The following is a 53,146-nucleotide window of genomic DNA, read 5'->3' as shown; positions in this document are numbered from 1 at the left end:
CCGAGGTTGCGACCTTCCAGGTCGACATCACCGATCTGACCCAGGTCGAGGCGGTGGCCGAGGCCACCGGCCGCACGCTCGGGCCCATCAGCGTGCTCGTCAACAGCGCGGGCATCGCCGGGGCGAATGCGCCGGTCGCGAGCTACGCGCCCGACGAGTGGCACAAGGTGATCAGCGTGAACCTCACCGGCACCTTCAACGTCAACCGCGCCGTGATCGGCGGCATGGTGGCTCGTAACTACGGGCGCATCGTGAACGTCGCGTCGATCGCCGGAAAGGAAGGCAATCCGAATGCCGCCGCCTACAGCGCCTCGAAGGCCGGCGTGATCGCACTGACCAAGAGCCTGGGCAAGGAAGTCGCAGGGCACGATGTGGCCGTCAACGCCATCACGCCCGCCGCCGCGAAGACGAAGATCTTCGACCAGATGTCCCAGCAGCACATCGACTACATGCTCGCGAAGATCCCGCGCGGCCGCTTCGTCACTGTTGAAGAAATCGCGTCGATGGTCGCGTGGTTGGTGTCGGCAGAAAACTCGTTCACGACCGGCGCGGTGTTCGACCTCTCGGGCGGGCGCGCGACCTACTGACGAGCCTGCCAGCAAGCCACCCTCGCGCGCCTAAAATCCGCCCCCTCTGCAGGTGCCCAAGCACGGGCAGGCCCAATCGCCGGCATCACGCCAAGGCGGTGGGGGACACCGAAATAGACGAAAACCGAAGGGGACATCGCGATGGGCGCGCAGTGGAAAGCAAAGCACAAGGACGTGGCGGCCAATGCCAAAGGCAGGCTGTTCGGCAAGCTGTCGAAGGACATCATGATCGCCGCACGCCATGGCGCTGACCCGGCAGCCAACTCGCGGCTGCGCCTGGTCGTCGAGCAGGCGCGCAAGGTGTCGATGCCGAAAGACACGCTTGAGCGCGCGATCAAGAAAGGCGCTGGCCTCACCGGTGAGGCGGTCCATTTCGAGCACGCGCTGTACGAAGGCTTCGCACCGCACCGCGTGCCGGTGATGGTCGAGTGCCTGACCGACAACGTGAACCGGGCGGCCTCTGAAATGCGGGTGCTGTTCCGCAAGGGCCAGCTCGGCACCTCGGGCTCGGTGGCCTGGGACTTCGACCACGTCGGCATGATCGAGGCCGAGCCCGCCCCGGCAGGTGCCGACCCCGAAGTGGCCGCCATCGAAGCGGGTGCGCAAGACTTCGAGCCCGCGGAGGACGGCGCCACGATGTTCATCACCGATGCCACCGACCTCGACCTGGTGAGCCGCGCGCTGCAGGCGCAGGGCTTCAACGTGCTGTCTGCCAAGCTGGGCTACAAACCCAAGAACCCCGTCAACCCCGCGAGCCTGAGTGCCGAGCAGCTGGAAGAGGTGGAATCCTTTCTCGCGGCGCTGGATGCGAACGAAGACGTGCAGAACGTGTTCGCCGGCCTGCAAGGCTAGAGGGTGTGAGCGGCAATCGTGAACCTGGAATCTCTCTCATGAACGACAAGACCGAAGACATCCCTCAAGACGCTAGCGACAAGCCCGCTCTGCCCGACCGCCTGTCGATCGACCCGCGCAGCCCGTTTCACATTGCCGCGGTGTTCGCGCATGAGATCGGCATTCGCCTCAACGACAAGGAGCGCTTCGACGTCGAGGAGTACTGCATCAGCGAAGGCTGGGTCCGGGTACCTGCCGGCAAGACGCTGGACCGCAAGGGCCAACCCCTGATGATCAAACTGAAGGGCCGGGTCGAGGCGTTCTACCGCTGAGGCTGCGGGTGTGACGAGCACCTGAGGCACGAGACGAATGCCCGAGCGTGCGAGTCGTGTGAGTCGTGCGAATGTTGTCCCGCCCGAGATCGTCGCGAAGCTGCGGGCTATCTGCAGCGAGCTGCCCGAGACCATCGAAGAGCCGGCCTGGGTCGGCACGCGGTGGCGCATCCGCAAGCACACATTCGCCCATGTACTGATGATCGACGCCGGCTGGCCGCCGGCGTATGCAAAAGCCGCGAAATCCGAAGGGCCGCTTTGCGTGATGACCTTCCGCTCGGCACTGCCTGAGCTCGACGTCTACGCCTACAGCTGGGCGCCGTTCTTCAAGCCCGGCTGGTGGCCCGACATCGTCGGCATGGCGCTCGATGCCCACACCGATTGGGATGAAGTCGCCGGGCTGGTTACCGCCAGCTATTGCCGGCTCGCACCGAAGAAGCTGGCCGATTCGGTGCGCCCGCCGAAGGGTGGTTCGACGGAAAAAAGTTAAGGGAGTTTGCCTTGACGCAGCCGCCTCGTTTTTTATACTGTTCATCCATACAGTATCAGCGAGGTGCCCCATGCAACACGCCGTTCTCGAGTCGTTCGCGAGTCAGTTTCAGATTCCTCTTCCGGTCGCTCGGCAGCTGGCCGGCGTCATCGCCCAGCGCTGTGCGCTGGTGGCCAATCGTTATGAGCCCGAAGGCTCATTCACCGTCGATCAACGCACTGCCGTGGAGGCGGTCGGTGCCGGTATCGGTGCGGCCATCCTGGAAACTTTTCCGCTCGATGTGGAGGCAGAACCGCCGTCCACACAGCTGGAACTTCATGTCTGATCGCCGCATTCGTGTCGACGACCCATTGGAAGGAGAAGCCTGACGAAGCAGGCTTCGACCCACCGCGTTACGCGGCCGCCTTTGCTGGCGTGCGGGCGCGCTTCGCCTCTTTCTTCTTGTCCTTGGCCCGCTTCTGTTTCTCTCGGCGGGTCCCGCGATCTCTGTCAGCACTCATTTCAATCTCCGGTCAGTTAGGCAGATGCCTCGCTGTTTGTACCAGAAGCTGTACCGGAGGCGGTACCAGAGACGCTGGCGGTCACGCGAACGAAGCGCATCTTCCAGTTGACCTCCCAGGTGGCGCCGCCGTCGGGTGAGAAGGCCTGCTCCCAATGCGGTGATGCGGTGTGCGTGTGCGTCCACCGAAAGCGCACCCGGATCGGCTTGCCGTTGAAGCTTTCGTCGGCATAGAAGCTGCCGACGCCGTTGTCGAAACTGCCGATCACCGGCGTGTCAATGGTGTGCGCGGTGCGCGAGTCCAGCCACCAGATCGCCCAGCGCCGGGTGGCCGGGTCGAAGGAGCGCAGGCCCACGCCGCGGTAGGTGCCGCCCGGCAGGTTCATCACGTTGTCGTCGACATTGCCCTGTCCACCGAGCAGCGTGTGCATGGTGCAGGTGCCGTCGAACTCCTGCCATTCGTCGTTGCCCGCCAGGCGCTTGCGCAGGCGTTGGTGGAAGACGCGCCAGCTGCCGATCAGAAAGTCGAAGTCGTGCTCGCTCGATGGGGTCATCGGTTTCTCCTTCAGGGTGGGTAGAGGGGTGCATGCGGCCAGGAACGCAAGCTGGCCCGCAAGAATGAAGAGGTCGCGGCGTGACGGCACGTGGGTGCTCGCGGTGTCGTCGAACGGAGCGCGCGGCGTTTCATTGGCCATGCTGCCAACCCTTCCATGCCGTCCACATTGCCACCAGCAACAGCAGCGCACCGACGCTTCGGCCCATCAAGACCTGCGCCGTGGCGTTGCTGCGCAGCCAGCCCCGCAAGCCGGCGGCTCCGACCGCCACGCCCCCGTAGACACCAGCCTGCGTCAACGCGGTGATCGTCGACAGCACCACCGACTGGCCCACGATCGAGCCGTAGTCAGGGCGCAGGAATTGCGGGAACACCGCGATGGTGAAGATGTAGGCCTTGGGGTTGAGCAAGCAGGTGAGCACCGCACGGGTGAAGATCGAGCCCAGCGGGCGTGAAGCCCGTTCGTGTACCTCGCCGAATGCGCTCGCGCCACGCACCAGCGACCAGCCCATCCAAGCCACGTACAGCGAGCCTGCCAACAGCAAGATGTTGAAGAGCCGCGGTGCCGACATGAGCAGCAGGCCGACCCCGAGCGACGCCATGGCGACGTGGATCACGCCGCCCGCAACGATGCCGGCGACCGCGGCCGCGCCGGCTCGTCGCCCGCCGACCAGCGAGCTGGCCATCACGAACGCCATGTCCATGCCGGGCAGGGCGATGATGCCGGCCACGAGCACGAAGTAGAGCCAGAAGTGGCTGGTGTGAGAGAGGTCGAACATGGGCGGCAGACGTTGTTGCAGGCGATGAAGGCATCATCTCGCCCATAACATGACAACGTCTGGCAGGTTTGAATCTGCCGCGGAGGGAACTACGAACTTTTCGTGTTCGCCCGCACCATGCGCTGCATCAGCCGCTCAAGCGCGGCACCCAGGTCGTCGCAGAGCCCGCTGTGCACAGCCGAGGTCTGGATGCTGGTGCTGCGCGGGGCGACCAGCCAGTCGAAGCGCTCGCGCGACGACAGCCGCCCGAGCGCGCCCGCGGCCGCACCCCCTTCGCAGATGGCGGGCAAAGTGGCCAGCGTCGCACGGATGGCGTCGATGTCAGCAGCGGGATCGAGCGCCAGCAAACGCGCTTCATCGAGCTCAATGCCGGCCTTCAGGTAGCCCGCGCTCTTGCATGACAGCACCACACCGGCGTTGATGAACTCGCCCCGTTCCACGCGCGGTACGACCCGCACGATGGCGTAGTCATACGTGTGCAAGGTGGGCACGGGTGGCCTCCTCCACGAACGCACGCGGCGCCAGCAGGCGACGGACGAAGTAGTCGACGTAGGCACGGCGTTGCGCGGCCGGGCCCGAGAACATCGGGTCGTCGGCGAGCCAGCTGTCGGGGATCAGCGCCACCACGGCTTGCAGGCGCTCGGGGGTGACGAGCGCCGCAAGCGCGGCATCGACTTCGTCGAGCCGGCTGGCGAAAGGCAGCAGCACGTGGTCCTTCACGAGCGCGAACGGGCTTTGCGCGCGCTCCATGAAACCGTCCCACTGGTGATGAAAGTAGAGGGCGGCACCGTGGTCGATCAGCCAGAGCTTGCGGTGCCACATCAGCATGTTGGCATTGCGCGGCGTGCGGTCGAGGTTGGTGACGAAGGCATCGAACCAGACGATGCTCGAGGCGAGCGTGGCATCGACCGGCTCGGCCAGCGGGTCGTAGGTGACCGAGCCCGGCAGGTAGTCGAGCGCGAGGTTCAGGCCATCGCTCGTGCCCGGCAGGTCGGCGCTCGCGCGGATGAGGTCCTGGATCTCTGGGTCGGGCTCGGTGCGGGCGAGTTCGGCGTCGAGCCGGGCGAACACGATCTCCGGCACCGGCAGGCCCAGCAGGCGGCCGATCTCGCCGGCCACCAGCTCGGCGATCAAGGCCTTCGGGCCCTGCCCGGCTCCCCGGAACTTGAGCACGTACAAACCGTCGTCGTCGGCTTCGACGATCGCCGGCAACGACCCGCCCTCGCGCAACGGCGTGATGTAGCGGGTGGCGGTGACGGTGCGAAGCTGCATGACCCGCCGATTGTCCCTGCAATCAAGCCCTCGCTAGACTTGTTGCGATGCGCAAGACCTCCACCTCGCCTGCCCCAGCTCGCCCCGCGCCAGAACATTGGGAAGCCGACGCCGAAGACGGCGATGTGGCGCAGCTCACCATCCCGCCCGACGCGCTGCGCGACCGCGACTTCGAACTCTTCTGCAGCCTGACCGTCGACGCCCGCGGGCGGGATGACGCCTGGCACGCGATGCGCGTGCTGGTCGATGGCTCGCAGGAGTGGCAGCGCCGCGAAGACACGCAGCCCAGCGGGCGCGATTCGCTCGACTACCGCTTCCGTCGCACGGTACCCGCCGGCCAGCCGCTGCGCGTGGTGGCCAGCACCGACGTGCATGGCGCCCGGCGCGTTGCGCTGCGGATCACCGCCGACGAAGACTGAGCGTTCTCGCGAGTTCGGATGCCAACGTTCAACGCGTGGTAATTGCACGTACGATGTATCGTAAGATATATTCAACGACATACCACGCAACTCCTGGAGCCGCCATGCGCTTCTTTGAACGATTCCACATGCTCAGTCATCACCTTCACCACCACCATCATCACGCGGGGCGCCACGGCCACCGCGGCTTTCACGGCTTCGGGTTCGACCGCGGCTCCGGCTTTCCCGGCGAGCCGGGCCGCAGCGGCGGCGGGCTGGGGCCGGGGCGCAAGCTCGGTTCGGCCGACCTGCAGCTGCTGATCCTGGCGCTGCTGGCCGAGAAGCCGCACCACGGCTACGAGATCATCAAGGCGCTGGACGAGCGCTCGAACAGCTACTACAGCCCGAGCCCCGGCATGGTCTACCCGGCGCTCACCTACCTGGAAGAAATCGGCCACGCCACCGTCGAGGCCGAGGGCACCAAGAAGCTCTACAGCATCACCGTCGCCGGGTTGGCCCACCTCGACGAAAACCGGGAGGCCGCCGACACGCTGCTGAAGCAGCTCGTGTGGATCGGCCAGAAGATGGCCAAGATGCGCGCCGCCTTCAGCGAAGGCGCTGCACCGTCCGACGAAGGCGACCCCTTCGCGATGGAACGCGGTGCCCGGGGTGGCCGCGGGGGTCGCGGCGAGCGCCACAGCTTCGGGCCGGAGTTGCACGACGCGGTTCACGCGTTACGCGGCATGCTGCACAGCCTGCACGGCGCATCGGCCGATGAGCAAAAGCGCATCGCGGCCATCCTGCAACGCGCCGCTGAAGAGATGCGCGCTGCAGGCAAGGCTCCCTGAGGAGTCGGCTGCCGCTCAAGTTAACTCTTGCAGCGCGTCTTCGCGCCACGCGTGCGCGGCTGAAAAATAGCCTTCCCACACGCAGCCGCTGCAGCCTCGACCGCAGCAGGTGGTGGGCTCGGGTGGCGGTGCGCGCAGCGCCACGCCCTGCGCCGTCGCGCGTTGCTGCAGGTGGCGAAAGACCGTCAGCGCAGACGCGAGGTCGGTGATCGGTGGTGCGTCCATCGCAAAGAGGTGAACAGAGGGTGACGTGAAAGCCGCGAGGATAGCCTCGTACGTCAATCAACGTATTCGCTCGCATCGACGCCGTTTTCACAATGGATTCGGTTCATTGAATTCATTGCAGAGGGCGAGGCATACATGATTCACGGCGACATCTCGAGCAGCAAAGACACCGTCGGCGTGGCCGTCGTCAACTACAAGATGCCGCGCCTGCACACACGCGCCGAGGTGCTGGCCAACGCGAAGAAGATCGCCGACATGGTGGTCGGCATGAAGCAGGGGCTGCCGGGGCTCGACCTCGTGATCTTCCCTGAGTACAGCACCCACGGGATCATGTACGACAGCACCGAGATGTACGAGAACGCCGCCAGCGTGCCTGGTGCCGAGACCGAGGTCTTTGCCGCCGCCTGCCGCAAGGCCAAGGTCTGGGGGGTTTTCTCGCTCACCGGCGAGCGGCATGAAGAGCACCCGAACAAGGCGCCGTACAACACGCTCATCTTGATGAACGACGAGGGAGAGATCGTTCAGAAGTACCGCAAGATCATGCCGTGGGTGCCCATCGAAGGCTGGTACCCCGGGAACTGCACCTACGTGAGCGACGGCCCCAAGGGCCTGAAGATCAGCCTCATCATCTGCGACGACGGCAACTACCCCGAGATCTGGCGCGACTGCGCGATGAAGGGCGCCGAACTCATCGTGCGCTGCCAGGGCTACATGTACCCGGCGAAAGAGCAGCAGATCCTCATCAGCAAGGCCATGGCCTTCGCCAACAACGTGTACGTGGCGGTGGCCAATGCGGCTGGGTTCGATGGCGTGTACTCGTACTTCGGCCACTCGGCCCTGATCGGCTTTGACGGCCGCACGCTGGGCGAGTGCGGCGAAGAGGAGATGGGCATCCAGTACGCCGCGCTGAGCAAGAGCCTGATCCGCGACTTCCGCAAAAACGGGCAATCGGAGAACCACCTCTTCAAGCTGGTGCACCGCGGCTACACAGGGCTCATCAACTCCCGCGAGGGCGACAAGGGCGTGGCCGCCTGCCCCTACGAGTTCTATTCGCAGTGGATCAACGACCCCGAGGGCACGCGCAAACGCGTCGAGTCATTCACCCGCAGCACCGTGGGCACCGACGAGGCGCCGATCGAGGGCATCCCGAACGCCGCCACACCGCAGCACGGCTGATGGGCTCGGTGATGGGCTTGCTTATGGACGCCCACGCGGACGCTCACGCGCTGGCGTCCGAACCCTACTACCACCCGGCCGCCGACGAATGCACGCTGTTCGAGGCTGCCTATGCGCAGCGCCTGCCCGTGCTGCTGAAAGGCCCGACCGGCTGCGGCAAGACGCGTTTCATCGAGCACATGGCGTGGCGCCTGAAGCGCCCGCTGATCACGGTGGCGTGCAACGACGACACCAGCGCCGCCGACCTCACTGGCCGCTGGCTGCTCGATGCCAACGGCACGCGCTGGCAAGACGGGCCGCTGACCCTGGCGGCACGCAGCGGTGCCATCTGCTATCTCGACGAACTGGTCGAGGCGCGCGCCGACACCACGGTCGTGATGCACCCGCTGACCGACACGCGGCGCATGCTGCCGCTGGACAAGCGCAACGAGATCGTTCAGGCCCATCCCGACTTCCTCCTCGTGGCTTCGTACAACCCGGGCGGCCACAAGGAGCTGAAGCCGTCGACACGGCAGCGCTTCTGCGCGCTGGCCTTCGGCTATCCCGCCACCGAGATCGAGGTCGCCATCGTGTCGCATGAAGCCGGCCTCGACATGGAGACGGCCGCACGGCTGGTGGCGCTCGGCGTGCGCACACGACGGTTGCAGGGCCACGGGTTGGACGAAGGTGCATCGACGCGCATGCTGGTGCATGCGGGCCGGCTGATCCGCAAAGGCGTACCGCCGATCGCCGCCTGCCGCGTCGCTGTGGCAGCACCTCTTTCGGACGACCCCGAGGTGTCCGCCGCGCTGCTCGCCACCGTCGACGCATCGTTCTGAAAACACACACGCCATGAACCCTGCGCTCTCGCCCTACCTGCGCAGCCTGTGGAATATCACGCCGACGCTGCTCGACATCACAGAGCCGCAGTCAACACGCCCGTTCCTCTCGCCACTGGGCATGCACCTGCCGCTGCATGCGCCGGCCGACGTGCCACAGGACCACTGGTTCCAGGCGGCCGCGGCACATGCGGCAGCGCACCTGGTGTTCTCGCAGCACCGCTTCGACCCGGCGGGCCTGCGGCCCGTGACGCAGGCACTGGTCGGCGCGCTCGAAGATGCGCGCGTCGAATGGCTGGCCTGCCGCGAGCTGCCGGGTTTGCGGCGGCTGTGGTTGCCGTTCCATGCGGTGAGGCTCACCGACACGCCGAGCTTCGAAGACCTGCTTCGCCGGTTGGCGCGCTGCCTGCTCGACCCGTCGCACCACGACCCGCACCCCTGGGTACTGAAAGGTCGGCAGCTCTTCTTCGTCGACGAGGCGGGCCACATGCTGGCGCTGCGCCAGCCCGAGGTGCTGCGGCATGCCGCCTCGCTGCTGGGCAACGACATCGGGCAGATGCGCATGCAGTTCAACGCGCGGCTTTACGAAGTGATGCCGAGCTACCGCGACGACAACAGCTGCCTGTGGCCGAACGATGAGCGCCGCGTGAACGCCGAGCACGAGATTGCATCGACCGCACAAGGTGGCGCTGCAGCCGGGGCCATGCAACGGACGGCGCCGGCAGTGCAGCGGCACAGCTATCCCGAATGGGACCGCCTCGTGCCGATGTACCGGCGCGACTGGTGTGCGGTGCACGACGCTCCGGCGCGTGCTGCTGATGCGTCGTCTCTCCGGATGCCGCGTTCGCTGCCGCAACGACATCGACAGCGCATGCGGCTGATGGCGCAACCCGATGGCGATGAGTTCGATCTCGATGCCGCCATCGATGCACGCATCGCACTGCGCAGCGGCCATGCCGCCGAGCTGCGCGTGTACCGCCGGATCGAGCCACGGCGCGCGACCGACACCACCTTGCTGCTGATCGACACCTCGGCCTCCACGGCCGGCGTGATGCCGGCCCTGCAAAGCGCGGCGCTGGCAATCGAGAAGACCGGCCCGTTCGCGATCCACAGCTTCTGCTCCGACGGCCGCCACGCGGTGCACTACGAGCGCGTGAAGGACTTCGACGAGCCCCTGGACGCAGGGTGCATCGCGCGCCTGATGGGTTTGCGCAGCCGCCTGTCGACACGCCTAGGCGCCGCGCTGCGCCACGCCACCCACCTGATCACTGCGCGGCGCGGCACGCTCCGCCGCGTGCTGCTGCTCACCGATGGAAAGCCGCACGACGTCGACGTGTTCGACCCGCACTACCTGCTCGCCGACGCGAAGCAGGCCGTGCGCGAGGCCGCACGCCGCCACGTGCGGATCGAGTGCCTGTGCGTAGACGTGCAAGCCCTGCGCGCATTGCGCAGCGTGTTCGGCGCCGGGCTGCGGCATCTGCGAGCCGACACCCGCTGAAAGTGCCAAGATCGCCCTTCTGGAGGTGATCCATGGCTTGGTTCGACGGGTTCGAGGCAAAACAGCACGCGGTCAACAACACACGCATCTTTGCGCGCACCGGTGGCCGCATCGGCGGGCCGCCCCTCTTGCTGTTGCACGGCTTCCCGCAGACGCATGCCATCTGGCACCGCGTGGCACTGGCACTGAAGGACCACTTCTTCCTGGTGATGCCCGACCTGCGCGGCTATGGCGACTCGGCCAAGCCCGCCGACGATGCCGAGCACGCGAGCTACAGCAAGCGCGTGATGGCCGCTGACATGGTGGCGCTGATGGCGTCGCTCGGGCATGCGCGCTTCGGCCTGGTCGGCCACGACCGCGGTGGGCGCGTGGCGCACCGGCTGGCGCTCGATCACCCACAGGCAGTGAGCAGGCTGTGCCTGATCGACATCGCGCCCACGCTCGACATGTACGACGCGGCCGACACGCGTTTCGCATCGGCCTACTACCACTGGTTCCACCTGATCCAGCCCGCGCCCCTGCCCGAACGCATGATCGGTGGCGACGCGGTGTTCTACCTGCACGCGAAGCTCGGCGGTCTGGGCAGCAAGGGCATGGCCTACATCGAACCCGAGGCGCTGGCCGACTACGAGCGCTGCTTCACGCCGGCGACCATTCACGCCATGTGCGAGGACTACCGCGCGTCGGCCGGCATAGACCTGCAGCACGACCGCGCATCGCGTACGGCCGGCGAGCGCATCGCCTGCGACACGCTCGTGCTGTGGGGCTCACGCGGTGTGGTGGGACGCATGTTCAAGCCGCTCGAGCTGTGGCAGGCACAGTGCGCCGGCCGTGTGAGCGGCCAGGCACTGGAGAGCGGGCATTTCATTCCGGAAGAGGCCCACGCCGAGGTTGCGGCTGCCGTGCGCGCCGCGTTCGGCTGACGCAGACGGTCAGGTGCGCAGGACCCCGTCCGCGGCGAACACGCCCATCTTGACGGCGGTCATGCCGACGTACGGGCTGGCGTTGGTGAAGTTGATCACCACCTCGCCCAGCTCCAGGCCGTGGATGCTGGCCAGGGCCACGCGCAACTTGTCGCGCGTGATGTCGCGCCCCGCGCGGCGGATGCCTTCGGCCATCACCTGAGAGTTGACCCAGCTCTCGAGGCCGAGAGAATTCGGGTTCTTGAGATTCGCTGCCTCGAGCGAAGCCTTGTAATTGCGCACGACTGCGAACTTCGTTGCGTTGCCGCTCGGGAACACTGAGGCCACCGCCAAACCGGTGAGTGCGGAGCCCAAGCGCTTGGTCTCCGTGAACGAGACCGACAGACCGATCATCGGAAGGCCCGCTGCCTTCTGGCGCAACGCCAGCACGTAGTCGGTGGTGCCGGTTCCGGCGGTGCCGAGGAACACCGCGCCGGCCTTGCAGTCGAGCGTCTGCTGAACGGCTTCAGCGGCGTTCTTGCCATCGACGGCAAGCGGAATCACGCCCACGGCCTTCAGCTTGTGCTCTTCGAGCACGCGCTGCATGTTGGCCAGCACTTCCTTGCCGAAGGGGTTGTCGAGGTAGACGATGGCAATGTCGTGCAGGCCCATCTGAGCCAGCTGCTGCACCATGCGCGACACCTCGTCCGTGTAGCTGGGGCGAATGTGGAAGACAGACTTGTACTCGGCCTTGCGCAGAGAAGCCGCGCCGGTGATCGGGCCCAGCACGGGGATGCCGGCCTTCTCGGTCATCGGCAACGCGGCTGCGTTGTTGGGCGTGCCGATGATCGACATGAACGCGGCGACGCTGTTGTCGTCGATCATCTGCTTCACGTTTTCGGCGGTGCGCGCGGCGGTGTAGCCATCGTCTTTTGAGACGAGGCGCAGCTCTCGCCCATTCACGCCGCCAGCCTTGTTGATCTGCGCAAACGCGGCCTGGATGGCCGACGTGTGCTCCTGTCCGGCGGCGCCCAGCGGGCCGGTGAGCGCCAGCGAACTGCCGATGGTGATGGCCTTGGCGGTGATGCCTTCTTCGGCCGCCCACGACGGACCGACCCAGCTGGTGGCGCCGATGACGGCGGCACCGCGGCCTGCGCGATGGAGAAAGAGTCTGCGATTCATCATGGGTTTGTACTTTTTCTGGCGCGCGCGGCGCTGCGCGGGAGTGCGCTGCCGAGGCCTGTGGGTGGAGGGGGAGCTTCGATCGACCCGGTAACGTTCATTACCAAATCATGACTGCGAGGCTAGTGTCTCGATTTGTCCTTGTCGATATCGCACACCCTGAGAGGTGCTCATTCAATGCGTTATCGCGACACCTTTCACGATGCATACGCAGCGGTCTCGCCACGCACCGTGGCAGCCGCCGCGGCACTCGCTGTCTGTGTGCTGCACTGCAGACCATTTGCACCTGCGTGGAGCGACGAACGACTACCATGGCGCGCCGCCCCGCAGCGGTATCCGTCGACGAGAGGTTTCCATGAATGTCTGGCTGCTGAAGCTCAACCAGTACTTCCCGATTCGCTACACCGCCTGGCTGCTGTGCTCCGTGGGGCTGCTGCTGTGCGCGTTCACCGCCATCGCCTTTCACACCGGCGGCTGGCTCGCACTTCTGTTCGCGTTGTTGCTCGGTGTGGGGCTGCACGACATCCTTCAGTCGCGGCATTCGGTGCTGCGTAACTATCCGGTGATCGGTCACCTGCGCTTCTTGCTGGAATTCATCCGGCCCGAGATGCGGCAGTACTTCATCGAGAGCGACAACGAAGCCGCACCGTTCTCGCGCCAGCAACGCTCGCTGGTCTACCAGCGCTCGAAGGGCGAGCCCGACAAGCGCCCCTTCGGCACGCAGATGGATGTGGGCGCCACCGGCTACGAGTGGATCAACCATTCGCTGGTGCCGACCGTGCTGCCGACGCACGACTTCCGCATCACCATCGGCGCGGAGCGCGAGCAGCCCTATCTGGCCAGCGTGTTCAACATCTCGGCGATGAGCTTCGGCGCACTGTCGGCCAACGCGATCCTGGCGCTCAACGCAGGCGCCAAGGCGGGCGGCTTTGCGCACGACACCGGCGAAGGCTCGATCAGCGCGCACCACCGCGTGAACGGCGGCGACCTGATCTGGGAGATCGGCTCGGGTTACTTCGGTTGCCGCAATGACGATGGCAGCTTCAACGCCGAGCGCTTCTCTGCGAATGCACGCGATCCGCAGGTGAAGATGATCGAGCTGAAGCTGAGCCAGGGCGCGAAGCCTGGCCACGGCGGCGTGCTGCCCGGCCCCAAGGTCACCCTCGAGATCGCCGCTGCGCGCGGCGTGCCGCCCTGGGTCGACTGCGTTTCGCCGGCGAGTCACAGCGCCTTCGACACGCCGGTGGGCATGATGCATTTCATCGAGCGGCTGCGCACGCTGTCGGGCGGCAAGCCCACCGGCTTCAAGCTGTGCATCGGTCACCCGTGGGAGTGGTTTGCCATTGCCAAGGCCATGCTCGAGACCGGCATCACGCCCGACTTCATCGTGGTCGATGGCGCCGAAGGAGGCACCGGTGCAGCGCCACTCGAATTCACCGACCATGTCGGCGCGCCCTTGCAGGAAGGCCTTCTGCTGGTACACAACACACTGGTCGGCCTGAACCTGCGCGACAAGATCAAGCTCGGTTGCGCTGGCAAGGTCATCAGCGCTTTCGACATCGCCCGCATGATGGCGCTGGGGGCTGACTGGTGCAATTCGGCACGCGGCTTCATGTTCGCGCTCGGCTGCATCCAGGCACAGAACTGCCACACCGGCATGTGCCCGACAGGCGTCAGCACGCAAGACCCGCAGCGCGAGCGCGCGCTGGTCGTTTCCAGCAAGGCCGAGCGCGTCGAACTCTTCCACGAGAACACGCTCAAGGCCTTGAAGGAACTGGTGCAGGCCGCCGGGTTGACGCACCCCGGCGCCATCACGGCGTCGCACATCGTGCGTCGCTGCAGCGACCACCAGGTCAAGTTGATGGCCTCCTTGTTGCCCTTCGTGAAGCCCGGCGAGTTGCTGCGCGGCGAGGTGACGCAGAACGTCTTCAAGCTGTACTGGCCCATGGCCAGCGCGCACAGCTTTGCCGCGACCCCCTGAAACGCGGGGATGAGCCCGAGATTCAGGGGATGCACCATGCACCCCTTCACACAACAATGCGTGCAGTCCAGCCCAGCACACCATTGCCTTCATGCCGTCCGTCCTCCTGCTGCAGAGAGACCACGAAGCCAGCCCCCGGCTGCGCGCGCTCATTGAGGCCTCTGAAAACTTCTGGGTCTGCGGCACCGTCCACACCGTCGAGCAAGCGACCAAGTTGCTGCGCAACAGGACGCCCGACGTCGTCGTGACCGACATGCGTGTGCAAGACGGCGATGTGCAGCCGTTGTTGGTCGAGCTGCGCCAGCGCAAGGGCGTACCCGGCCCGCATGTGCTCGTGACCATGGTCGCGCACGACGACACGCTGTTGCTCGAAGCCCTGTGCTCTGGTGCCGATGGCTATTGGGTCCACACCAGCGAGCCCGATGCATTGGTCAGCGCGCTCGAGCAGGTTGCTCGCGGCGAATCACCCATCTCACCAACCATTGCACGCCAGGTGCTGTCGCACTTCCGCTCGCCCGAGCGGCCGGAGTTCGACACCATGACCGAATCACTGAACCCGCTCGTGCTCACCGGCACCGAGCAAGAGATCCTGCAATGGGCCGCTCAGGGTTACCTGATCGACGAGATCGCCCAGCAGTGGCAGGCCAGCGTGCACAGCGTGGCCTGCGGCATCCGCCGCGTGTATCACAAGCTGCAGTTCGATCGCCAGGCCAGCCGGCTTTCACTCCGCGCGGCTTGACACGGCCCCCCAGTCGCTTTCGCTCCTGCCCCCAAGGGGCGCCACCCATCGGGCCGGGGAACCCGTCCTTAGGGCGTTGCTTGATCAGAGTCTGCTGCGCGACTCGTTGGCCGTCTTCGGTGCTCTTTCGTCAGGCTGCTGGGGGCAGCGTGTCGATGAAGCTCTGACGCTGGGCCAGCTTTGCTTCAAGCTTCGCGAGGTTCGGGTACTGCGAGCGCCAGTCGATGTGGCTGAAGCGGAAGTCGAGGTAACCCAGTGCGCAGCCGGTTGCGATGTCGGCGAGCGAGAAGTGGATGCCGGAGCAGAAGGGTTTGTCGCCCAGGCCCTTGCTCATGGCCGAGAGCGAGGCATGTACCTTGTCCATCTGCCGGTCGATCCAGGCGGGGCTGCGCTGGGCTTCTGTGCGGCCGGCCCATTTCTGCTCCAGGCGCGCGAGGATGGCTGCATCCATCACGCCATCGGCCAGGGCTTCCCAGGTGCGCACTTCGGTACGCTCGCGGCCGCGGTCAGGGATCAGCTTGCCGACGGGCGACAAGGTGTCGATGTACTCGACGATCACGCGCGAATCGAAGACCGCTTCGCCACCTTCCATCACCAGCGTCGGCACCTTGCCGAGCGGGTTGGACTTCATGATGGTGTCGTTGTTCCAGACGTCTTCCAGCTCCATCTGGAAGTCGAGGCGCTTCTCCGCCATGACGATGCGCACCTTGCGGACATAGGGGCTCGTGAGCGCGCCGATGAGTTTCATGTGTGAGAAATTCCCTGTTTCAAATCATTCTAGCCAAGGGCCTCATCACGGCGACGCAACATTTCAGGCGTCGGCTCGACACCACGCCATCGCTTGACCGCGCTACGTTGCCGTGTCGGGCGACGTAGCGCGGTCAAGCGTCCAGTCGATCTGCGCAGGCCGCCCCGGCAGGCTGAGCGTGGCCGTGGCCGCCGGGGTACGCGACACCACCGCGCCTCGCCGCACCACCGCCAGCCGCGTGGCGCGCAGGCGGATCGCCTCGGCGGGCGAATGCGCCTGCAGCAGCACGAAGTCGGCGTTGCAGCCGACCTCCAGCCCATATCCCTCGAGCCCGAGAATCTTCGCGCTGTTGGCGGTGACGGCATCGAAGCACGCGCGCATCTGCTTCTGCGAAGTCATCTGCGCCACGTGCAAGCCCATGTGGGCCACCTCGAGCATGTCGCCCGAACCCATGGAATACCACGGGTCCATCACGCAGTCGTGTCCGAACCCCACCGTCACGCCGGCCGCCATCAGCTCGGGCACGCGCGTCATGCCGCGCCGCTTGGGGTAGGTGTCGTGGCGGCCTTGCAGCGTGATGTTGATCAGCGGGTTCGCAATGGCATTCACTTGTGCTTCGGCGATCAACGGGATCAGCTTGCTGACGTAGTAGTTGTCCATCGAATGCATCGACGTGAGGTGCGAACCCGTCGTGCGGCCATGCAGGCCGAGGCGCTGCGTGTGGAAGGCCAGCGTCTCGATGTGCCGGCTCAGCGGGTCGTCGCTCTCGTCGCAATGCATGTCGACCCGCAGGCCGCGCTCCGCGGCGAGTTCGCACAGCAGGCGCACGCTCTCGGCGCCGTCGGCCATGGTGCGTTCGAAGTGGGGGATGCCACCGACCACGTCGACACCCATGTCGAGCGAGCGCTTCAGGTTGGCCAGCGCCGTCGGGGAGCGCAGCACGCCGTCTTGCGGAAAGGCCACCAGCTGCAGATCGAGGTAGGGCTTCACCCGCTCCTTCACATGCAGCAGCGCTTCGACGGCAAGCAGCCGGTCGTCACACACGTCCACGTGCGTGCGGATCGCGAGCAGGCCCTTGGCCACCGCCCAGTCGCAGTACTGCATCGCACGCTCGACCAGCGCCTCTTGCGCGAGCAGCGGCTTGAGCTCGCCCCACAGCGCGATGCCTTCGAGCAGCGTGCCGCTCTGGTTGATGCGCGGCAGGCCGTGGCTCAGCGTTGCGTCCATGTGGAAGTGCGCATCGACGAAGGGCGGGCTCAGCAGATGGCCTTGCGCGTCGATCACGGTCACTGCGTCGGGCGCTGCCAGTCGCGGGCCGACCGCAGCGATGCGCCCTTCCTGGGCCAGCACGTCGATGCCGCTTCGGCCATCGGGGAGCGTTGCGTTGCGGACGAGCAGGTTCATGGGGCGGCTCCTGGTGTGCGCTCGGGGTTCGAGGCATTCTGACGTACGCTTGCCAGCCCCACGCAAAACACGTTCCCGAGACACGTTTCCATGATCACCAAGCGACACCTGCTGCGCGCCCTTGCCGTCAGCCCACTCTTCGCACACACCATCGGCCGCGCCCAGGCTGCTTGGCCGACCAAGCCGCTGCACCTGCTGGTCGGCTTCCCCGGCGGCTCCACGCCCGACCTGATGGCGCGCTCGCTGTCCGACGGCCTGTCGCGCGCCCTGGGCCAGCCGGTGGTGGTGGAGAACAAGCCCGGCGCATCGGGCAACATCGCCGCCGACCAGATCGCCAAGTCGACCGACGAGCACACGCTGGGCGTGCTGATCAACGGCAATCTGACCGTCGCCAAGCTGGTCAACCCCGCCACGCCCTTCGACCCGGCACACGACTTCGCACCCATCTCGCTGCTGGGCACCTCGCCGTTGGTGCTCACGGCCGCCAATACCGCCACCGGCAGCACGCCGGCAGAACTGCTGCAGTGGGCGCGCGCACTCGGTGACAAGGGCAACTACGGTACGCCAGGCCCCGGCACGGTGGCCCACCTGGGCATGGAGTTGCTGAAGAGCAAGGCCAGCATCGCCGCGGTGCACGTGCCGTTTGCCGGCAACCCGCAGGTGGCCAATGCACTGCTCGCCGGGCAGATCCAGCTCTCGCTGCTGCCGCCGGCCATTGCGATGCCGCAAGTGCGCGCGGGCAAGCTCAAGGCCATCGCCGTCACCTCGCCGACACGCAGCACGCTGGTGCCCGAGCTGCCCACGCTGCGCGAGAGCGGCATCAGCGGCACCGACCTCGAGGTGTGGACGGCGCTGGTCGGCCCCGCGTCGCTGCCCAAGCACATCATCGCGACGCTGTCGGCCGCCATTGCTGAAGTGATGCGCCAACCCGAAACCCAGGCGCGCCTGCTGGCCGCGAGCTGGCATGCGGTGGGCAGCAGCCCCGAGGCGCTGGCCCAGCGCATGAAGGCCGACACGGCATTGCTGGCCGACATCATCCGCACACGAGGCATCAAGGTGGACAGCTGAGCCGATCCGCCGCCATGACCTCCCACGTCATGGACGCTGCGCAGCCGGAGCGAGACCATCTCCTTGCCAACCGATTCATCAACGCAAGGAGAAACAACATGGAAAGCCTCAACCTCGTCCCTCTCGCCGTGGGCCACATGATCGGCCTGGGTGCCATCGGCTCCTGCCTCGGTGTGGGCGTGATGGCGAGCAAGTACCTCGAAGCCTCTGCCCGCCAGCCTGAGCTGATGGAGCCGCTGCAAAGCAAGGTCTTCCTGCTGGTCGGCGTGCTCGACGGCGCTTTCATCATCGCGACCGGCATCGGGCTCTGGTTTGCGACTGCCAACCCGTTCAAGGGCTGATCAGGCGCCGGACCGTCGTTTTGTCCTACAGGGCGTTTCTCCCGCGGACGACTTCACAGACTCCGCGGCGAGGTCTACGCTCGGTGCATGCCACTGAGCCGACTCATCGGGCGATTTGCCTTTGCCCCGTTTTCCAAGGCCTTGCCGCCGATGGGCGACACCGAGCGTGCAGCGCTTGAGGCGGGCACGGTCGGCTTCGAGGGGCAATTGTTCGCCGGGCGGCCCGATTTCGACGTGCTGCGCGGCATCGGCCCCAACCAGCTGACCGAGGAAGAACAGGACTTTCTCGACGACGAGGTGGTCGAACTCGCCGCAATGCTCGACGACTTCGCCATCGATCAGGCGCGCGACCTGCCCCCCGAGGTCTGGCAGTACCTGCGGCAGAAGAAGTTCTTCGGGATGATCATCCCCAAGGAGTACGGCGGCCTCGGCTTCGGCCACTACGCGCATGCCGCCGTGGTCACGCGCATTGCCACCGCCAACGTGGCCTGTGCAGTCACGGTGATGGTGCCCAACTCGCTCGGCCCCGCCGAGCTGCTGCTGCACTACGGCACCGACACGCAAAAGCAGCACTACCTGCCGCGCCTGGCCGACGGCCGCGATCTGCCCTGCTTCGGCCTCACCTCGCCCTACGCCGGGTCGGACGCAGCCGCCATTCCCGACCGCGGCGTGCTCACCGAGCGCGTGATCGACGGCCGCCGGGTGCGCGGCTTCATGGTCCGCTTCGACAAGCGCTACATCACGCTCGCGCCGGTGGCCACCGTCGTGGGCCTGGCCTTCCAGGCCGTCGACGAGAGCCTGCCCGAAGACCGGCAGATGCTGGGCATCACCTGCGCGCTGATCCCCGTGCCCACGCCCGGCATGACGATCGGCCGCCGCCATCGGCCGATGGACTCGGCCTTCATGAACGGGCCCATCCACGGCGATGACGTCTTCGTGCCGATGGACTGGATCATCGGCGGCGAGAAACAGGTGGGCCAGGGCTGGCGCATGCTGATGGAAAGCCTGGCCGCGGGCCGCGCGATTTCGCTGCCGGCGCTCGGCTCGGCCATGCAGCAGACCACGCTCTTCGTGCTCAACGGCTACGGGCAGATCCGCGAACAGTTCGGCCTGCAGATCAGCAAGTTCCACGCGATCGCCGGGCTGATCGCCAACACCTCGGCCCGCCTCTACGCCACCGATGCGGCGCGCCGCTACACCGCCGCCGCGCTCGACGCCGGGGCACGGCCCAGCGTGGCCAGCGCCATTCTCAAGGTGCACCTCACCGAGGCCGGGCGGCGCGCCGTCAACGACGGCATGGACGTGCTCGGCGGCAAGGGCATCATCTCCGGCCCGAAGAACCTGCTCGGCATCTCGTACCGCCATGCGCCGATCGCCATCACCGTCGAAGGGGCCAACCTGCTGACGCGGGCGCTGATCATCTTCGGCCAGGGCGCGATCCGCTGCCACCCGCATGTGCTGAACGAGATGGCGGCCGTGCAGGCCAAGGACCCCGAGAAGCTCGGCAAGGCGCTGCTCGCGCACGCCGGGCATGTGATGCGCAACGTGTGGCGCAGCCTCGTGCATGCGCCGGTGCTGGGCATGCCGCCCGAAGAGCTGTTCAAGGAAGCCGAACTCATCGCCTCGCTGTCGGCCAAGTACGCGCTGACGGCCGACCTCGCGATGGGCCTGCTTGGCGGCAAGCTCAAGCGCATGGAGCTGCTGTCGGCGCGGCTGGGTGATGTGCTGTCGTGCCTGTACATGGCCTCAGCCAGCGTGTGGCGCTACGAGATGGAAGGCGACCCGAAGATGCTGCCCTTCGCGCGGGCCGCCATCCGCGTGCAGCTCGACCAGGCGGCCGCCACTCTGCGCGACCTGTACGCCAACCTGCCGTCGACGCTGCTGCGCATGGCCGCGCCGGCGATCCTGCGTGGCACGCGCCACCTGGCACCGCTTCGCGACCTCGACCTGATCGCCTTTGCCGACACGCTGCGCGCGAACCCCGGGCTCATCGCGCGCCTGTGCCCCGACCTGTCACGCCCGAAATCGGGCGGTTTGCTCGACTTGATGCAGGCGTTGGAGTTCGCGCAGGCCGTGGGCGACGAGCTGCCCGAGTTGAACCAGGCCCTGCGGCGCACCCATTCACTTGAAGCCGTGGCACGCAACGCACGCAACCCGGCTGCGGCGCTCGCTTACCTGCGGGCCGCCGACCGGGTGATTCAGGTGGATGACTTTGCCGACGAAGTGGCCGGCACGAAGCGGGAGCCGGCGGCCTCGTCGCCGCCCGTGCGCTCTCTCGCGTAAGAAAAGATCAGGCCGCCGCGCGCTGGCAGCGTGCGATCAGCATGTCCGTCATGTGCTTGATCTCCTGGCCGCTCACCGTGGGCAGGTGGCCGGTGTTCTCGAAGCACATGTTCGCCAGGGCCTCTTCCAGCACGCCCCACACCGTGGCGGGGTGGCCTTCGAAGCCGGCTTCGGGGTAGGTCATCAAGGCGCGGCGCAGCATCTTGGCGTTGACGCGGTAGGTCAACGGCTGCATGGGCACGCGACCCGATTCGATCGCCTCCAGCTTGTGAGCCAGGCTGTCCACGTAGAGATGACGGCCATCAAGGCGCTGCTTGGGGGTTTTCAATGCACGCTCCAACGAGTTTGCGGTGTTCAAGCCTGTACGTTACGCAAGCGGGGCAGTCCCCGATCCGCGGATCAGACGGGACAAAACTGCCGTTTTCCGAACCGTCGCGGCCGGCGGCTTACTGGACCGATCCGTTGTCGGTGGACAGCGCCTCGCGGCAGCGATACGGCATCACCATGCCGCGGGCCAAGTCTTCCACGGCCCAGGCACGAATGGCCGGCGCCTGGGAGCGCACGCCGCCGAAGATCGTGGCAAATGCCACATCAGCGGCGTCTCTGCCGGTGCCGAAGCGCACGAAGGCCATCGGGATGGCCGTGCCGGACGGGTCGAAGATGTACCAGCGGTCGCCCAGGTACACCTCCACGTAGGCGTGGAAATCGGGCGGGCCGAGCACCGGGTCGGCGCCGTAATCGGTGCCGGTTGCAAAGCGCGCGGGGATGTTGACCGCGCGGCACAGCGCGATCATCAGGTGCGCGAAATCGCGGCACACGCCCACCTGCTCGATCAGCGTGTCGACCGCCGACGTGTTGGAGTTGGTGGTGTTCGAGGTGAAGCTCACGTGCCGGCGCACCCACTCCTGGATCGCCTGCACGCGGCTGTGCCCCTGCCAGAGCTGGCCGAATTCGTTGATCGCCATCTTCACCAGCCGGTCGCTCTGGCAATAGCGGCTGGGGTAGATGTAGCCGATGACCTCGGGCGGCAGGTTGCGAATCGGCACCTCGGCCAGCTGCATCGGCTCGGCGCGGTGGTGCTCCATGTCCACCGTGGCCATGTACGACAGCTTCAGCTCGCCCGGCAGGCCGCGCAGCCGCATGTAGCGGTTGCCGGTGACGGGGTCGGTGTGGATCTGCGGCGTGATGGGCTGGCTCAGCACCAGGCTCTCGGACGAGATGGTCTGCCGCGCCGTGTGCGCCGCATGGATGTTGAAGACGAAATCGGCGCCGCCCTGGTCGATCTCGTAGGTCAGCTCAATGTGAAGTTCGATGCGGATCATGTGCGGCGCTCCTGGTCGCTCTGCCGGGTGGCAGCAATGCAATGCGCTCCCTGGAGGCTGTCGCTCACCAGCGGAGTATGCGCGTCCGACCATCGCATGCAAGGGTCGAGCCCGAAAGGTGGTATATCGGGCGATGACCGAACCTTTGTTGCTGGCCGCCACGCAAATCTCCACCTTCGACGGCACGCGCCTGCTCACCCGCGCGAGCGGGTTTTTCTTTCTTCGCGATGAACGCCTGTTCCTCGTCACCAGCCGCCACGTGGTGATCGACAAGCCGAGCAAGCACTTCCCCGACCGCATCGAGATCGAGCTGCACACCGACGCCGGCAACCTCACGCGCTCGACCGGCCTGTCCGTGCTGCTGTACCTCGAGGGCAAGAGCATCTGGCACCAGGGCAAGGACCCGTCGGGCGAGATCGACGTCGCGGTGATCGAGCTCGACCGGAGCGCGTTGCCAGCATCGGTCGCGCTGCGCGCCTTCACCCCCAGCCACCTGCAGGCCTCGCTGGGCGAGATCGAGGTCGGCACGGCGCTCCTGATCGTCGGCTTTCCGCTGGGCTTTCACGACACGCTGCACCACCTGCCGGTCGTGCGCCAGGCCGTCATCGCCTCGTCGTTCGGGCTGCGTTTCCAGGGCCAGGGTTTCTTTCTGACCGACGCGCGCACGCACCGCGGCACGAGCGGCGCACCGGTGGTGATGCGGGCCCCGGCGTCCGACACGCCCGAGGGCGACTTGCCGTGGAAGCTGCTGGGTGTGCACTCGGCGCGCATGGACATGCGCACCCGCGACCGTCAGGAAGACGAGTCGCTCGGCCTCAACTGCGCCTGGTACGCCGACATCCTGATGACGCTCACCGAGGAGGCAGATCGGCCGGCGGTGGCGGGTTCGCTGGCAACGCTACGTGATCAAGATCAGGCCGATGCCAAGGATCAACGTGTGTCATCAGATTGAGCACGCGGTGGTGCTGTAGCACGCGCTGCCGCGCCGCCACCGCGATGTCGTGGCCAGCCTCGACGGTGAGCGAAGCGTCAACCTCGATGTGTGCATCGACGATCACCATGTCGCCCATCTTGCGTGTGCGCACGTCGTGCACGCCGCTCACCCCGGGCGTCTCGGCCAGGGTGCGGCGAATCGCCTCGACTTCCTGTTCATCGACTGCGCTGTCGACCAGATCAGATAGGGCGCTCCACGCAAAACCCCAGCCCATGCGCATGATCAGAAAGCCGACGATCAGCGCCGAGATCGGATCGAAGATCGGGTAGCCGGCGAGGTTGCCGACGATGCCGGCCGCCACCACCAGCGACGAGGCCGCATCCGAGCGGGCATGCCAGGCATTGGCCACCAGCATGCTGGACTTCACCCGCTTGGCCACCCGCAGCATGTAGCGAAAGAGCAGCTCCTTCGCGACCAAGGCGGCCACCGCCACCCACAGCGCGGCCACGTGCACCTGGGGCACCTTGTCGGGCTCTTCCAGCTTGAGGAAGGCCGACCACAGCAGGCCCACGCCAACAGTCAGCAACAGCAGCCCCAGCACCAGCGAGGCCGCGTTCTCGAAACGCTGGTGGCCGTACGGATGCTCACGGTCCGCCGCCTTCTGGCTGTGGTGGTTGGCGAAGAGCACGACGAAGTCGGACACCAGGTCGGACAGCGAATGCAACCCGTCGGCCACCAGGCCCTGCGACTTGGACAACACGCCCACCACGATCTGTGTGGCCGACAGCACCACGTTCACGACCACGCTGACCCAGGTGCTGCGTGATGCGGCGGCGGCGCGCAGTTCAGGGCTGCGCCCACTGTCTTCTGGCTCGTCGTGTTCGATGTATTTCATGCGGGGCGGCCCGGTGAGGTGGCCGCCCAGTGTCGCGCAGTGTTCGGCTTCGCGTCCGAGGACGCCTCCGGTTCAGTCGCGACGCCGGTTCATCACCAGGGTGAGCAAGGCCAAGCCGGCCAGCAAGGTGGCATAGGTCGATGGCTCCGGGACGACGCCCGTTGTGGCGTCGTTCACCTGCACCGGCGGCACCTGGTTCTCGATCGTGCTCGCCGACAGTGGCAGGCGCCCATACCGGCCATCCGCCAACGCGAGCTTGAGCACGCTCTGCTTGTCGCTGAGTTCGGCGAATGCTGTCTCGGCTGCATTTGTCTTCTGCATCGCCAACCCAGCGTGGGCGCCGTCCGTCGGCAAGGCGATGAAAGAGGCCTGGGCGCTGACCGCGAAGCTGGCGATCAGTACACCCAGTCCAGCGATCTTGTGGAGGAAGTGCATGGGCCTCTCCTTTAGTGTGAAGAAGAAGCCACTGTGCGCGGCAGCGATGACGCTGGCGTGACGCCCCGGTATCACCAAGGGGCATCGACCCTCAAACGCTCTGCTCAGTGCGTGAACAGCGCGATCAGGATGATGATGGGGATGGGAATGCCGAGCAGGTACAAGAGGATGGAACGCACTGCAGTCTCCTGATGTCTGGTTTTAGAGATCGCGACGACGGCCGCCGTAAGTGGCCGACAGGCTCGCGACGAAGGCGCCGATGAGCAGCGACACGAAGAGCCACAGCGCGGCGTACGACGAGGCCTTGCGTGCCTTGTCGGCCGCGTCGCGAGCGGATGCTTCGGCGCTCTTCAGCTTGGCTTGCGCGCGGGCGAAGGTGTCGGTCACGCGCTTCTGCGCATCGGCTTGCGACAAGCCGGTGCGTTGCGCCACCAGTTGCCCGAGGTAGCTCGCGTCCTCGGGAGGCAGGCTGCCGCTCGCCAGTGCGCTGGTGAGGATGCGGCCTGCCTCGGCTGTCGACGCAGCCCGGGCGCCCGCATCGCTGCTGCCGGGGTCGGTGGCTGTTGGCGTGGCTGTGGGTGCCGAGGCCGCGGCTGCGCTCGCATCCCGACGGAACAGCGAATCGACAAAGTAGCCGGTGACGTCCGTCGACCCCGATCCTTCTGCCCGGCTGGCCTGCGCGGCAGTTGCGACCGTGGCGCCGGTGGTGGCCGTGCCCGCGACCGAAGCGGCCGCCTGCGCGCCGCCACTCACGATGCTGCCGATCACCGAACTCAACAACGCCGCTGTGAGCAAGGTCGCCACGCCCCAGGCAAGAAAGCCGTGGGCCGTGTCGCGGAAGTAGACCTCGTCGGCCTGTGCGCCGGCCCAATGCGTGCGCAGCCGGCCGGCCAGGTAGCCGCCGATGCCCGAGGCCGCGAGCTGCGTGAAGCTGAGCCACAGGATGGTCGACACGCCGAACGCGGTGGCGCCCGCACCTTGCCCTGAGAAGGGAGAGACAGACGACAAGCCGAGCCCGGTGCCGAGGATCAGAAGAATCAACGAGAGTGCCGCCGCGCTGGCGGCGCCCGCGAAGATGGCACCCCACGAGACAGCCGAGGCACCAGCGTCCGCTGCCACCACGGTGTTCGCGGCAAGCGGTGAGCGAATGCGATGCGGGTCTCCTGGAACACCAGCCAATCTCACGTCGTCGTTCATGTTCGCCTCCGATGAATCTGATGAGCTGATCATGGAGATCAGCGCCGGCGCAGAACATCGGAACGCAGGGGTTTTTTCTGTAGGACACGCGCAGGACTCGACAAGTAGGACAGCTACTACAACGATTTCGCACCCACGCTGGCAGGCGCAGTTGCGACGAAGGCACACCATGAGGAAGCAAGTGCATTCCAAGGAGCCTTCGATGACCAAGCCCTTCAAAAGATGGACCGTGCTGCCGCATGGTCAGCTCTCCGAGATCGACGACAACATCCTCACCGTGGTGGGCCAGCTCCACATGCCGCTCACCGACCTGCCGCGCCGCATGACCGTGGTGCGGTTGAAGGACGGGCGGCTGGTGATCTTCAGCGCGATCGCGCTCGACGAAGACGAGATGGTGGCGCTCGAGCAGTACGGCCGGCCCGCCTTCCTGATCGTGCCGAACGACATCCACCGGCTCGACGCCAAGGTCTGGTACGACCGCTACCCGTCGATGGAAGTCGTGACGCCCGAGGGGTCGCGCCACAAGGTCGAAGAGGTGGTGGGCGTCGACTCCACGACACCGAAGTTCGACGACCCCAACGTGATCTTCATCACCGTGCCGGGCACGCGCAAGCGCGAGGCGGCACTGGTCGTGCGCACCCGCAACGGCACCACGCTCGTGCTGAACGACCTGGTCGGCAACATCCGCAGCGAAGGTGGCTTCGGCAACTGGCTGCTGCGCGTCGCTGGCTTTGCTGGCGACGAAGCACAGATCCCGCGGGTGGTGAAGATGGCGATGGTGGAAGACAAGAACGCGCTGCGCGCACAGCTGCTGCAGTGGTCCGATATCCCGTCGCTGCAGCGCATTCTGGTGTCGCACGGCGCGGTGATCAACGAAGACCCGCGGCAGACGCTGCGAGAACTCGCGGGGTCGCTGCTCTGACGACCTTCCGCTGACGCCAGCCCGCACGTCGCATGCAGCGGAACACCGTTTGCTGCGCAGCGCGGGCATGCACACCGATCTCGAACGAAAGTCTTTCCTGCTGCTGCTGGCCGCCGTGTCGGTGGCGTTCCTGTGGGTCGTCTTTCCGCTGTCGGGCGGCATTCTTTGGGCGGTGACCTTTGCGATCCTGTTCGACCCCTTGAACCAGGCGATGAAGCGCCGCCGCGGCGCCGGCAACAAGCTGCCTGCCATCGTCACCACCTTGCTGGTGCTGATCGTCGTGATCCTGCCGGCGGTGATCACCGCCGGCTTCATCGTGCAAGAGGGCACCGAGCTGCTGCAGAAGCTGCGCTCCGGCGAGATCGACCTTTCGGCGTACTACCGGCGGCTGATGACGCTGCTGCCCGGGTGGGCCTCCAACATGCTCGAGAACGCCGGCATGAACGATCTTCCGGCCGTGCAGGAAAAGCTGCGGCAATCGGCCGCCGGAGGCTCGCAGCCGATCACCCGCCAGATCTGGACGGTGAGCCAGAACACGCTCGACTTCTCGGTCAATTTCCTGGTGATGCTGTACCTGCTGTTCTTTTTGCTGCTCGACGGCGACAAGCTGATGCGCCGCATTCAGCGCGCCGTGCCGCTCGACCCGAAGGTGCAGCAGCGGCTTTACCGCAACTTCACTTCGGTCGTCCGCTCCACGGTCAAGGGCAACGTGGTAGTCGCCGCCATCCAGGGTGCGCTCGGCGGCATCGCGCTGATGGTTTTGGGCATTCCCGGCGCGCTGCTGTGGGGCGTCATCATGGCCTTGCTCTCGCTGCTGCCGGCCGTCGGCGCCGCGCTGGTGTGGGGGCCGATCTCGATTTATCTGCTGGCATCCGGCAAGGTGGCGCAGGGGCTCGGCCTCATCGCCTGGGGCACGGTCGTGATCGGCCTGGTCGACAACCTGCTACGGCCCATGCTCGTCGGCAAGGAAACCCGCATGCCCGACTACGTGGTGCTCATTTCCACCATCGGCGGCATGAGCCTGTTCGGCATCAGCGGGTTCGTCATCGGCCCGGTGATCGCTGCGCTCTTCATCGCGGCCTGGGACCTGTCGGCCGCCGAGGCCGAGAAGAACGGCGAATAGCGCCGGTACGTCGATTGCTGGTTTCAAATCTCACACCAAGGAGGTCGAGCCATGGCCAATGCCCTTTTTGCTTTCGATGACCGAAACGCCGGTCGGCTTGCTGCCCGCCGATTGATCGAGGAAGGATTGCAACCCGATGCCGTTCGCCTGCGCGCCAAGGAAGGCGCCGCAAACGACGCGCTGGCCCACAAGGTCGACGAACAGGTGAGCGGCGGCCTCGTCAGCAACCTCGTCGACCTGTTCCAGGGCGTGCTCGACTGGGGTTCGTCGCCTCACGACGCGAGCTCCTACGAAGAAACCGTCATGCGCGGCGGCGCCGTGGTCAGCGTCGATGCGAGGACCGAAGACGAACGCGACACGGCCGACGAGGTGATGCTGGCCGCCGGCTGCAACAAGCACACCGGCTGGAGCGAAGTGCCGACCCGCTGATCCGGCCTTGCGCCGCTGCGCCTCGCTGGCGCGCCGGCAACGATCCATTGGTAACGATTGAGTCACGCTCTTGAAGCGAGCGGGTGGATAGACTTGCGCGAGTTTTCGCGGACCCACCTGCATGACCACACGAACGCCGCTCCGGCAGCTTGGTAGCCTCTCTCTTCTCACGACTCTTCTTTCGGCATTCCTCGCGACATTGACGTCGGGCTGCGCCGGCCCCTCCGGCGATGTGTTCAGCCGCATGAAAGCGGCCGACGCGCAGGCCGTGCCGGCCGAGAAGCTGGTCATCGTCGACTGCCTCACCATCGGCCAGGTGCGTCGCCTCGGCGCCTTCGGCACCACCATCTCGCCGCGCCGGCCGCTGCGCATCTCGATCGCGGAATGCGAGTCGGCCGGCGGCGAATACGTCTCGTCGAACACCGACCCTGGCGGTGCGATGAAGGTCTGGCTGCCCTTCGCGAACGAGGGCGACACCGAAGCGCAGGTCAACGTCGGCGAGCTCTACGAGCGCGGCGTGGCCGGCGGACCGGACTACGTGGCCGCTGCGCTCTGGTACGAACGCGCCGTGGCCAAGGACGACGTGCGCGCGATGGTCAACCTGGCCGCGCTGTACGAGCGTGGTGCCGGTGTGCCGCGCGATGTGCCGCGGGCGCGGGCGCTCTACCGCCGCGCATCGGGCATCGTGCCCGCCAACGACAAACCGCGCATCCAGTTGATCGACCCGCCGGCCGTGATTTCCACGCTGGCCCAGCGCAGCAACGAGGTGGTGTACGTGAAGGCCGCGCCAGGCCCGTTCACGATCAGCGGCCGCGTGAGCGCAGACACCTCGCTGCGCGGGCTCAGCGTCAACAAGCGCGAGCAGACGGTTGCGGCCAACGGCCTCTTCAGCAGCAGCGTGACCCTGGGCACGAAGCCCACTCGGGTGGACATCACCGCCACCGACGCGCGCGGCAACGTGACGCAGTCGAGCTTCCTGATCGCGCTCGAAGGCACGGGCACGCCTGCGCCCCTCGCCGCCGCGCCGATCACCGGCTCGGGTGCGCGTTATGCGCTGGTCATTGCCAACCAGAACTACCGCCACCTGCAGAGCCTGCACACGCCGGTGGCCGACGTGACGGCGATCAAGAGCGTGCTCGAACAGCGCTTTGGCTTCAACGTGACGGTGGTGAAAGATGCCTCGCGCCGCGAGCTGCTCGCCGCGATCAACCAGCTGCGCTCACGCGTGACCGAGAACGACCAGGTGCTGATCTACTACGCCGGCCACGGCGAGATCGACAGCGTGACGCAGCGCGGCTACTGGATTCCGGTGGATGGCGAGCAGCGCGACGTGGCCAACTGGGTGTCGATCATCGACGTGACCGATCAGCTCGCGGCCATGTCGGCACGCAGCGTGTTCGTGATCGCCGACTCGTGCTACTCCGGCACGCTGACCCGCTCGGCCGTGCCCGAGATCGACAACGCGCTCTCCGAAGAAGCGCACCGCACCGCGCTGCGCCAGCTGCAGAAGAACCGCTCGCGCATCGCGATGACCTCGGGCGGCCTGGAGCCGGTGGTCGACGGCGGGGGTGGCGGCCATTCGATCTTCGCGCGCAGCCTGATCGACGTGCTCGCCAACCTGCGCGAGCCGGTGCAGGCCCAGCAGCTGTTCAACGCCGTCAACGCGCGCTTTGCGCTGCTGGCGCAGCGCCTGAAGGTGACGCAGCAGCCCGAGTACGCGCCGATCCGCTTTGCCGGCCACGAGTCGGGTGACTTCGTGCTGACGCCGAGCCAAGCTGCACGCAGCCGTTGAACATCTTCTCTCTCCACCTGAAGCCATGAACCTTTCTCACCTGCCGTTCCCATCGTGTGCTCGCCTGGCCGCCGGCCTGGCACTCATGCTTTCCGTTCACGCTGCCATGGCGCAGTCGGTGCTGCCGCCCGGCACGAGCATTCGCGTGCTGGCGCCCGACGGGTTGGTGATCGATGGCAACGGCCAGACCAACGGCGGCAGGCTCGAGGTCCGCGACGCACAAGGCCAACCGCTGGCCAATGCGGCGCTGACGCGCACGCGCATCGACAGCGCCGGCGCGCAGCAAGGCTCGGCCGGTGGGCTGGCCACCAATGCCAATGGCGTGTTCTCCCAAGGCACCCTCTCGTGGGGCACTACAGATGAAGACCGCAAGGGCGGAAGCAACCGCTACTGCCTGGCCAACGTGCTGCCGGCCGAAGCAACTCAGGCCTGCGTCGACGTCACCGTGCTGGGCACCGTGATCACCAGCGTGCGAGGCACCAAGGCCTACACGCTGGGCGGCACCGCGATCGGGGCACAGGCGCTGGCCGCTGCACGTACCAACACCACCACGGCGATGCAGGGCGTACGCATTCAGCTCGACCACGCACAGGCCCGCATGCGCACGCTGCGCCAGGGCAGCCGCGCCGCATGGGTCAACGACACCACGGTGCAGATCAACGGGCGCAACGTGCCGCTGTCGTCCGAGGGTGCGGCAGGGCCAGGCGAATCCGGGCCGGACGCGACGCGCAGCGAAGGCTGGGGTGCCTACATGATGGGCACGCTGGCCGTGCAGGAGGCCAAGACCGGCAGCGCGTTGAAGGTGAAGACCGATGGCGTGTCGATCGGCACCGACTACCGGCTGAGCCGGCGCGCGGTGCTGGGCGCTTCGCTCGGCCACGCGCGCTCGAACTCCGACCTGTCGGGCCTGTCGGATGCGCAGACCTCGAGCGGCAACAGCCTGACGCTCTACGGTTCGTTCGAACCCGCGGCCGCCTGGTACGTCGACGCCGCGCTGTCACTCGCGCGGAACGACTTCTCGCTGAAGCGCAACACCTCGACCGGGGGGCAGGCGTACGCCGACACACGTGGCACCGGCACCGGCATGAGCCTGACCACCGGCTACCAGCTGCTCGGCCGCGCGACGGTGGTGTCGCCGTATGTGCGCATCGAGACACTGCGCGTGAAGGTCGACGGCTACACCGAAAGCGGCGACACGCCGTTCTCGGTGAATGAGCAGCGCGTGCGGTCCAACGTGATCGCGCTGGGCACCGAGGCGCAGTTCATCTTCGCCACGCGCTACGCCATCGTCGTGCCGCACGGCCGGGTGGAACTGCAACGCCAGAGCGAGCGCAACGGCGGCAACCTGAACGCGACGCTGGTGGGTTCCGACCTGCAGCTGGTGAGCGAGCCGAATGCCGAACCCGACAAGAATTTCGGCCTGTGGAGCCTGGGCCTCTCCGCCCAGTTCAAGCGCGGCGTGGCCGCCTTCATCGACTACGAGCAGCTGTTCGGCAAGTCCGACCTGTCGGATCGCCGGCTGAACCTGGGGCTGAAGGTCGAGTTCTAGACCTTCGTGCTATCGGCCTACTTCTTTGTCTCGGCCTTGCGGATCGCGTCCGTGAACTGATCGACCAGTTCATTTGGCACCGCGAGCGACAGCTGGTAGTGCAGGATCTGCAGGCCGCTCGCCGTCCGCTGCACCACGCCCGAGGCCTGGCACACGCCCATCTGCGTGTCGAGCTGTTCGTCGAACCAGATGAACTGTTTGTCGGCCGAGAAGGCCACGTGGCGTTTGATCGGCGTGAAGGCCCAGGCCGACGGCCGCTCGAAGTACTTCTTCGACCAGGCCTTCAGCTCGTCGCGCGTCCAGCGTTCGGTCTTGTCGGTGCCGATGTAGACGGCGCCCGGTGCCATCTTGTCGAAGAAGCGCGAACGCGCGTGGGCCGCGTCGTCGTGCCATTCGTCGATGAAGGCGTTGACCTGCTGGGTGTCCGTGGCAGAAGCGGCATCGGCGGCTGCCACGGGGCCTGAGACGACGCTCAGCCACACGGCCAGCGCAGCCCAGAAGGCGAGCAGCGTCCCGCGCATCTACTTGGTCCCGAACAGCCGGTCGCCGGCGTCGCCGAGGCCCGGCACGATGTAGCCGTGCTCGTTGAGCTCGCGGTCGATGGCCGCGGTATAGACCGGCACGTCGGGGTGGGCCTCGGTGAAGTTCTTCAGCCCTTCAGGCGCGGCCAGCAGGCAGACGAAGCGGATCGACTTGGGCTTGGTTTCCTTCAGCCGGTCGACCGCGGCCACGGCCGAGTTGCCGGTGGCCAGCATCGGGTCGAGCACGATGGCGTCGCGCTCGTGCATGTCGGCCGGCATCTTGAAGTAGTACTCCACCGCCACCAGCGTCTTCGGGTCGCGGTACAGCCCGATGTGGCCGATGCGCGCGCCGGGCACCACGTTGAGCATGCCGTCGAGAAAGCCGGCACCGGCGCGCATGATGCTCACGAACACCGTCTTGCGGCCCTCGATCACCGGCGCCTGCATCTTCTCGAGCGGGGTCTCGATCTCGATCAGCTGGGTCGGCATGTCACGCGTGACTTCGTACGCCATCAGCATGCTGATCTCGTTCAACAGGCGGCGGAAGCTGTTGGTGCTGCGGTCTTTCTCGCGCATCAGCGTGAGCTTGTGCTGGATCAACGGGTGGGTGATGTGGTGGACGGGCGCGGTCATGGCAAGGGTCTCCTGGGAGTGATCAGCATATCGGCTTCGGCGCACGATGACGCTGCGCTTTGTGACAGTTCTGGCATTTGCCGCTTCAAGTTTCGGCGGCGAGCGGTCGAAAATGACCATAGGACGGTTCGGCCGATGGTTGGCTCGTCGCTTCTTCGCAATAGGCGTTCCACCCCCGATCGAGGTTTCATTTCGTATGAGCCGGATTCTGTTCACTCGCATGCGCGCCCGAGCGCTGCTGCTGGCGACCTTGGCCTGCCTGTCGGTGCATGCCGCCGCCGCAGACGAGCTGCGCATCGTGACGGAAGAACTGCCGCCCTACAACATGACCCAGAACGGGCAGGTCACCGGGCTGAGCACCGAGGTCGTGCAGGCCGTGCTGAAGGAAGTGGGCATGCAGGCGAACATCCAGTCGATGCCCTGGGCCCGCGCCTACGACATCGCGCTGAACAGCGAGAACGTGATGATCTATTCGATCACCCGCACGGCGCAGCGCGAGAAGCTGTTCAAGTGGGTGGGCGTGATCGCACCGACGCGCATGCTTCTCTTCGCGCGCGCCGATGCGAACCTGCGCATCAAGACCCTCGACGACGCCCGCAAGTACCAGATCGCCACCGTCAACGAAGACGCCGGAGAGCAGTACCTCGTCTCCAAGGGCTTCGTGATCGGCAAGAACCTGCAGTCGAGCAACAAGTACGAGTTCAACTACGAGAAGCTGCGGCTGGGCCGCGTCGACATGTGGGTCTCCAACGAGTTGAACGCCTACTACCTGGTGCGCCAGGCCGGCGACAACCCTCATACCGTGCTGTCGCCTGCGCTGCTGCTGGACGACATCAGCCGCGACGGCGGCGGCCTGGACATGGCCTTCAGCCTCAAGACCCCCGATGCCGTGGTCGAGCGTTTCCGCAAGGCGCTGGAGACGATCAAGAAAAACGGCACCTATGAGAGCCTCCAGAAAAAGTGGCTCTGAGGCCGCCGATGCGGCCGCTGCGGTGAACGCCGCTGAGGCGGTGAAGTCCGTCGAAGCGCCCACGCGCTCGCTGGGCCGCCGGCTGGTGCTGGGCACGGTCGCCTTCAGCATCGTCTTCACGCTGGCCGCCGTGGCGGTGCGCACCTGGTCGGCCTGGAAAGGCAACCTGACCGCGATGACGGCCGAGCTGGCGCTGATCGACAAGGTGTTCCAGCGCACGCTCGCCAAGGCCATCTGGGAGATGGACCGCGACGAGCTGCAGAGCCACGTCGACAGCGTGTCGCACGTGAGCCCGGTGGGACGTGTCGAGCTGCGCATTCCACGGCCTGGGCGACCGCCCGAAATCATCGAGCGCCATGAAGAAGGCGAGCCTGCCTCCACGCTTGCGCCGTCGCTGAAGCGCCAGCTCACCTATTCGCCATACGCCGGGTCGACCGAGCTCGTGGGCGAGCTCACGCTGCAGGGCGACGAACGTGTGCTGTGGGCGCGGCTTCGCAGCGAGTTGGCGGGCATCATCGTCACGCAGGTGATCCAGTCGGTGCTGCTGGCCGGGCTGATCATGTGGCTCTTCAACCGCATGGTCACGGTGCACGTGCAGCGCATCGCGCGTCACCTGAATGCGGTCACTCCCGCCAACCTCGACGAGCTGCTCAAGCTGGAGCGACGCACCGCGAGCCGCGACGAGCTGACTCTGCTCGAAGGCGGCGTCAACCAGCTGCAGGGCAAGCTGGCCGAGTACCTGGAGCGGCAGCGCCTCGACGAGCGCGACCTCGCTGCTCACCGCGACCGGCTGGCCGAGCTGGTGGACGAGAAGACCGCCGAGCTGCGTGCTGCCAATGCGCGGCTCGAAGACCTGTCGCGCATCGATCCGCTGACCGGGCTCGCGAACCGCCGCCACTTCGACGAGGTGAAGGACGCCGAGTTCCGCCGCGCGCAGCGCCTCAGCCAACCGCTGTCGGTGCTGCTGTGCGACGTCGACTACTTCAAGCGCTACAACGACACCTACGGCCACGCACAGGGTGATCTGTGCCTGAAGCACGTGGCCGATGTGCTGAAGCACACCTTCGCCCGCGCCGGCGAGTTGACGGCACGCATCGGCGGCGAAGAGTTCGCCGTGCTGCTGCCTGGCGTGGATGCGGCCGGTGCCCGCAGCGCGGCCGAGCGCCTGCTCGCCGCGATGAAGGCACAGGCGCTGCCGCACAGCGGATCAGAGGTGGCGCCGCACGTCACGCTCAGCATCGGTGTCGCGGAGTTCGACCCGCAGACCATGGACCGTTTCGAGACCCTTCTTCACCACGCCGACAAGGCGCTGTACCGCGCCAAAGACCAGGGCCGCAACCAGCTTGCCGGTTGATCTGACCCGCCACGGAGAACCCCGATGAAACAACGCCTGTTCACCGCCGCCTTGCTGACCCTGGCCTGCGCCTGGGCTGCCGCCGAGCCCATCAGGGCCGTGACCGAGACGTCGGCATTCACCTTTGCGAAAGACGGCAAGGTGATCGGCCCGGCGAGCCAAATTGTGGAAACCGCGCTGCAGCGCGCAGGCCTCACCGACTACAGCCTCTCGCTCTACCCCTGGGCGCGGGCCTATGACATGGCGCTGCGCGAACCCAACGTGCTGATTTACCTGATCGCCCGAACGCCGGCGCGCGAAGAGCAGTTCAAGTGGGCCGGCGAGTTCATGCGCATCGACTACCACCTGTACAAGCTGCGCAGCCAGAAAGACATCGTGGTGCGCAGCCTGCAGGACGCCAAGACCTACACCATCGGCGTGATGCGCGACGACGTGCGCCACGAGTACCTGCAGGCGCAGGGCTTCAACAAGCTGGTGGTGTCGTCGCAGAACGCCGACAACTTCAAGAAGCTCGTCAACGGCCAGGTGCAGCTCGTGCCCATGCCCGAGCGCGACGCGATGCTGCTGTGCGAAGAAGCGCACGTCGACTGCAACAGCCTGGAGAAGATCTACCTGCTCGACGCCATGTCGACTGGCATCTACATGGCCTACAGCAAGTCGACGCCCGACGACATCGTGCAACGCACCCGCACCGCGTTTGACAAGCTCAAGGCCGACGGCACGGTGGCCCGGCTGATGAACCCGAAACGCTGACAGCCTCGCCCCCGAGGCATACCATCCGGCCTTGCTTTCAATGGAGGCAGGCCATGGACACATCGGCACTGGCGAGCCCGTCGTCTTTTCAGGGTGTGGGCGGGCTGAAGATCTTCACCCGTTCCTGGCATTCGGCCACCGAGAAGCCGCGCGCGGTGGTGGTCATCGTCCACGGATTCAACGCGCACAGCGGCCAGTACGGCTGGGTGGCCGAGCAGCTGGTGGCCAGCGGCTTCGCGGTCTATGCGCTCGACCTGCGGGGTCGCGGCCAGTCTGAAGGCGAGCGCTTCTACGTCGAGAATTTCTCGGATTACGTCAACGACGTGGCAAGCTTCGTGCGGCAGGCCAAAGCAAAGGAACGCGGGCGGCCCGTCTTTCTGCTCGGCCACAGCGCCGGCGGTGTCATCTCGTGCGTGTACGCGCTCGAGCACCCGAGCGAGATCGACGGCCTCATCTGCGAGAGCTTTGCCCACCAGGTGCCGGCGCCCGACGTGGCGCTGGCCATCCTCAAAGGCCTGGCCCACGTGGCGCCGCACGCCCATGTGCTGAAGCTGAAGAACGAAGACTTCTCGCGTGACCCGGTGGCCGTGGCGGCGATGAACAACGACCCGCTGATCGCCGACGAAGTACAGCCCACGCAAACCGTGGCCGAGATGGTGCGCGCCGACGAGCGGCTGAAGAAGGAGTTCCCGCTGATCCAGCTGCCGCTGCTCATCTTGCACGGCACGCTCGACAAGGTCACCCGGCCGAGCGGCAGCCAGTTCTTCTACGACACCGCTGGCTCCACCGACAAGACACTGAAGCTCTACGAAGGCCACTACCACGACCTGCTGAACGACCTCGGCAAGGAAGCCGTGATGGCAGACATCCAGCAGTGGATCGCGAAGCGGATTCCCGCCTGAACGCGTCAGGCTCTTTGTAGAGCCTGCCCGTCAGAACACCGTGCCGTCGCTCTCGATCCTGAGCGGCGGGCTGCCGCCCTCGCGCAACGACTTGGCAATCTCGCGCCCGGCCGCCCAGGTGCCGCCTTCGAGGATGCACGCAAGCGGCATCTCCTCGGCTGATTTGCTCAGCCGCTCGCGCACCAGCGGCGCCACTTCGTCGAGCAGTGCCACGGTGAGCGCGCGCCATTCGATGATGGCCTCATCGGCCGCGGTGTGGGTGCGCGATGCGAAGGCTGGATCCTTCGGCAGGATCACGCGCGCATCGAGCAGCAGGCCGCCGTTGCGGTATTCAGGCAAGCCCGTCAGACCATCGATCTCGGTCAGCGTGATGCCGGCCCATTCGAAGGGTTCGAGCAGCGAATAGGTCAACCACTGGCTGAGTTTGTGGAAAGGCACCCAGCCGGCGGTGAGGCCGGTACCGCCCGCGAGCGGGTGCTGCCAACAGTCGCCGAGCGGGATACCTTGCAGCTGGTTGCCGGTGAGCCAGATGGCACTCAGGTGATCGAGCAAGGCCTGCAACACACGCGGCGCGGGCAGCCGGTCGAGCTGGCCTTGCTGCGTCAGCGCGTCGAAGAGACCGCCCGGGCGGCCATCGGCGCCGAAGACCTCGGGCTGCGCACGCATCGCGCTGCCCAGCCGCTGCAGCAAGGCCAAGCGGCCGTCGAGCCCGACCAATGGGTTGTCGCTGCGCAGCTGGAACACCTGGGCCAGCTCGGCGGCATCGATCTGCCGCAGTGCCTCGGCTTCCACCCGCAGCGGGTCGGCGGCATCGGAAGAAAAACGGCCCTGCATGAAGGCGCGAAAGCTCGCGACCCCCAGGCCTTCGGAGCGGCTGAAGGCCTGCCCGCTTTCCGCCTCGGCGTAGCGCCACGACGGGCCGGCGCCGGCATCGAGCAGCACGCTCACCAGCGTGAGGTCGATGCGTGCGCGCGCCTGTGCGGCGGCATCACGGCCGGCGAGCTGCGCGTCGAGCGCGGCCTTGCGGTCGATGCCACCTGACTCGAAGTGCCGCCAGCGGCTGTGGTACGGAATGCGCAGGCTCGGATAGTTCTGCCGCGTGACGTGTTCGACGCGGCGCGCCACCTCGTCGAGCTGGCTGCGGTTGAGCGTGAAGTGGCGCGAGCGGCCTTCTTCGACGGCGCGCAGGATGTTCTTGCAGCGCTCACGGATGGTCGCCGTGGAGCGCAGTGACGCACCCAGCTCTGGCCGAGTGCCGGGTCGCGCAGCGCCGGCCGGGCTCCCCTCGGGGGGCGACGCCGCAGGCGTCTTGGGGCTGTCATCACGCAAGGTCGCGTCCCTTGGTGGCGGCGAGTTTCACGTCATCGGGCACGCTGCCGTCGGTGAAGTACCCCGCGGCGATCTTGGCCTCGATCTCGACCTTCGCATCGGCGGGCACCAGCTCGTCAGGGATCTTCACCCGCTCGCCGACCTCGATGCCGCTGCCGGTGATCGCGTCGTACTTGTCGTTGCTCATGCTCACCAGGCGGTGGATCTTCTGGATGCCGAGCCAGTGCAGCACGTCAGGCATCAGCTCCTGGAAGCGCATGTCCTGCACGCCAGCCACGCACTCGGTGCGCAGGAAGTACTTGTCGGCGCTGTCGCCACCCACCTGCCGCTTGCGCGCGTTGTAGACCAGGAATTTCGTGACCTCGCCGAGCGCGCGGCCCTCCTTGCGGCTGTAGGCGATGAGCCCGACCCCGCCGCGCTGCGCGCCCAGCACGCATTCTTCGATGGCGTGCGTGAGGTAGGGGCGGCAGGTGCAGATGTCGGAGCCGAACACGTCGGAGCCGTTGCACTCGTCGTGCACACGCGCGGTGAGCGTGATGCTCGGGTCGGCCAGGTGGCGCGGGTCGCCAAAGATGTAGAGCGTCTGCCCGCCGATGGGCGGCAGGAAGATGCCGATGTCGCTGCGCGTCACGAGCTCGGGGTACATGCCGCCGGTCTCTTCGAACATCACGCGGCGCAGGTCGGCCTCGCTCACATTGAAGCGCTTGGCCACGCCTTCGATCCACCACACCGGCTCGATGGCGATCTTGGTGACCATGGCCGATGAGTCCTCGAGCAGGTACTTGCCATCGGGCTTCAGGCGCTGGAAGGCGATGGCCTGCTTGATCTCAGGCAGGTGCACATGCGCCTGCGTCACCGCGATGGTCGGGCGGATGTCGTAGCCCTGTGCGAGGTAGTCGGCGAAGACCTCGCCGACGGTCGCGCCCCACGGGTCGAGCGAGACGATCCTGTGCGGGTCGCTCCACTGCGGGTAGGGGCCGATCGGCGTGGTGGGCGAAGTGTTGGTCAGGTCGGCGCGGTGGCCCTTCGCGAGGTTGCCGGCTGCGACCGCGAGCGCGCGGTACACGCCGTAACTGCCGCTGTGCGTGCCGACCACGTTGCGCTGCGAGCGGTTGGTCGTGGTGCCCACCACCGGCCCGCGAACTTGCGGGTCGGCATCGCCCCAGTTGATCGTGGGCGCGCCGCTGACCCCTTGCTGGCCAGGGTGCGAGGTGAGGCGAATGTGCTTGGTGTTCACCTTGGCTTCGCCTGCCTTGTCACTGCTCATCTGCGTCGCTCCTGAGTTGCTCAACGACGCAGCCAGCATACGCCGTCACGGTGCGTGTTGTCGCGCCTGCCACCAGCGTTGCAAGGCCTGCGCCACCTCGGGCAATGAGGAATCGTTCACGAGCGTGAGGTCCGCGCGCACCGGCGGCGTGTCGCGCTGCAAACGCTTGGCCACCTCGGGGGCGTCTTCACGACCGCGGCCGGCAAGGCGCTGCGCACGCAACTCGGCGGGCGCGGTAATTTCCACCACCCTCAACTTCGGTGCCTGCGCACGCAAGGTGGCGAGGTGCGCACGCGAACTGTTGAGCACGACCCATTCGTTGGCCGCCAGCGGCGCGAGTGCGCGGTGGCGCACGCCGTAGCGCAGGCCGTGCGCATCCCAGTGGGTGGCGAACGCGCCCTCTTGCAGCAGCGTGGCAAACGCTTCTTCGCTGACGCTTTCGTGCTGCTCGGCACCGCCATCGTGCGGCCGCGTGACGACGCGCTGCGCCAGGTGCACGTGCTGGCCCGGCCCGCGCAATGCGGCCCAGGCTTGCAGCACGCTGTCCTTGCCGGCACCCGACGGGCCCACGACCACGATCAGCCGTTCGCTGTGTGCGATGGACTGGTTCATGCGAGCGCGAAGCGGTGCACCAAACGGAACGGCTGGCCCGGCGCGGACTCAACGAACAGGCTCAGCGCATCACAGCCGAGCGGCTGCTGCGACAAGGCCCCGGCGAAATGCTCGACGGCCGCGGGCAGCAACACGTCGGCATGGCGGTCGGTCAACGTCATGTGGAAGCGCCAATGCTCCAGCACATACGGATAGCCGTAGCGCTGCAATGTCTCGCGCTCCCCTTCGCTCAGCGTGAGCGCAGCGCGGCGCTGTTGTTCTTCGGGCGAGGGTCGGTCGCGCCACGCATCGAGCTCGGTCACGCAGGCATCGGCCAGGCGGCGCAGCGGGTGATCGGGTTGCAGCGGGTCGACCGGGCGCAAGGCGATGAACTCGCCCAGCGGCTGCACCGACAGGCGCGGCATCTCGAAGCGTGGCGTGCGTTTCGCCAGGTCGGCAATCGCGGTGCGCAGGCTCTCTTCATCACGACTGTCGATCAAGCGCATCGGCGGCTTCAGCGTGGCATGGAAGCCGTAGCGCCACGGCTCGTTGACTCCCACGCGTGCCGGCGGCGTGACGGCGGGCACGGACGGGTCGCGGCCCAGCCATTCGCAGCCGGCACGCCACAAGGGGTGATCGGGCGGCGGCGTGTAGTAGATGCCGTAACGGATGCTCATGCTTCTTTGCTCATGCTGGGTTGTTCACGTCTCGTCGGGCTCCACCGTGAGCTGGATCGCATCGCCGGCGAACAGCGTCTGCCCGGCACTGACGGGTAACCCCTCCGCGTCGACATTCAGGTAGCGCACCACCAGCACTGGCTGCGTGGCCGGCCGCGCCAGCGCATCGGCCTCGGCTGAACTGGGCAAGCGGCACGACACCACGCTGCGTGCACGGGTGTAGTCGGCCACGCCCAGCCGCTTGAGTGCGCCGGTGATGCTGGCCGCCTCGGTGAAGGCCTCCACGATTCCGTCCAACCGCGGCAGGGGGTAGGCGGCGGTCGAGATGCCCACCGGCCGGCCGCGCACCAGCGCGCGTGTGTACATCAGCTGCAGCGGCGCAGCGGCGGGCAGGCCCAGCTCGCGCGCCCATTCGCCACCGCGCACCCGCTCGTGCGCCACCAGCTCGCGCTGTGCCGACTCGCCCGCCACCGCCAGGTTCTGCGACAGGCGCGTGCGGCGTTGCAGCGCGTAGTCGAGCACCAACTCGCGCACATAGGTGCCGCTGCCATGGGCCACGCGCACGAAGCCGTCGCGCGCCAGAGCCTGCACCGCTTGCCGCAGCGTATGGCGGTTGACGGCGAAACGCTCGGCCAGCGCCGCTTCATTGGGCAGGCGCTCGCCGGCTTGCAGCCGGCCCTCGGTGATGTCGCTGCGCAGCTCGGCGGCAATCGCCTCCCAGCGGCGCGGCGCGGGCGTGTCGTCGGTCGCTTCGGCCGAAAGATGGGTCGAGCTCAGGGTCATGTCAAGAATTTGTCATGCGGAGGGTTGATACTGGCAGCCATCCTACAGTCATCTAGATGACATCCGCATGACCAAAACCCTGTTCACGGTGGCAGATCGCCAGGCCTGGCTCGCTGTACTGGCCCATGCGCCACGCCCGGGGCTGGCCGAGAAGGCCGAGCGCTTCGTGCCGCCGCATCGTTTCGACTGGCTGCGCGAACCCGAGACCGGCCTGGCCCTGGTGCGGGCACGCATCGCCAACCGCGGTGACCGCTTCAACCTGGGCGAGGTGACGGTCACGCGCTGCATTGCCCGCGTCTCTGTGGACGAGAACACGACGGCCGGTGTCGGCCATGTGCTGGGGCGTGACGAGCAGCGCGCACGCTGGGTAGCGCAGTTCGATGCCTTGCTGCAGCAGCCTTCGCTGCGCGCAGAGTTGCTGGCCGAGGTGATCGCACCGCTGAGCGCCGCTCGTGTGGCTGCACTGGACCAGGAGCAAGCGCGACACGCGGCCAGCCGTGTGTCCTTCTACACCTTGCAGTCGGAGGCCACGGCATGAACACGTCTTTGTCGAGCCCCGACCTGCTGGCCAGCATGCCGCGCGGTTTTGCCGATGCGACGCACGATTCGCAAGCGGTGTTTCGCAACGTGCTGGATGCGTTGTCCCTTCCGGGCCGCCTGCAGACGCTGTCGGCCAGCGATGGCCTGCAGCCGCCGGCACCGTTGTCGCGCGGCGTCACCGCGCTGTTGCTGACGCTGCTGGACACCGAGACCTCGCTGCACTTCAGCGACTCGCTGGCCAGCGATGCGGCATGGATGTATGCGCGCTTCCACACCGGCGTGCAACCGGCGCCGTTCGAGCTGGCCGATTTCGTCGGCACCCGTGCGGCCGATGCGACGCTCGACGGACTGCGCCTCGGCAGCGACGAAGCGCCACAGCAAGGGGCCACACTGATTGTCGACACACCGAGCCTGGCGATCGAGCGCCACACCTCCCTGCGCCTCACCGGCCCCGGCATCGAGCACGAGCAGCGCATGGGCTTGTGCGGCTTGCCGATCACGTTCTGGCAACAGCGCATCGCGATGCAGCGCCTGTTCCCGTGCGGCATCGACCTGCTGCTGGTCTGCGGCTCGCAGCTCATCGGCGTGCCGCGGTCCACGCTGCTCAAGATCGAGGAGTCCTGATGTACATCGCCGTCAAGGGCGGAGAGGCCGCCATCGAAGCCTCGCGCCAGCTGCTGGCCGAGGCGCGCCGTGGCGACCCTGCGGTGCGCGAGCTGGAAGTGATGCAGATCCGCGAACAACTCGGCCTTCTGGTCGACCGCGTGATGGCCGAGGCCTCGCTCTACGACCCCGAGTTGGCCGCACTGGCGTTGAAGCAGGCACGCGGCGATGCCGTCGAAGCGATCTTCCTGTTGCGCGCCTACCGCACCACCCTGCCGCGCGTGGCCGCCACCGAGCCGATCGACACCGCGCAGATGCGCGTGCGGCGACGCGTCTCGGCCATCTTCAAGGACTTGCCGGGTGGCCAATTGCTGGGCCCGACTTACGACTACACGCAGCGCCTGCTCGATTTCTCTTTGCTCAGCTCCGATCGCGCTGAGCCCACGAGAGAGAACTCTGCGCCAACGGAGACGGCGCACACGGAGCGTGTCTCGATGCCCAACGCGCTCGACACGCTGGCAGACGAAGGCCTGATCGAACCCTCGCTGCCGAGCGCAGGCGATCCGCCGCCACCCGACATCACGCGCGACCCTCCCGTCTACCCGCTGCCGCGCAGCGCGCGACTGCAGATGCTCGCGCGCGCCGACGAAGGCTGGGTGCTCGGCATGGGTTACGCCACGCAGCGCGGCTATGCCTACACGCACCCGTTCGGTGGTGACATCCGCTTCGGCGCGGTGGCGGTGGAACTCGTGCCCGACGAACTGGGATTCGCGATCGAGATCGGCGAGATCGACGTGACCGAGTGCCAGATGATCAACCAGTTCGGCGGCAGCGCGACCGTCGCGCCGCAGTTCACAAGGGGCTATGGCTTGGTCTACGGCCACGGCGAGCGCAAGGCGATGGCGATGTCGCTGGTCGACCGCGCATTGCGTGCCGACGAGTTCGACGAAGAGGTCACCGCGCCGGTGCAGCAGCAGGAGTTCGTGCTGCCGCAAGGCGACAACATCGAGGCCTCGGGCTTCGTGCAGCACCTGAAGCTGCCGCACTACGTGACCTTCGAGTCGGAGCTGCAGCTGATCCGGCAGTTGCGCGAGAAGCATTTCTCGGAGGGGGATGACAAATGATCCACGGCTACAACTTCGCATACCTGGATGAGCGGACCAAACGGATGATCCGCCGCGCCATCCTGAAGGCTGTCGCCATCCCCGGCCACCAAGTCCCCTTCGGGTCCCGCGAGATGCCCCTTGCCTACGGCTGGGGCACCGGCGGCATCCAGGTCACCGCCGCGGTGCTGGGCCAGCACGACGTGCTCAAGGTCATCGACCAGGGCAGCGATGACACCACCAACGCCGTCAACATCCGCCAGTTCTTCGCACGCACCACCGGCATCGCGACGACCGAGCGCACGCGCGAGGCCACGCTGATCCAGACGCGTCACCGCATCCCCGAAGCGCCGTTGAAAGAAGGCCAAGTGCTGGTCTACCAGGTGCCGCAGCCCGAGGCGCTCTACAAGCTCGAGCCGCGCCGCAGCGAGACGCTCAAGCTGCATGCCTGCGAGGAGTACGGGCTCGTCAACGTGAAGCTCTACGAAGACCTGGCGCACTGGGGCCGCGTGGAAACGACCTACGACTACCCGGTGCTGGTGAACGGCCGCTACGTGATGTCGCCTTCGCCGATCCCGAGCTTCGACAACCCGAAGATGCACCGCATGCCGGCGCTGCAGCTCTTCGGCGCCGGACGCGAGAAGCGCATCTATGCCGTGCCGCCCTACACCGACGTGAAGAGCCTCGACTTCGAAGACCACCCGTTCAAGGTCGAACCCCAAGGTCATGCCTGCGCTCTGTGCGGCTGCACCACGAGCTTTCTCGACGAGGTGCTGCAGGCCGAGGGCGAACGCCTGTGGACCTGCTCCGACACCGACTGGTGCCGTGAACAGCGGGAGGCCGCATGAAGAAAACAGATCCTCTGTTGAGCGTGCGCGTGCTGAGCCACCACTTCGGCAGCCCGCGTTACGCCGTGCGCGATGCGCAGCTCGATCTGTTCCCGGGCGAGGTGGTCGCCATCGTCGGCGAGTCCGGCTCGGGCAAGAGCACCTTGCTCAACTGCATCGCCGGCCGCCTGGCACCGACCCACGGTGAGGTGCTGTACCGCAGCGCCGACGAGCAGCTGCTCGACGTGCACCGCCTCAGCGAGCGCGAGCGTCGCCGGCTCGAGCGCACCGAGTGGGGCTTCGTGCAGCAGAACGCCAGCGACGGCCTGCGCATGAACGTGAGTGCCGGCGCCAACATTGGCGAGCGGCTGATGGGGCAGGGCGAGCGCCACTTCGGCCGCCTGCGGGCGGCGGCGACGGACTGGATGACACGCGTCGAGCTCGATGCCGAACGTATCGACGATTCGCCACGCGATTTTTCGGGCGGCATGCGCCAGCGCCTGCAGATCGCCCGCAACCTGGTCACACGCCCGCGGCTGGTGCTGATGGACGAACCCACCTCGGGCCTCGACGTGTCGGTGCAGGCCAAGCTGCTCGACCTGATCCGCCTGCTCGTGGCGCGCATGCACCTGTCGGCACTGATCGTCACGCACGATCTCGGCGTGGCGCGCCTGCTGGCGCACCGCACGCTGGTGATGCGCGAAGGCCGCATCGTCGAGCAGGGCCTCACCGACCGCGTGCTGGACGATCCGCAGCATGCGTACACGCAGCTGCTGGTGTCGTCGGTGGTGGCGCCGTGATGCCTGTACTTCTTCTGAGCTTGAGCGGCCTGTGAGCCACGACTGACACCAAACAAATGCTGCACGTCGAATCCCTCTCCAAACACTTCACCCTGCACCTGCGCGGCGGGCTCGAACTCCCCGTGCTGAAAAGCGTCTCGCTCCAGGTCAAAGCAGGCGAATGCGTCGCGCTGCTCGGCGCCTCGGGCCAGGGCAAATCGACGCTGATGAAGTGCCTGTACGGCAGCTATGGTGCCGACAGCGGCGCGATCTGGCTCGAAGCGCAAGACGGCCGCGTCGACATCGCCCAGGCCACACCGCAGCAGATGATTGCGCTGCGACGGCGCGACATCGCCTACGTGAGCCAGTTCCTGCGCGCCGTGCCACGCGTGCCCGCGCTCGACGTGGTGGCCGAGCGCTGGCTGCAGGCGCGGCCCGAGACAGACGCTGACACAGCACAAGAGCAGGCCCGCGATGAAGCACGCGCCCTGTTCGCGCGCCTCAACCTGCCCAGCAGCCTGTGGGAGCTGCCGCCCGCCACCTTCTCGGGCGGCGAGCAGCAGCGTGTCAACATCGCCCGTGGCTTCATCGAGCCGGCGCGGCTCTTGCTGCTGGACGAACCCACGGCTTCGCTCGATGCCGCCAACCGCCGTGTGGTGATCGAGCTGATCCACGAGGCGCGTGAGGCCGGTGCCGCGGTGGTCGGCATCTTTCACGACGAAGAAGTGCGCGACGCCGTGGCGAGCCGCTGTGTCCCGATTCAGTAGAACGAAAGATCCGCATGAATGAACTGGTGTTGAGCAATGCGCGGCTGGTGCTCGGCCACGAGGTGCTGTTGGGCAGCGTGGTGATCCGCGACGGGCTGATCGCCTCCATCGACGGCGGCGCCACCGCCGTGCCGGGCGCATTGGACCTCGAAGGCGACTACCTGCTGCCCGGCCTGGTGGAGGTGCACACCGACAACCTCGAGCGCCACGTGACGCCGCGGCCCAAGGTCAACTTCCCGATGCTCGGTGCCGTGCAGGCACACGACGCCGAGGTGGCCACCGCCGGCATCACCACCGTGCTCGACGCCATCGGCGTGGGCGACCCGTACGGCGATGGCTTTCGCTCGCGCGACCAGAGCGAGCTGCTCCGGGTGCTGGACGCCTTGCAGGACGCCGGCCTGCTGCGCGCCGACCACCTGATCCACGTGCGCTGCGAGCTGCCGGCCTCCAATGCGCAGGAGCTGTTTGAGCCCTTCGCACGCCACCGCCGGCTGCGGCTCATCTCGCTGATGGACCACACGCCCGGCCAGCGCCAGTGGAACGACGTCGAACAGGCCCGTATCTACTACACCGGCAAGAAGGGCTGGAGCGACAGCCAGTTCGACAACGAAGTGCGCATCGCACCGCAGCGCCAGGCGCAACATGCACAGCCGAACCGTGCGTGGTTCACCGACTTCGCACGCACGCATGCGGTGGCGCTGGCCACGCACGACGACACCACCGTCGAGCACGTCGACGAAGCGCACGCGCTGGGTGCCGGCATGAGCGAGTTCCCGACCACGCTGGCCGCCGCGCGCCGCGCCAAAGCATTGGGCTTGAGCACGGTGGCCGGTGCGCCCAACGTGATCCGCGGCGGCTCGCACTCGGGCAACGTCTCTGCGCTGGAGCTGGCACGCGAAGGCGTGTTGGACGCGCTCTCGTCCGACTACGTGCCGAGCAGCCTGTTGCAAGCCGCCTGGCGCCTGGTGCGCGACGGCGGCTTCTCGTTGCCGGAAGCCGTGGCGGTGGTCAGCCGCAACCCGGCGCGCGCGGCAGGCTTGGCCGACCGCGGTGAGATCGCAACCGGACTGCGCGGCGACGTGATCCGTGTGAAGGCGCTGGGCGATCACCCGATCGCGCGTGAAGCGTGGGTGAGTGGCCGACGGGTGGTGTGAATCGGCGTTCTCCGTCGGCGTCGGGGCCCATCAAGCGATGGAAATCCCCGCAGCCTTGATGATCCGGGCCCATCGCTCGGCGTCGGTGCGGATCGCCGTCATCAGTTCAGCGGGCGAGCTCGAACGCGGCTCGATGCCGTCGCGCTGCAGCCCATCACGCACCGGCGGTTGATCGAGCATCTCGACGACCAGCCGGTTGAGCCGGTCCACGAGGGATCTCGGCGTCCCCGCCGGCGCAACCAGGCTCTGCCAGGCGATGGCTTCGAACTGTCTCAGTTCGGCCACGCCCGACGCCGCGAGCGCGGGCACGTCCGGCAAGGTCTGTTGGCGGGTCAGCGAGCTCACGCCCAGTGCACGCAAGCGCTTGGCCCGCAGATGCGGCAATGTAGGCGCGAGGTCGACGAACATCATGTCGACCTGGCCGCTCAGCACATCGGTCAGTGCGGCTGCGCTGCCGCCGTAGGGCACGTGCCGCAACTCGGCGTCGGTCGCGGCCTTGAACATCTCCGCGGCCAGGTGCTGCGGACTGCCGTTGCCCGCCGACGCGTACGACAGGCCACCGGGCCTGGCATTGGACAACGACACCAGGTCGCCCACGTGACGCGCATTGATCGACGGGCTGACAACCAATGCGAGCGGCACCAACGCGATCATCGCGATGGGCGCGAAGTCCTTCAGCGGGTCATAGGGCAACTTGGGGTACAGCGACGGGTTGATGGCCAGCGTTGAACTGGTGGCGATGAGCAGCGTGTTCCCGTCGGGCGCGGATCGGGCCACCTGGGCCGCCCCCACGGTGGAGCCGGCGCCGGGCCGGTTTTCCACGACCACGGTGCGCCCGAGCGGCTCTGCCATCTGCCGGGCCAGCAGGCGCCCCAGCATGTCGGAGGTACCGCCGGCCGCATAGGGCACGACGAGGGTGAGCGGCTTGTCGGATTGGGCCCGTGCCTGCGTTGCGAACGCACTTAGGAACGGTGTGCCGAGCAGCGCGGCGATCGTGCGGGTGGCGAGTCTTCTGTTCATAGGGTTTCCTCATGCATCAGTGGAGTGAGGGACCGCTGAACCGCGGTCCGGCGGATGGAGACGGACCGACGGCTCCGCGCAGTCGATCGATCAGGTTCAGTGGTTGGGCCGGCGCGGCAGTGCCTCGCCATGCGACGTGCCGGTCCGGGCGGCTGATCACGAGCGCGTGGCCGTAGAGCGCAGCGGCGTCCGGCACATCGACGTCGAGCAGTGCGAGCGGTACGCATCGGCGATGCGCCGCGTCGAGCAGCGAGGCCACGTCGACGCGTGAATCGAAGCGCAGCAGCGAATAGGTGGGTGACTCCGCGGCCAGCGCGTCGTAGAGGGAGCGTCCGTCGCGCAGCCATGCATGGGGCGTGCGGCAACCCGGCACGCTCGACGGTGTGTAGCTTGCCATCGTGTACGCCGGTGCGCGCTCGGCGTCGTAGGCAATGAGGGGCGAGTCGTCGTAGTGGTAGCCGAAGTTCAGGCCGGCGCAGCAGTACTGCTGCACGTTGAGTTCGTACAGCGCGCGCCCCGCCGCGGCCCGCGCGGCCTCGCCTTGCGGCGTCTCGGCTTCGATGTCTGGCGGCACCGCTTCGTGCTGCCGCCGCAGCGCGAGCGCATGGTCCATCGCGAAGCGCGACACCTGTTCGGTGATCGGCAGGCGCTCTCGCTCGTACGCATCGAGAATGACTTCGGGTGCCCAGCCGCGCAGGTGGGCCGCCAGCAGCCAGGCCAGGTTTTCCGCATCGGCGATGCCGGCGTTCATGCCATAGCCGGCCATCGGCACCCAGATGTGCGCCGAGTCGCCGCAGATGAAGATGCGCCGGTCGCGGAAGCGGTCGGCCACCAGGCGGCGGGCGATCCAGTCCTCCTGGCCCAGAACCTCGTAGCGGAACTCGCTGCCGACACCGAGGATCTGGCGAATCGCACGATCGCGGTCCACTGCATCGAAATCCGCTTCGTCATGCCGAAGGTAGTTGTGCACCAGCCAGCGCTCGACACCGTCGATCGCATAGACGTTGCCGCAGCGGCGCGGATTCACCGAAAACGTGGCCCACGCCGGCGGGTGCTTCAGCCGCTTCAACAGGTCGGGTGCGCGGATGAAGGTCGACTGGGTGCGGCCGATGAAGTCAGTGCCGCTCAGCGTGGCACCGATCTTCTTGCGCACGAGCGAGCTCCCGCCATCACAGCCGATCAGAAACTGGCAGCGGATCTGCACGCGTTCGCCGGTGCCGAGGTCCCCCGCCTCGGCGGTGACGCCCTGGTCGTCCTGCGCGACATCGAGCACCTGCAGGCGATTCGCGATGCGTAGCTTCGGCATGGCCTGCGCAAATGAGGCCAGCACCGGCTCCAGATAGAGCTGGTTGATGCGGTGCGGCGGCTCGGGCGTCGGCCAATGGCCGTCAGGGCCGTGGGTGTCGCTGAATCGATCTTGCCGGCACGGAATCGGGATGCGCGCGAGTTCCATGCCCGTCGTGGTCGTGCGGTAGGCCACGTCGTGGCAGTGTTCCGCCGGCAGGCCGCTGTCTCTCACCCTGGACGCGACGCCCAGTTGCCGGAAGATCTCCATCGAGCGGGCCGACACGTGGTTGCACTTCACGCTGGGCGGCTCGCCGCGGTGGCGCATCTCGGCCACGAGCACCTCCACGCCATGCCGGGCCAGGCACATCGCGAGCACGAGGCCGACAGGCCCGCCTCCAACGACGAGCACGGGAGTGACCAGCGAGCGGGTCATGGCAGCCGACGACGCGCCGCGTCAGGGTTGTGAGGTCTCTGCGGTGGCGCCGAGCAGCAGGGAGTTCAGCGGCTCGGTGCGGCGTTTCGGGCGCACGCCGGGCGGCAGGTGGGGCGCGACGTGCGTCGCGAAGAACCGGTCCGATTCTTCTTTCGAGCGCCACACTTCGAGCACGCGAAACCCGCCGCCTTCGACCGGCAGTGCGGTGTGCATGATGAAGCCCGGTGCCTGCCGCAGCGCAGGCTCGAGGCCGCGCAGCATCTGGGCATAGAGCTCGGGCGTGAGGCCGCTCGCCTCGCCGGTCATGAGGATGGGCATGAAAGACTCCTGGTGGTGGGTGACACATGGCCGTTTTGGCCGAAGAAAGCCACTGCACCAGCGTGTCGTGCACGGCAGAGAAAGCGAAGTGTGGGTGTCATGACGCGGCAGAGGCTGGTGGTGGGCTGCAAGGCCGCCATGCTCTGCGCAATCAGGGCGCGGGTCGATTCCCGATCGCCGCCCAGCGCTGTGCATCGATGCACAGCGCAGTACCTGCTGCATCAATATCGAGGACACGCGCGGGCCGCCGAGAGGCGACCGACAGTGCGGTCACGCCCACGCTGAGTCAGGCGTGGCAAAGGGCCGTGAGCGCACGGTCACCTCGCCACGCCGCACCACGCTAAGGCTGGCGCGTCCAGTCCTGGTTGAGCCCGCGGCTGCAGGCCTGTTGGCGCACGTCGGCACCGTCGGTCGTCGCGCTGCCGCTCACGTCGGCGCACTTGCCGCTGTGCCGCGCCTTCAGCAGGAAGTAACCGTTGTTCGCGACCCATTGCCACTGCTGGTTGGTGCCGCCGTTGCAGGCCCACTGAATGATGTCGGCGTTGTCGGCCGTCGAGGCACCGCTCACGTCGAGGCACTTGCCGCTGTTGACGTTGACGACATTGAAGTAGCCGTTGCCCGCGTCGAAGAACTGCCACTGCTGCCAGGCGCCCGAATTGAGCGTGTACTGGCCGACGTTCGCGCCGTCGTCCTTGTTCGGGTTCTGCACGTCCAGCACCTTGCTGCTGTTGCGGTTCTTCACGTACTCGACGGCGGGCGGCTGGCCGGCGGTGTAGTTCGTGTCCTTCAGCACCGTGCCGTGCCGATACGGGCCGACCGAGCTGAGGCCGGTCCAGGTGTAGAGGTCGGAGCTGGTCGCGCTCCAGATGCCGCCGTTGGTGTACTTGTCGATGTAGATGCGCCAGTTGCCATCGGTCGTCTGCACCAGGGCCGGTGCTTCGTAGCCGGACCCCCAGCCCGACCAGTTGCCGGTGCCGACCCAGCTCCACGGGCCGAACAGGCTGCTGGCGATCGCGTGCTCGATGTACTTGGTCGTTTCGTTCTTGGCGAAGGCGTGGTACGTGCCGCCTGACTTGACGACGAAGGTGTCGATCTTGTTGGTGCCGATGCCCATGTCGACCGGGGCACTCCAGTGGGTCAGCGTGCTGTCGCTTGCGGTGTAGACATAGGGCTTGAAGGTCGAGCCCTGCGGCCCGAGCGTCACGATCAGCCGCACCGTCGAGCCTTCGACGTACCACTCGGGCGCCCAGGTGTAGTACGTGCCGGACACGCCCGCATCGATTGTCGCGACCTGCGTCCAGTTGATGAGGTTGGTGCTCGACGCAATCGCGAAATAGGTCGACGAGGTGGTCCACGATTGCACGGTGTACGCGATGTAGTACTTGCCATCGGTGTGCTTCATGATGCTCGGGTCGCGCAACACGCCGGTGGAGCCACCGAAGTTGGTGTTCGACAGCAGCCTGAAGCTGGTGGCGTTGTCGGACAGGTAGACCCACAGCTTCTCGTCCGCCGCAGCGTCGCCCTTGAAGGTGGCGAACACGTAGCTCGTGGCCGCGCTGACGTTGACCGCATTCGCGGACAAAAGAAGGCCTGTCGCGCTGGCAAGCAGCGCGCTGCGAAATGAAAGTTTCATCGGTTTGTCTCCGTGGTGCGCGTGCGTGCGCGCTGGTTTTATCGCCGGGGCATGCTAGCGACGGCGATGTCTGCGGGCCAATCGCTTTTTCTCGCGCTGCGATGCCAGGAACGAAATGCCCGGAGCGGCACAGGGTCATGGGTGACGGAGATATGACCAAGCTCTGACGTACAGGCGAGCGATAAAGTTCGGCATGTTCCGACTCCGCCTCTCGCTTGCATTCGCCGCCCTGGTGGCCCTCGTCTGCATCCAGGCCGCGTTCGTCCACTGGGGTTCGGTCCGCGTGCACTCGCACGCGCAGCACAGCCGGCTCGCAAGCGACATCCTGTCCGAGCTGCTGGCGCTGTCGGCGAACAAGCAGCGCCTGCGCGTCTGGGCATCGCAGCAGCTGATGGGCGCCGATGCATCGCTCGACGTGCGCGACCGGCTGCTCGCGCAGATGCAGTCGAGTGCGGGCAACCTGAAGGAACTTGCGGCGCGCGACCTCGACGCACAGAGCGAACTCGCGGCCCGCGACGGCGCGCCTGTGCCGCCCGAAGTACATCAGCTGGTGGCCGTCACCGAGCTGCTGGACGACAACATCGCCGCGGTGCGCTCGCGGCTCGTGCAGTTGACGCCGCTCGAGCGCGGCGCCGAATTCAGCACCGTCTGGCGCGAACTCAACGAGGTGTTCGACAAGGCACGCGGCCGCGACCTGCGAGAGCTCATCAACGGCGCGATCGAGCGCCAGCGCGAAGCGGTACCCGCCGCGCGCGCCATCACCGAACGCGGGCTCGACTTGCTGCGCCTGCAGGCCGGCATCATGGTGCTGGTCACGCTGGTGGCAGCCGCGGTGCTGGCCATGCACATGGGCCGGCGGCTGCAGCGGCCGCTCGACCGCCTGCTCGCCGGCATCAAGGCTCTGCAGGCGGGCGAGCTGGAGCACCGCGTCGCACTCGGGTCGAACGACGAGTTCGACCGCGTGGCCGGGCACTTCAACGCGATGGCCGCCGAGCTGCAGCAGCACCGCAGCGACGCCGACGCGGCACGGCACCGGCTGGAAGATGCGGTGCAGGCGCGCACCCGCGAGTTGAGTTCGGCGCACGACGCGCTGCAGCACGTCGACGCGCGCCGCCGCCAGCTCTTTGCCGACCTGGGCCACGAGCTGCGCACGCCGGCCACGGCGATCCGCGGCGAGGCCGAGATCGCGCTGCGTGGCGCGGACAAGCCGGCCGATGAATACAAGCAGACCTTGTCGCGCATCGTCGGCGGCGTGAAGCAGCTGGCTGGTGTCATCGACGACCTGCTGCTCATCGCCCGCGCCGAAGCCGAGCAGCTGTCGATGCACTTCGATGCGGTCGACCTGCTCGC

58 protein-coding genes (2 of these 58 cut by a window edge) are annotated in these 53,146 nt (G+C 66.9%); 34 read left to right on the top strand and 24 right to left on the bottom strand.

Translation table 11 applies throughout. The features are described from left to right. The 5 genes from AC1DYS_RS01355 to AC1DYS_RS01335 all read left to right on the top strand — a co-directional run. On the top strand, positions 1 to 587 hold the 3' portion of the coding sequence (locus tag AC1DYS_RS01355) for an SDR family oxidoreductase (RefSeq protein WP_477895299.1). The gene continues 166 nt to the left of window position 1, outside the view; 587 of the gene's 753 nt are visible here — the last part of the coding sequence; its start codon lies beyond the left edge, outside the window; its stop codon occupies positions 585 to 587. A 141-nt stretch (positions 588 to 728) separates the two neighbouring features. Next, a complete protein-coding gene (locus AC1DYS_RS01350; RefSeq protein WP_477895297.1) occupies positions 729 to 1,439 on the top strand; it encodes a YebC/PmpR family DNA-binding transcriptional regulator in 711 nt (236 codons plus the stop codon). A 38-nt stretch (positions 1,440 to 1,477) separates the two neighbouring features. Continuing rightward, complete coding sequence (locus AC1DYS_RS01345) at positions 1,478 to 1,750, top strand: DUF3297 family protein (RefSeq protein WP_477895295.1); 273 nt, start codon at positions 1,478 to 1,480, stop codon at positions 1,748 to 1,750. A 37-nt stretch (positions 1,751 to 1,787) separates the two neighbouring features. Continuing rightward, entirely contained in the window at positions 1,788 to 2,240 is a 453-nt protein-coding gene (locus AC1DYS_RS01340) for a hypothetical protein (protein ID WP_477895293.1), read from the top strand. 70 nt (positions 2,241 to 2,310) lie between these two features. After that, positions 2,311 to 2,565: a hypothetical protein gene (locus AC1DYS_RS01335; RefSeq protein WP_477895291.1), complete on the top strand. Its 255-nt coding sequence runs from the start codon at positions 2,311 to 2,313 to the stop codon at positions 2,563 to 2,565. Positions 2,566 to 2,756: 191 nt separating this feature from the next. On the opposite strand, the gene AC1DYS_RS01330 is transcribed toward AC1DYS_RS01335, so the two are convergent. The 4 genes from AC1DYS_RS01330 to AC1DYS_RS01315 all read right to left on the bottom strand — a co-directional run bounded on the left by AC1DYS_RS01330 (position 2,757) and on the right by AC1DYS_RS01315 (position 5,343). Then, positions 2,757 to 3,434: a DUF1579 family protein gene (locus AC1DYS_RS01330; RefSeq protein ID WP_477895289.1), complete on the bottom strand. Its 678-nt coding sequence runs from the start codon at positions 3,432 to 3,434 to the stop codon at positions 2,757 to 2,759. Continuing rightward, positions 3,424 to 4,071 carry a LysE family translocator gene (locus AC1DYS_RS01325; RefSeq protein ID WP_477895287.1) on the bottom strand — a complete coding sequence of 216 codons (648 nt, stop codon included), beginning with the start codon at positions 4,069 to 4,071 and terminating at the stop codon, positions 3,424 to 3,426. Before AC1DYS_RS01325 ends, AC1DYS_RS01330 begins: the two co-directional genes overlap by 11 nt. 89 nt (positions 4,072 to 4,160) lie before the next feature. Then, a complete protein-coding gene (locus AC1DYS_RS01320) occupies positions 4,161 to 4,562 on the bottom strand; it encodes a DUF3037 domain-containing protein (protein ID WP_477895285.1) in 402 nt (133 codons plus the stop codon). Then, entirely contained in the window at positions 4,540 to 5,343 is an 804-nt protein-coding gene (locus tag AC1DYS_RS01315) for a HipA family kinase (protein WP_477895283.1), read from the bottom strand. The genes AC1DYS_RS01320 and AC1DYS_RS01315 overlap by 23 nt, the downstream gene beginning before the upstream one ends. Before the next feature lie 47 nt (positions 5,344 to 5,390). Here AC1DYS_RS01315 and AC1DYS_RS01310 point away from each other — a divergent pair, with 47 nt between their 5' ends. Further along, complete coding sequence (locus AC1DYS_RS01310) at positions 5,391 to 5,762, top strand: hypothetical protein (RefSeq protein WP_477895281.1); 372 nt, start codon at positions 5,391 to 5,393, stop codon at positions 5,760 to 5,762. Positions 5,763 to 5,890: 128 nt separating this feature from the next. Beyond that, entirely contained in the window at positions 5,891 to 6,589 is a 699-nt protein-coding gene (locus AC1DYS_RS01305; protein ID WP_477895279.1) for a PadR family transcriptional regulator, read from the top strand. Positions 6,590 to 6,604: 15 nt separating this feature from the next. Here AC1DYS_RS01305 and AC1DYS_RS01300 read toward each other — a convergent pair whose 3' ends face one another. After that, complete coding sequence (locus tag AC1DYS_RS01300) at positions 6,605 to 6,814, bottom strand: oxidoreductase-like domain-containing protein (RefSeq protein WP_477895275.1); 210 nt, start codon at positions 6,812 to 6,814, stop codon at positions 6,605 to 6,607. Between the two features lie 135 nt (positions 6,815 to 6,949). Here AC1DYS_RS01300 and AC1DYS_RS01295 point away from each other — a divergent pair, with 135 nt between their 5' ends. From AC1DYS_RS01295 to AC1DYS_RS01280, 4 genes are read left to right on the top strand one after another with little or no spacing between them, the layout of a single operon-like run. Next, complete coding sequence (locus tag AC1DYS_RS01295) at positions 6,950 to 7,990, top strand: aliphatic amidase (protein ID WP_477895273.1); 1,041 nt, start codon at positions 6,950 to 6,952, stop codon at positions 7,988 to 7,990. A 23-nt stretch (positions 7,991 to 8,013) separates the two neighbouring features. Next, positions 8,014 to 8,808, top strand: coding sequence for a CbbQ/NirQ/NorQ/GpvN family protein (locus tag AC1DYS_RS01290; RefSeq protein ID WP_477895271.1), 795 nt, complete (start codon positions 8,014 to 8,016; stop codon positions 8,806 to 8,808). A 13-nt stretch (positions 8,809 to 8,821) separates the two neighbouring features. Then, positions 8,822 to 10,306, top strand: a complete 1,485-nt coding sequence (locus AC1DYS_RS01285) for a nitric oxide reductase activation protein NorD (RefSeq protein ID WP_477895269.1) — start codon at positions 8,822 to 8,824, stop codon at positions 10,304 to 10,306. Positions 10,307 to 10,338: 32 nt separating this feature from the next. Continuing rightward, positions 10,339 to 11,229, top strand: coding sequence for an alpha/beta fold hydrolase (locus AC1DYS_RS01280; RefSeq protein WP_477895267.1), 891 nt, complete (start codon positions 10,339 to 10,341; stop codon positions 11,227 to 11,229). Positions 11,230 to 11,238: 9 nt separating this feature from the next. On the opposite strand, the gene AC1DYS_RS01275 is transcribed toward AC1DYS_RS01280, so the two are convergent. Continuing rightward, on the bottom strand, positions 11,239 to 12,390 hold the full coding sequence (locus AC1DYS_RS01275; RefSeq protein ID WP_477895265.1) for an ABC transporter substrate-binding protein: 1,152 nt from the start codon (positions 12,388 to 12,390) through the stop codon (positions 11,239 to 11,241). Between the two features lie 355 nt (positions 12,391 to 12,745). Between AC1DYS_RS01275 and AC1DYS_RS01270 the strand changes: the two genes are divergently transcribed. Next, positions 12,746 to 14,371: an FMN-binding glutamate synthase family protein gene (locus AC1DYS_RS01270; RefSeq protein WP_477895263.1), complete on the top strand. Its 1,626-nt coding sequence runs from the start codon at positions 12,746 to 12,748 to the stop codon at positions 14,369 to 14,371. Between the two features lie 91 nt (positions 14,372 to 14,462). Then, positions 14,463 to 15,110, top strand: coding sequence for a response regulator (locus AC1DYS_RS01265; RefSeq protein WP_477895261.1), 648 nt, complete (start codon positions 14,463 to 14,465; stop codon positions 15,108 to 15,110). 130 nt (positions 15,111 to 15,240) lie between these two features. On the opposite strand, the gene AC1DYS_RS01260 is transcribed toward AC1DYS_RS01265, so the two are convergent. Beyond that, entirely contained in the window at positions 15,241 to 15,858 is a 618-nt protein-coding gene (locus AC1DYS_RS01260) for a glutathione S-transferase C-terminal domain-containing protein (RefSeq protein WP_477895259.1), read from the bottom strand. A gap of 102 nt (positions 15,859 to 15,960) precedes the next feature. Then, on the bottom strand, positions 15,961 to 17,262 hold the full coding sequence (locus AC1DYS_RS01255) for an amidohydrolase family protein (RefSeq protein WP_477895257.1): 1,302 nt from the start codon (positions 17,260 to 17,262) through the stop codon (positions 15,961 to 15,963). Between the two features lie 90 nt (positions 17,263 to 17,352). On the opposite strand from AC1DYS_RS01255, the gene AC1DYS_RS01250 reads away from it, so the two are divergent. From AC1DYS_RS01250 to AC1DYS_RS01240, 3 genes are all read left to right on the top strand, one after another. After that, positions 17,353 to 18,330, top strand: a complete 978-nt coding sequence (locus tag AC1DYS_RS01250; RefSeq protein ID WP_477895255.1) for a Bug family tripartite tricarboxylate transporter substrate binding protein — start codon at positions 17,353 to 17,355, stop codon at positions 18,328 to 18,330. A gap of 98 nt (positions 18,331 to 18,428) precedes the next feature. After that, the gene (atpE, locus tag AC1DYS_RS01245; RefSeq protein WP_047498486.1) at positions 18,429 to 18,671 is read left to right on the top strand and encodes a F0F1 ATP synthase subunit C; all 243 of its coding nucleotides are present in this window, start codon (positions 18,429 to 18,431) and stop codon (positions 18,669 to 18,671) included. Between the two features lie 87 nt (positions 18,672 to 18,758). Next, positions 18,759 to 20,954 carry an acyl-CoA dehydrogenase gene (locus AC1DYS_RS01240; RefSeq protein ID WP_477895253.1) on the top strand — a complete coding sequence of 732 codons (2,196 nt, stop codon included), beginning with the start codon at positions 18,759 to 18,761 and terminating at the stop codon, positions 20,952 to 20,954. A gap of 7 nt (positions 20,955 to 20,961) precedes the next feature. On the opposite strand, the gene AC1DYS_RS01235 is transcribed toward AC1DYS_RS01240, so the two are convergent. Together AC1DYS_RS01235 and AC1DYS_RS01230 are read right to left on the bottom strand one after the other, a co-directional pair. Beyond that, on the bottom strand, positions 20,962 to 21,282 hold the full coding sequence (locus AC1DYS_RS01235; RefSeq protein ID WP_047498473.1) for a hypothetical protein: 321 nt from the start codon (positions 21,280 to 21,282) through the stop codon (positions 20,962 to 20,964). A 118-nt stretch (positions 21,283 to 21,400) separates the two neighbouring features. Next, positions 21,401 to 22,276: a transglutaminase-like domain-containing protein gene (locus AC1DYS_RS01230; RefSeq protein ID WP_477895251.1), complete on the bottom strand. Its 876-nt coding sequence runs from the start codon at positions 22,274 to 22,276 to the stop codon at positions 21,401 to 21,403. Positions 22,277 to 22,409: 133 nt separating this feature from the next. Between AC1DYS_RS01230 and AC1DYS_RS01225 the strand changes: the two genes are divergently transcribed. After that, a complete protein-coding gene (locus tag AC1DYS_RS01225; RefSeq protein ID WP_477895249.1) occupies positions 22,410 to 23,228 on the top strand; it encodes a S1 family peptidase in 819 nt (272 codons plus the stop codon). Here the strand turns inward: AC1DYS_RS01225 and AC1DYS_RS01220 are convergent. From AC1DYS_RS01220 to AC1DYS_RS01210, 3 genes are all read right to left on the bottom strand, one after another. Then, positions 23,128 to 24,105 carry a cation diffusion facilitator family transporter gene (locus tag AC1DYS_RS01220; protein ID WP_477895247.1) on the bottom strand — a complete coding sequence of 326 codons (978 nt, stop codon included), beginning with the start codon at positions 24,103 to 24,105 and terminating at the stop codon, positions 23,128 to 23,130. The genes AC1DYS_RS01225 and AC1DYS_RS01220 overlap by 101 nt on opposite strands. Positions 24,106 to 24,177: 72 nt before the next feature. Continuing rightward, on the bottom strand, positions 24,178 to 24,540 hold the full coding sequence (locus tag AC1DYS_RS01215; RefSeq protein WP_477895245.1) for a PEP-CTERM sorting domain-containing protein: 363 nt from the start codon (positions 24,538 to 24,540) through the stop codon (positions 24,178 to 24,180). Positions 24,541 to 24,741: 201 nt separating this feature from the next. Next, a complete protein-coding gene (locus tag AC1DYS_RS01210; protein WP_477895243.1) occupies positions 24,742 to 25,737 on the bottom strand; it encodes a hypothetical protein in 996 nt (331 codons plus the stop codon). Positions 25,738 to 25,939: 202 nt separating this feature from the next. On the opposite strand from AC1DYS_RS01210, the gene AC1DYS_RS01205 reads away from it, so the two are divergent. The 5 genes from AC1DYS_RS01205 (at position 25,940) to AC1DYS_RS01185 (ending at position 31,552) form a co-directional block, all read left to right on the top strand. Next, on the top strand, positions 25,940 to 26,659 hold the full coding sequence (locus tag AC1DYS_RS01205; RefSeq protein ID WP_477895241.1) for a hypothetical protein: 720 nt from the start codon (positions 25,940 to 25,942) through the stop codon (positions 26,657 to 26,659). A gap of 67 nt (positions 26,660 to 26,726) precedes the next feature. Further along, positions 26,727 to 27,782 (top strand): AI-2E family transporter, encoded by a 1,056-nt coding sequence (locus tag AC1DYS_RS01200; protein WP_477895239.1) that lies wholly within the window; start codon positions 26,727 to 26,729, stop codon positions 27,780 to 27,782. A 51-nt stretch (positions 27,783 to 27,833) separates the two neighbouring features. Next, positions 27,834 to 28,211 carry a hypothetical protein gene (locus AC1DYS_RS01195; protein WP_477895238.1) on the top strand — a complete coding sequence of 126 codons (378 nt, stop codon included), beginning with the start codon at positions 27,834 to 27,836 and terminating at the stop codon, positions 28,209 to 28,211. A gap of 244 nt (positions 28,212 to 28,455) precedes the next feature. Then, on the top strand, positions 28,456 to 30,003 hold the full coding sequence (locus tag AC1DYS_RS01190) for a caspase family protein (protein WP_477895236.1): 1,548 nt from the start codon (positions 28,456 to 28,458) through the stop codon (positions 30,001 to 30,003). Positions 30,004 to 30,028: 25 nt separating this feature from the next. Continuing rightward, the gene (locus AC1DYS_RS01185) at positions 30,029 to 31,552 is read left to right on the top strand and encodes an autotransporter outer membrane beta-barrel domain-containing protein (protein WP_477895234.1); all 1,524 of its coding nucleotides are present in this window, start codon (positions 30,029 to 30,031) and stop codon (positions 31,550 to 31,552) included. Between the two features lie 17 nt (positions 31,553 to 31,569). Here AC1DYS_RS01185 and AC1DYS_RS01180 read toward each other — a convergent pair whose 3' ends face one another. Beyond that, a complete protein-coding gene (locus tag AC1DYS_RS01180; protein ID WP_477895232.1) occupies positions 31,570 to 32,073 on the bottom strand; it encodes a nuclear transport factor 2 family protein in 504 nt (167 codons plus the stop codon). Further along, complete coding sequence (upp, locus tag AC1DYS_RS01175; protein ID WP_477895230.1) at positions 32,074 to 32,706, bottom strand: uracil phosphoribosyltransferase; 633 nt, start codon at positions 32,704 to 32,706, stop codon at positions 32,074 to 32,076. A gap of 196 nt (positions 32,707 to 32,902) precedes the next feature. Here upp and AC1DYS_RS01170 point away from each other — a divergent pair, with 196 nt between their 5' ends. From AC1DYS_RS01170 to AC1DYS_RS01155, 4 genes are read left to right on the top strand one after another with little or no spacing between them, the layout of a single operon-like run. After that, on the top strand, positions 32,903 to 33,676 hold the full coding sequence (locus AC1DYS_RS01170; protein ID WP_477895228.1) for a substrate-binding periplasmic protein: 774 nt from the start codon (positions 32,903 to 32,905) through the stop codon (positions 33,674 to 33,676). Beyond that, positions 33,648 to 35,030 carry a GGDEF domain-containing protein gene (locus AC1DYS_RS01165; RefSeq protein ID WP_477895226.1) on the top strand — a complete coding sequence of 461 codons (1,383 nt, stop codon included), beginning with the start codon at positions 33,648 to 33,650 and terminating at the stop codon, positions 35,028 to 35,030. The genes AC1DYS_RS01170 and AC1DYS_RS01165 overlap by 29 nt, the downstream gene beginning before the upstream one ends. Positions 35,031 to 35,054: 24 nt before the next feature. Further along, on the top strand, positions 35,055 to 35,783 hold the full coding sequence (locus AC1DYS_RS01160) for a substrate-binding periplasmic protein (RefSeq protein WP_477895224.1): 729 nt from the start codon (positions 35,055 to 35,057) through the stop codon (positions 35,781 to 35,783). A gap of 53 nt (positions 35,784 to 35,836) precedes the next feature. Continuing rightward, positions 35,837 to 36,685, top strand: a complete 849-nt coding sequence (locus AC1DYS_RS01155) for an alpha/beta hydrolase (RefSeq protein WP_477895222.1) — start codon at positions 35,837 to 35,839, stop codon at positions 36,683 to 36,685. Positions 36,686 to 36,715: 30 nt separating this feature from the next. On the opposite strand, the gene AC1DYS_RS01150 is transcribed toward AC1DYS_RS01155, so the two are convergent. From AC1DYS_RS01150 to phnF, 5 genes are read right to left on the bottom strand one after another with little or no spacing between them, the layout of a single operon-like run. Beyond that, entirely contained in the window at positions 36,716 to 38,014 is a 1,299-nt protein-coding gene (locus AC1DYS_RS01150; protein ID WP_477895220.1) for a URC4/urg3 family protein, read from the bottom strand. Continuing rightward, positions 38,007 to 39,281: a GTP cyclohydrolase II gene (locus tag AC1DYS_RS01145; protein WP_477895218.1), complete on the bottom strand. Its 1,275-nt coding sequence runs from the start codon at positions 39,279 to 39,281 to the stop codon at positions 38,007 to 38,009. Before AC1DYS_RS01145 ends, AC1DYS_RS01150 begins: the two co-directional genes overlap by 8 nt. 45 nt (positions 39,282 to 39,326) lie before the next feature. Continuing rightward, on the bottom strand, positions 39,327 to 39,893 hold the full coding sequence (gene phnN / locus AC1DYS_RS01140; RefSeq protein WP_477895216.1) for a phosphonate metabolism protein/1,5-bisphosphokinase (PRPP-forming) PhnN: 567 nt from the start codon (positions 39,891 to 39,893) through the stop codon (positions 39,327 to 39,329). Next, positions 39,890 to 40,549, bottom strand: a complete 660-nt coding sequence (locus tag AC1DYS_RS01135) for a DUF1045 domain-containing protein (protein WP_477895214.1) — start codon at positions 40,547 to 40,549, stop codon at positions 39,890 to 39,892. The genes phnN and AC1DYS_RS01135 overlap by 4 nt, the downstream gene beginning before the upstream one ends. Before the next feature lie 24 nt (positions 40,550 to 40,573). Then, on the bottom strand, positions 40,574 to 41,332 hold the full coding sequence (phnF, locus tag AC1DYS_RS01130; protein WP_477895212.1) for a phosphonate metabolism transcriptional regulator PhnF: 759 nt from the start codon (positions 41,330 to 41,332) through the stop codon (positions 40,574 to 40,576). Between the two features lie 67 nt (positions 41,333 to 41,399). On the opposite strand from phnF, the gene phnG reads away from it, so the two are divergent. Genes phnG through AC1DYS_RS01095 form a run of 7 tightly spaced genes read left to right on the top strand, consistent with a single transcriptional unit; the run spans position 41,400 to position 47,105 of the window. Further along, positions 41,400 to 41,870 carry a phosphonate C-P lyase system protein PhnG gene (gene phnG / locus AC1DYS_RS01125; RefSeq protein WP_477895210.1) on the top strand — a complete coding sequence of 157 codons (471 nt, stop codon included), beginning with the start codon at positions 41,400 to 41,402 and terminating at the stop codon, positions 41,868 to 41,870. Then, positions 41,867 to 42,496, top strand: coding sequence for a phosphonate C-P lyase system protein PhnH (gene phnH / locus AC1DYS_RS01120; protein ID WP_477895208.1), 630 nt, complete (start codon positions 41,867 to 41,869; stop codon positions 42,494 to 42,496). Before phnG ends, phnH begins: the two co-directional genes overlap by 4 nt. After that, positions 42,496 to 43,599 carry a carbon-phosphorus lyase complex subunit gene (locus AC1DYS_RS01115; protein ID WP_477895206.1) on the top strand — a complete coding sequence of 368 codons (1,104 nt, stop codon included), beginning with the start codon at positions 42,496 to 42,498 and terminating at the stop codon, positions 43,597 to 43,599. Before phnH ends, AC1DYS_RS01115 begins: the two co-directional genes overlap by 1 nt. Then, positions 43,596 to 44,426 carry an alpha-D-ribose 1-methylphosphonate 5-phosphate C-P-lyase PhnJ gene (locus AC1DYS_RS01110; protein ID WP_477895204.1) on the top strand — a complete coding sequence of 277 codons (831 nt, stop codon included), beginning with the start codon at positions 43,596 to 43,598 and terminating at the stop codon, positions 44,424 to 44,426. Before AC1DYS_RS01115 ends, AC1DYS_RS01110 begins: the two co-directional genes overlap by 4 nt. Beyond that, a complete protein-coding gene (gene phnK, locus AC1DYS_RS01105) occupies positions 44,423 to 45,205 on the top strand; it encodes a phosphonate C-P lyase system protein PhnK (protein ID WP_477895202.1) in 783 nt (260 codons plus the stop codon). The genes AC1DYS_RS01110 and phnK overlap by 4 nt, the downstream gene beginning before the upstream one ends. 56 nt (positions 45,206 to 45,261) lie before the next feature. Beyond that, entirely contained in the window at positions 45,262 to 45,951 is a 690-nt protein-coding gene (gene phnL / locus AC1DYS_RS01100) for a phosphonate C-P lyase system protein PhnL (RefSeq protein WP_477895200.1), read from the top strand. Between the two features lie 14 nt (positions 45,952 to 45,965). Further along, the gene (locus AC1DYS_RS01095) at positions 45,966 to 47,105 is read left to right on the top strand and encodes an alpha-D-ribose 1-methylphosphonate 5-triphosphate diphosphatase (RefSeq protein ID WP_477895198.1); all 1,140 of its coding nucleotides are present in this window, start codon (positions 45,966 to 45,968) and stop codon (positions 47,103 to 47,105) included. A 30-nt stretch (positions 47,106 to 47,135) separates the two neighbouring features. Here AC1DYS_RS01095 and AC1DYS_RS01090 read toward each other — a convergent pair whose 3' ends face one another. From AC1DYS_RS01090 to AC1DYS_RS01075, 4 genes are all read right to left on the bottom strand, one after another. Continuing rightward, the gene (locus AC1DYS_RS01090; protein ID WP_477895196.1) at positions 47,136 to 48,125 is read right to left on the bottom strand and encodes a Bug family tripartite tricarboxylate transporter substrate binding protein; all 990 of its coding nucleotides are present in this window, start codon (positions 48,123 to 48,125) and stop codon (positions 47,136 to 47,138) included. Positions 48,126 to 48,141: 16 nt separating this feature from the next. Then, the gene (locus tag AC1DYS_RS01085) at positions 48,142 to 49,845 is read right to left on the bottom strand and encodes an FAD-dependent oxidoreductase (RefSeq protein WP_477895194.1); all 1,704 of its coding nucleotides are present in this window, start codon (positions 49,843 to 49,845) and stop codon (positions 48,142 to 48,144) included. Between the two features lie 21 nt (positions 49,846 to 49,866). Further along, positions 49,867 to 50,163 (bottom strand): antibiotic biosynthesis monooxygenase family protein, encoded by a 297-nt coding sequence (locus tag AC1DYS_RS01080; protein ID WP_477895192.1) that lies wholly within the window; start codon positions 50,161 to 50,163, stop codon positions 49,867 to 49,869. A gap of 340 nt (positions 50,164 to 50,503) precedes the next feature. Next, positions 50,504 to 51,796 (bottom strand): RICIN domain-containing protein, encoded by a 1,293-nt coding sequence (locus AC1DYS_RS01075; RefSeq protein WP_477895190.1) that lies wholly within the window; start codon positions 51,794 to 51,796, stop codon positions 50,504 to 50,506. A gap of 193 nt (positions 51,797 to 51,989) precedes the next feature. On the opposite strand from AC1DYS_RS01075, the gene AC1DYS_RS01070 reads away from it, so the two are divergent. Next, a protein-coding gene (locus tag AC1DYS_RS01070) for a sensor histidine kinase (protein WP_477895188.1) crosses the window boundary here: on the top strand, positions 51,990 to 53,146 show its 5' portion. 469 nt of this gene lie beyond the right edge of the window; 1,157 of the gene's 1,626 nt are visible here — the first part of the coding sequence; the start codon lies at positions 51,990 to 51,992; its stop codon lies off the right edge, out of view.

This window comes from Rhizobacter sp. P2_G4, assembly GCF_056403575.1.
This window is presented reverse-complemented; position numbering and strand designations above follow the sequence as displayed.

What these genes read in the sequence shown, in the direction of transcription:
- AC1DYS_RS01315 (WP_477895283.1), bottom strand. Translation starts at nt 5,343, where the DNA reads ATGCAGCTTCGCACCGTCACCGCCACCCGCTACATCACGCCGTTGCGC.
- phnK (WP_477895202.1), top strand. Translation starts at nt 44,423, where the DNA reads ATGAAGAAAACAGATCCTCTGTTGAGCGTGCGCGTGCTGAGCCACCAC.
- AC1DYS_RS01285 (WP_477895269.1), top strand. Translation starts at nt 8,822, where the DNA reads ATGAACCCTGCGCTCTCGCCCTACCTGCGCAGCCTGTGGAATATCACG.
- AC1DYS_RS01190 (WP_477895236.1), top strand. Translation starts at nt 28,456, where the DNA reads ATGAAAGCGGCCGACGCGCAGGCCGTGCCGGCCGAGAAGCTGGTCATC.
- phnG (WP_477895210.1), top strand. Translation starts at nt 41,400, where the DNA reads ATGACCAAAACCCTGTTCACGGTGGCAGATCGCCAGGCCTGGCTCGCT.
- AC1DYS_RS01195 (WP_477895238.1), top strand. Translation starts at nt 27,834, where the DNA reads ATGGCCAATGCCCTTTTTGCTTTCGATGACCGAAACGCCGGTCGGCTT.
- AC1DYS_RS01165 (WP_477895226.1), top strand. Translation starts at nt 33,648, where the DNA reads ATGAGAGCCTCCAGAAAAAGTGGCTCTGAGGCCGCCGATGCGGCCGCT.
- phnL (WP_477895200.1), top strand. Translation starts at nt 45,262, where the DNA reads ATGCTGCACGTCGAATCCCTCTCCAAACACTTCACCCTGCACCTGCGC.
- AC1DYS_RS01095 (WP_477895198.1), top strand. Translation starts at nt 45,966, where the DNA reads ATGAATGAACTGGTGTTGAGCAATGCGCGGCTGGTGCTCGGCCACGAG.
- AC1DYS_RS01115 (WP_477895206.1), top strand. Translation starts at nt 42,496, where the DNA reads ATGTACATCGCCGTCAAGGGCGGAGAGGCCGCCATCGAAGCCTCGCGC.
- AC1DYS_RS01265 (WP_477895261.1), top strand. Translation starts at nt 14,463, where the DNA reads ATGCCGTCCGTCCTCCTGCTGCAGAGAGACCACGAAGCCAGCCCCCGG.
- phnH (WP_477895208.1), top strand. Translation starts at nt 41,867, where the DNA reads ATGAACACGTCTTTGTCGAGCCCCGACCTGCTGGCCAGCATGCCGCGC.
- AC1DYS_RS01200 (WP_477895239.1), top strand. Translation starts at nt 26,727, where the DNA reads ATGCACACCGATCTCGAACGAAAGTCTTTCCTGCTGCTGCTGGCCGCC.
- AC1DYS_RS01345 (WP_477895295.1), top strand. Translation starts at nt 1,478, where the DNA reads ATGAACGACAAGACCGAAGACATCCCTCAAGACGCTAGCGACAAGCCC.
- AC1DYS_RS01240 (WP_477895253.1), top strand. Translation starts at nt 18,759, where the DNA reads ATGCCACTGAGCCGACTCATCGGGCGATTTGCCTTTGCCCCGTTTTCC.
- AC1DYS_RS01220 (WP_477895247.1), bottom strand. Translation starts at nt 24,105, where the DNA reads ATGAAATACATCGAACACGACGAGCCAGAAGACAGTGGGCGCAGCCCT.
- AC1DYS_RS01180 (WP_477895232.1), bottom strand. Translation starts at nt 32,073, where the DNA reads ATGCGCGGGACGCTGCTCGCCTTCTGGGCTGCGCTGGCCGTGTGGCTG.
- AC1DYS_RS01135 (WP_477895214.1), bottom strand. Translation starts at nt 40,549, where the DNA reads ATGAGCATCCGTTACGGCATCTACTACACGCCGCCGCCCGATCACCCC.
- AC1DYS_RS01230 (WP_477895251.1), bottom strand. Translation starts at nt 22,276, where the DNA reads ATGATCCGCATCGAACTTCACATTGAGCTGACCTACGAGATCGACCAG.
- AC1DYS_RS01330 (WP_477895289.1), bottom strand. Translation starts at nt 3,434, where the DNA reads ATGGCCAATGAAACGCCGCGCGCTCCGTTCGACGACACCGCGAGCACC.
- AC1DYS_RS01205 (WP_477895241.1), top strand. Translation starts at nt 25,940, where the DNA reads ATGACCAAGCCCTTCAAAAGATGGACCGTGCTGCCGCATGGTCAGCTC.
- upp (WP_477895230.1), bottom strand. Translation starts at nt 32,706, where the DNA reads ATGACCGCGCCCGTCCACCACATCACCCACCCGTTGATCCAGCACAAG.
- AC1DYS_RS01145 (WP_477895218.1), bottom strand. Translation starts at nt 39,281, where the DNA reads ATGAGCAGTGACAAGGCAGGCGAAGCCAAGGTGAACACCAAGCACATT.
- AC1DYS_RS01225 (WP_477895249.1), top strand. Translation starts at nt 22,410, where the DNA reads ATGACCGAACCTTTGTTGCTGGCCGCCACGCAAATCTCCACCTTCGAC.
- phnF (WP_477895212.1), bottom strand. Translation starts at nt 41,332, where the DNA reads ATGACCCTGAGCTCGACCCATCTTTCGGCCGAAGCGACCGACGACACG.
- AC1DYS_RS01335 (WP_477895291.1), top strand. Translation starts at nt 2,311, where the DNA reads ATGCAACACGCCGTTCTCGAGTCGTTCGCGAGTCAGTTTCAGATTCCT.
- AC1DYS_RS01305 (WP_477895279.1), top strand. Translation starts at nt 5,891, where the DNA reads ATGCTCAGTCATCACCTTCACCACCACCATCATCACGCGGGGCGCCAC.
- AC1DYS_RS01290 (WP_477895271.1), top strand. Translation starts at nt 8,014, where the DNA reads ATGGACGCCCACGCGGACGCTCACGCGCTGGCGTCCGAACCCTACTAC.
- AC1DYS_RS01110 (WP_477895204.1), top strand. Translation starts at nt 43,596, where the DNA reads ATGATCCACGGCTACAACTTCGCATACCTGGATGAGCGGACCAAACGG.
- AC1DYS_RS01215 (WP_477895245.1), bottom strand. Translation starts at nt 24,540, where the DNA reads ATGCACTTCCTCCACAAGATCGCTGGACTGGGTGTACTGATCGCCAGC.
- AC1DYS_RS01160 (WP_477895224.1), top strand. Translation starts at nt 35,055, where the DNA reads ATGAAACAACGCCTGTTCACCGCCGCCTTGCTGACCCTGGCCTGCGCC.
- AC1DYS_RS01325 (WP_477895287.1), bottom strand. Translation starts at nt 4,071, where the DNA reads ATGTTCGACCTCTCTCACACCAGCCACTTCTGGCTCTACTTCGTGCTC.
- AC1DYS_RS01280 (WP_477895267.1), top strand. Translation starts at nt 10,339, where the DNA reads ATGGCTTGGTTCGACGGGTTCGAGGCAAAACAGCACGCGGTCAACAAC.
- AC1DYS_RS01260 (WP_477895259.1), bottom strand. Translation starts at nt 15,858, where the DNA reads ATGAAACTCATCGGCGCGCTCACGAGCCCCTATGTCCGCAAGGTGCGC.
- AC1DYS_RS01170 (WP_477895228.1), top strand. Translation starts at nt 32,903, where the DNA reads ATGAGCCGGATTCTGTTCACTCGCATGCGCGCCCGAGCGCTGCTGCTG.
- AC1DYS_RS01340 (WP_477895293.1), top strand. Translation starts at nt 1,788, where the DNA reads ATGCCCGAGCGTGCGAGTCGTGTGAGTCGTGCGAATGTTGTCCCGCCC.
- atpE (WP_047498486.1), top strand. Translation starts at nt 18,429, where the DNA reads ATGGAAAGCCTCAACCTCGTCCCTCTCGCCGTGGGCCACATGATCGGC.
- AC1DYS_RS01080 (WP_477895192.1), bottom strand. Translation starts at nt 50,163, where the DNA reads ATGCCCATCCTCATGACCGGCGAGGCGAGCGGCCTCACGCCCGAGCTC.
- AC1DYS_RS01310 (WP_477895281.1), top strand. Translation starts at nt 5,391, where the DNA reads ATGCGCAAGACCTCCACCTCGCCTGCCCCAGCTCGCCCCGCGCCAGAA.
- AC1DYS_RS01255 (WP_477895257.1), bottom strand. Translation starts at nt 17,262, where the DNA reads ATGAACCTGCTCGTCCGCAACGCAACGCTCCCCGATGGCCGAAGCGGC.
- AC1DYS_RS01185 (WP_477895234.1), top strand. Translation starts at nt 30,029, where the DNA reads ATGAACCTTTCTCACCTGCCGTTCCCATCGTGTGCTCGCCTGGCCGCC.
- AC1DYS_RS01090 (WP_477895196.1), bottom strand. Translation starts at nt 48,125, where the DNA reads ATGAACAGAAGACTCGCCACCCGCACGATCGCCGCGCTGCTCGGCACA.
- AC1DYS_RS01270 (WP_477895263.1), top strand. Translation starts at nt 12,746, where the DNA reads ATGAATGTCTGGCTGCTGAAGCTCAACCAGTACTTCCCGATTCGCTAC.
- phnN (WP_477895216.1), bottom strand. Translation starts at nt 39,893, where the DNA reads ATGAACCAGTCCATCGCACACAGCGAACGGCTGATCGTGGTCGTGGGC.
- AC1DYS_RS01210 (WP_477895243.1), bottom strand. Translation starts at nt 25,737, where the DNA reads ATGAACGACGACGTGAGATTGGCTGGTGTTCCAGGAGACCCGCATCGC.
- AC1DYS_RS01250 (WP_477895255.1), top strand. Translation starts at nt 17,353, where the DNA reads ATGATCACCAAGCGACACCTGCTGCGCGCCCTTGCCGTCAGCCCACTC.
- AC1DYS_RS01295 (WP_477895273.1), top strand. Translation starts at nt 6,950, where the DNA reads ATGATTCACGGCGACATCTCGAGCAGCAAAGACACCGTCGGCGTGGCC.
- AC1DYS_RS01275 (WP_477895265.1), bottom strand. Translation starts at nt 12,390, where the DNA reads ATGAATCGCAGACTCTTTCTCCATCGCGCAGGCCGCGGTGCCGCCGTC.
- AC1DYS_RS01350 (WP_477895297.1), top strand. Translation starts at nt 729, where the DNA reads ATGGGCGCGCAGTGGAAAGCAAAGCACAAGGACGTGGCGGCCAATGCC.
- AC1DYS_RS01075 (WP_477895190.1), bottom strand. Translation starts at nt 51,796, where the DNA reads ATGAAACTTTCATTTCGCAGCGCGCTGCTTGCCAGCGCGACAGGCCTT.
- AC1DYS_RS01300 (WP_477895275.1), bottom strand. Translation starts at nt 6,814, where the DNA reads ATGGACGCACCACCGATCACCGACCTCGCGTCTGCGCTGACGGTCTTT.
- AC1DYS_RS01085 (WP_477895194.1), bottom strand. Translation starts at nt 49,845, where the DNA reads ATGACCCGCTCGCTGGTCACTCCCGTGCTCGTCGTTGGAGGCGGGCCT.
- AC1DYS_RS01155 (WP_477895222.1), top strand. Translation starts at nt 35,837, where the DNA reads ATGGACACATCGGCACTGGCGAGCCCGTCGTCTTTTCAGGGTGTGGGC.